This is a genomic window from Saccharopolyspora sp. NPDC002376, from assembly GCF_053593195.1.
Window position 1 is genome coordinate 48,165 of sequence record NZ_JBSFBZ010000017.1, and the last position, 56,275, is coordinate 104,439.

General features: G+C 68.0%; 57 protein-coding genes, 1 tRNA gene, 1 other RNA gene and 1 pseudogene (1 of these 60 running past the window's edge). 29 read left to right on the top strand and 31 right to left on the bottom strand.

Features of this window, described 5'->3' with window-relative positions; genetic code table 11:
* A partial coding sequence (locus tag ACWCO2_RS14260) for a hypothetical protein (RefSeq protein ID WP_450128163.1) occupies positions 1–333 on the top strand: 333 nt, incomplete at its 5' end.
* 271 nt (positions 334–604) lie between these two features.
* Positions 605–1,066, top strand: a complete 462-nt coding sequence (locus ACWCO2_RS14265) for a GNAT family N-acetyltransferase (protein ID WP_450128164.1) — start codon at positions 605–607, stop codon at positions 1,064–1,066.
* Positions 1,067–1,430: 364 nt separating this feature from the next.
* Here the strand turns inward: ACWCO2_RS14265 and ACWCO2_RS14270 are convergent, their stop codons facing one another.
* From ACWCO2_RS14270 to ACWCO2_RS14285, 4 genes are all read right to left on the bottom strand, one after another.
* Positions 1,431–2,906, bottom strand: a complete 1,476-nt coding sequence (locus ACWCO2_RS14270; protein ID WP_450128165.1) for a gluconokinase — start codon at positions 2,904–2,906, stop codon at positions 1,431–1,433.
* A gap of 38 nt (positions 2,907–2,944) precedes the next feature.
* The gene (locus ACWCO2_RS14275) at positions 2,945–3,523 is read right to left on the bottom strand and encodes a Uma2 family endonuclease (RefSeq protein ID WP_450128166.1); all 579 of its coding nucleotides are present in this window, start codon (positions 3,521–3,523) and stop codon (positions 2,945–2,947) included.
* Between the two features lie 148 nt (positions 3,524–3,671).
* Complete coding sequence (locus tag ACWCO2_RS14280) at positions 3,672–4,724, bottom strand: aspartate-semialdehyde dehydrogenase (RefSeq protein ID WP_450128167.1); 1,053 nt, start codon at positions 4,722–4,724, stop codon at positions 3,672–3,674.
* Positions 4,724–5,992, bottom strand: coding sequence for an aspartate kinase (locus ACWCO2_RS14285; RefSeq protein WP_450128168.1), 1,269 nt, complete (start codon positions 5,990–5,992; stop codon positions 4,724–4,726). Before ACWCO2_RS14285 ends, ACWCO2_RS14280 begins: the two co-directional genes overlap by 1 nt.
* Positions 5,993–6,370: 378 nt before the next feature.
* Between ACWCO2_RS14285 and ACWCO2_RS14290 the strand changes: the two genes are divergently transcribed.
* Both ACWCO2_RS14290 and ACWCO2_RS14295 read left to right on the top strand, forming a co-directional pair.
* Positions 6,371–7,510, top strand: a complete 1,140-nt coding sequence (locus ACWCO2_RS14290; protein ID WP_450128169.1) for a hypothetical protein — start codon at positions 6,371–6,373, stop codon at positions 7,508–7,510.
* A 275-nt stretch (positions 7,511–7,785) separates the two neighbouring features.
* Positions 7,786–8,409: a nitroreductase family protein gene (locus ACWCO2_RS14295; protein ID WP_450128170.1), complete on the top strand. Its 624-nt coding sequence runs from the start codon at positions 7,786–7,788 to the stop codon at positions 8,407–8,409.
* Here ACWCO2_RS14295 and ACWCO2_RS14300 read toward each other — a convergent pair.
* Positions 8,378–9,409, bottom strand: coding sequence for an alpha/beta hydrolase family protein (locus ACWCO2_RS14300; protein WP_450128171.1), 1,032 nt, complete (start codon positions 9,407–9,409; stop codon positions 8,378–8,380). The two genes, ACWCO2_RS14295 and ACWCO2_RS14300, sit on opposite strands and share 32 nt — an antisense overlap.
* A gap of 113 nt (positions 9,410–9,522) precedes the next feature.
* Between ACWCO2_RS14300 and ACWCO2_RS14305 the strand changes: the two genes are divergently transcribed.
* From ACWCO2_RS14305 to ACWCO2_RS14330, 6 genes are all read left to right on the top strand, one after another.
* The gene (locus tag ACWCO2_RS14305; RefSeq protein WP_450128172.1) at positions 9,523–10,428 is read left to right on the top strand and encodes a LysR family transcriptional regulator; all 906 of its coding nucleotides are present in this window, start codon (positions 9,523–9,525) and stop codon (positions 10,426–10,428) included.
* 110 nt (positions 10,429–10,538) lie between these two features.
* A complete protein-coding gene (locus ACWCO2_RS14310) occupies positions 10,539–11,084 on the top strand; it encodes a DUF2975 domain-containing protein (RefSeq protein WP_450128173.1) in 546 nt (181 codons plus the stop codon).
* A complete protein-coding gene (locus ACWCO2_RS14315; protein ID WP_450128174.1) occupies positions 11,084–11,332 on the top strand; it encodes a helix-turn-helix domain-containing protein in 249 nt (82 codons plus the stop codon). Before ACWCO2_RS14310 ends, ACWCO2_RS14315 begins: the two co-directional genes overlap by 1 nt.
* Positions 11,322–11,651 carry a helix-turn-helix transcriptional regulator gene (locus ACWCO2_RS14320; RefSeq protein ID WP_450128175.1) on the top strand — a complete coding sequence of 110 codons (330 nt, stop codon included), beginning with the start codon at positions 11,322–11,324 and terminating at the stop codon, positions 11,649–11,651. The genes ACWCO2_RS14315 and ACWCO2_RS14320 overlap by 11 nt, the downstream gene beginning before the upstream one ends.
* Positions 11,648–12,298, top strand: coding sequence for a permease prefix domain 1-containing protein (locus ACWCO2_RS14325; RefSeq protein ID WP_450128176.1), 651 nt, complete (start codon positions 11,648–11,650; stop codon positions 12,296–12,298). The genes ACWCO2_RS14320 and ACWCO2_RS14325 overlap by 4 nt, the downstream gene beginning before the upstream one ends.
* A 527-nt stretch (positions 12,299–12,825) precedes the next feature.
* Positions 12,826–13,416: a dihydrofolate reductase family protein gene (locus tag ACWCO2_RS14330; RefSeq protein WP_450128177.1), complete on the top strand. Its 591-nt coding sequence runs from the start codon at positions 12,826–12,828 to the stop codon at positions 13,414–13,416.
* A gap of 397 nt (positions 13,417–13,813) precedes the next feature.
* Here ACWCO2_RS14330 and ACWCO2_RS14335 read toward each other — a convergent pair whose 3' ends face one another.
* Together ACWCO2_RS14335 and ACWCO2_RS14340 are read right to left on the bottom strand one after the other, a co-directional pair.
* Positions 13,814–14,050 (bottom strand): hypothetical protein, encoded by a 237-nt coding sequence (locus ACWCO2_RS14335; RefSeq protein WP_450128178.1) that lies wholly within the window; start codon positions 14,048–14,050, stop codon positions 13,814–13,816.
* Positions 14,047–14,247, bottom strand: coding sequence for a zinc finger protein (locus ACWCO2_RS14340; protein ID WP_450128179.1), 201 nt, complete (start codon positions 14,245–14,247; stop codon positions 14,047–14,049). The genes ACWCO2_RS14335 and ACWCO2_RS14340 overlap by 4 nt, the downstream gene beginning before the upstream one ends.
* 122 nt (positions 14,248–14,369) lie before the next feature.
* On the opposite strand from ACWCO2_RS14340, the gene ACWCO2_RS14345 reads away from it, so the two are divergent.
* Together ACWCO2_RS14345 and ACWCO2_RS14350 are read left to right on the top strand one after the other, a co-directional pair.
* Positions 14,370–15,221: a helix-turn-helix domain-containing protein gene (locus tag ACWCO2_RS14345; protein ID WP_450128180.1), complete on the top strand. Its 852-nt coding sequence runs from the start codon at positions 14,370–14,372 to the stop codon at positions 15,219–15,221.
* The gene (locus ACWCO2_RS14350) at positions 15,218–15,472 is read left to right on the top strand and encodes a DUF397 domain-containing protein (protein WP_450128181.1); all 255 of its coding nucleotides are present in this window, start codon (positions 15,218–15,220) and stop codon (positions 15,470–15,472) included. Before ACWCO2_RS14345 ends, ACWCO2_RS14350 begins: the two co-directional genes overlap by 4 nt.
* 86 nt (positions 15,473–15,558) lie before the next feature.
* Here the strand turns inward: ACWCO2_RS14350 and ACWCO2_RS14355 are convergent, their stop codons facing one another.
* Positions 15,559–16,830, bottom strand: coding sequence for an FAD-dependent monooxygenase (locus ACWCO2_RS14355; RefSeq protein ID WP_450128182.1), 1,272 nt, complete (start codon positions 16,828–16,830; stop codon positions 15,559–15,561).
* Between the two features lie 238 nt (positions 16,831–17,068).
* On the opposite strand from ACWCO2_RS14355, the gene ACWCO2_RS14360 reads away from it, so the two are divergent.
* The 3 genes from ACWCO2_RS14360 (at position 17,069) to ACWCO2_RS14370 (ending at position 20,387) form a co-directional block, all read left to right on the top strand.
* Positions 17,069–18,049: a LacI family DNA-binding transcriptional regulator gene (locus tag ACWCO2_RS14360; RefSeq protein WP_450128183.1), complete on the top strand. Its 981-nt coding sequence runs from the start codon at positions 17,069–17,071 to the stop codon at positions 18,047–18,049.
* A gap of 93 nt (positions 18,050–18,142) precedes the next feature.
* Positions 18,143–19,291, top strand: a complete 1,149-nt coding sequence (locus ACWCO2_RS14365; RefSeq protein WP_450128184.1) for an aminotransferase class V-fold PLP-dependent enzyme — start codon at positions 18,143–18,145, stop codon at positions 19,289–19,291.
* A gap of 277 nt (positions 19,292–19,568) precedes the next feature.
* Positions 19,569–20,387 (top strand): aminoglycoside adenylyltransferase domain-containing protein, encoded by an 819-nt coding sequence (locus ACWCO2_RS14370; protein WP_450128185.1) that lies wholly within the window; start codon positions 19,569–19,571, stop codon positions 20,385–20,387.
* Positions 20,388–20,615: 228 nt separating this feature from the next.
* Here the strand turns inward: ACWCO2_RS14370 and ACWCO2_RS14375 are convergent, their stop codons facing one another.
* Together ACWCO2_RS14375 and ACWCO2_RS14380 are read right to left on the bottom strand one after the other, a co-directional pair.
* Entirely contained in the window at positions 20,616–20,978 is a 363-nt protein-coding gene (locus ACWCO2_RS14375) for a hypothetical protein (RefSeq protein WP_450128186.1), read from the bottom strand.
* Positions 20,979–21,006: 28 nt separating this feature from the next.
* A complete protein-coding gene (locus ACWCO2_RS14380; RefSeq protein WP_450128187.1) occupies positions 21,007–21,288 on the bottom strand; it encodes a hypothetical protein in 282 nt (93 codons plus the stop codon).
* Between the two features lie 249 nt (positions 21,289–21,537).
* Between ACWCO2_RS14380 and leuA the strand changes: the two genes are divergently transcribed.
* Complete coding sequence (leuA, locus tag ACWCO2_RS14385; protein WP_450128188.1) at positions 21,538–23,328, top strand: 2-isopropylmalate synthase; 1,791 nt, start codon at positions 21,538–21,540, stop codon at positions 23,326–23,328.
* Between the two features lie 182 nt (positions 23,329–23,510).
* Here leuA and ACWCO2_RS14390 read toward each other — a convergent pair whose 3' ends face one another.
* A complete protein-coding gene (locus ACWCO2_RS14390) occupies positions 23,511–24,164 on the bottom strand; it encodes a DedA family protein (protein WP_450128189.1) in 654 nt (217 codons plus the stop codon).
* A 232-nt stretch (positions 24,165–24,396) separates the two neighbouring features.
* On the opposite strand from ACWCO2_RS14390, the gene ACWCO2_RS14395 reads away from it, so the two are divergent.
* From ACWCO2_RS14395 to ACWCO2_RS14415, 5 genes and pseudogenes are all read left to right on the top strand, one after another.
* Positions 24,397–25,494, top strand: coding sequence for a mandelate racemase/muconate lactonizing enzyme family protein (locus tag ACWCO2_RS14395; protein WP_450128190.1), 1,098 nt, complete (start codon positions 24,397–24,399; stop codon positions 25,492–25,494).
* Positions 25,495–26,004: 510 nt separating this feature from the next.
* The gene (locus tag ACWCO2_RS14400) at positions 26,005–26,223 is read left to right on the top strand and encodes a hypothetical protein (protein WP_270947494.1); all 219 of its coding nucleotides are present in this window, start codon (positions 26,005–26,007) and stop codon (positions 26,221–26,223) included.
* 11 nt (positions 26,224–26,234) lie between these two features.
* Positions 26,235–27,872, top strand: coding sequence for a hypothetical protein (locus tag ACWCO2_RS14405; RefSeq protein ID WP_450128191.1), 1,638 nt, complete (start codon positions 26,235–26,237; stop codon positions 27,870–27,872).
* A gap of 346 nt (positions 27,873–28,218) precedes the next feature.
* Positions 28,219–28,278: pseudogene (locus ACWCO2_RS14410) on the top strand (hypothetical protein); the annotation flags it as partial.
* Positions 28,279–28,342: 64 nt separating this feature from the next.
* Entirely contained in the window at positions 28,343–28,627 is a 285-nt protein-coding gene (locus ACWCO2_RS14415; protein WP_450128223.1) for a DUF1062 domain-containing protein, read from the top strand.
* Between the two features lie 369 nt (positions 28,628–28,996).
* On the opposite strand, the gene ACWCO2_RS14420 is transcribed toward ACWCO2_RS14415, so the two are convergent.
* Complete coding sequence (locus tag ACWCO2_RS14420) at positions 28,997–29,893, bottom strand: LysR family transcriptional regulator (protein WP_450128192.1); 897 nt, start codon at positions 29,891–29,893, stop codon at positions 28,997–28,999.
* Between the two features lie 108 nt (positions 29,894–30,001).
* Between ACWCO2_RS14420 and ACWCO2_RS14425 the strand changes: the two genes are divergently transcribed.
* Positions 30,002–30,919, top strand: coding sequence for an EamA family transporter (locus ACWCO2_RS14425; protein ID WP_450128193.1), 918 nt, complete (start codon positions 30,002–30,004; stop codon positions 30,917–30,919).
* Positions 30,920–31,004: 85 nt separating this feature from the next.
* Here the strand turns inward: ACWCO2_RS14425 and ACWCO2_RS14430 are convergent, their stop codons facing one another.
* The 8 genes from ACWCO2_RS14430 to ACWCO2_RS14465 form a co-directional block, all read right to left on the bottom strand.
* Positions 31,005–31,187, bottom strand: a complete 183-nt coding sequence (locus tag ACWCO2_RS14430) for a hypothetical protein (protein WP_450128194.1) — start codon at positions 31,185–31,187, stop codon at positions 31,005–31,007.
* Between the two features lie 185 nt (positions 31,188–31,372).
* Positions 31,373–32,479: an ABC transporter ATP-binding protein gene (locus ACWCO2_RS14435; RefSeq protein ID WP_450128195.1), complete on the bottom strand. Its 1,107-nt coding sequence runs from the start codon at positions 32,477–32,479 to the stop codon at positions 31,373–31,375.
* Positions 32,480–32,615: 136 nt separating this feature from the next.
* Entirely contained in the window at positions 32,616–33,611 is a 996-nt protein-coding gene (locus ACWCO2_RS14440) for an ABC transporter ATP-binding protein (RefSeq protein WP_450128196.1), read from the bottom strand.
* A gap of 259 nt (positions 33,612–33,870) precedes the next feature.
* Positions 33,871–34,803 (bottom strand): ABC transporter permease, encoded by a 933-nt coding sequence (locus ACWCO2_RS14445; RefSeq protein WP_450128197.1) that lies wholly within the window; start codon positions 34,801–34,803, stop codon positions 33,871–33,873.
* Between the two features lie 4 nt (positions 34,804–34,807).
* On the bottom strand, positions 34,808–35,818 hold the full coding sequence (locus tag ACWCO2_RS14450) for an ABC transporter permease (protein WP_450128198.1): 1,011 nt from the start codon (positions 35,816–35,818) through the stop codon (positions 34,808–34,810).
* A gap of 88 nt (positions 35,819–35,906) precedes the next feature.
* The gene (locus ACWCO2_RS14455; protein ID WP_450128199.1) at positions 35,907–37,601 is read right to left on the bottom strand and encodes an ABC transporter substrate-binding protein; all 1,695 of its coding nucleotides are present in this window, start codon (positions 37,599–37,601) and stop codon (positions 35,907–35,909) included.
* Between the two features lie 372 nt (positions 37,602–37,973).
* Complete coding sequence (recR, locus tag ACWCO2_RS14460) at positions 37,974–38,570, bottom strand: recombination mediator RecR (RefSeq protein WP_450128200.1); 597 nt, start codon at positions 38,568–38,570, stop codon at positions 37,974–37,976.
* A 129-nt stretch (positions 38,571–38,699) separates the two neighbouring features.
* Entirely contained in the window at positions 38,700–39,050 is a 351-nt protein-coding gene (locus ACWCO2_RS14465) for a YbaB/EbfC family nucleoid-associated protein (protein WP_450128201.1), read from the bottom strand.
* A 142-nt stretch (positions 39,051–39,192) separates the two neighbouring features.
* Here ACWCO2_RS14465 and ACWCO2_RS14470 point away from each other — a divergent pair, with 142 nt between their 5' ends.
* Positions 39,193–40,995 carry an alpha/beta fold hydrolase gene (locus tag ACWCO2_RS14470; protein WP_450128202.1) on the top strand — a complete coding sequence of 601 codons (1,803 nt, stop codon included), beginning with the start codon at positions 39,193–39,195 and terminating at the stop codon, positions 40,993–40,995.
* Between the two features lie 195 nt (positions 40,996–41,190).
* On the opposite strand, the gene ACWCO2_RS14475 is transcribed toward ACWCO2_RS14470, so the two are convergent.
* The 5 genes from ACWCO2_RS14475 to ACWCO2_RS14495 form a co-directional block, all read right to left on the bottom strand.
* The gene (locus ACWCO2_RS14475; protein WP_450128203.1) at positions 41,191–43,674 is read right to left on the bottom strand and encodes a DNA polymerase III subunit gamma and tau; all 2,484 of its coding nucleotides are present in this window, start codon (positions 43,672–43,674) and stop codon (positions 41,191–41,193) included.
* 60 nt (positions 43,675–43,734) lie between these two features.
* An RNA gene (gene ffs, locus ACWCO2_RS14480) (signal recognition particle sRNA small type) lies at positions 43,735–43,829 on the bottom strand.
* Positions 43,830–43,875: 46 nt separating this feature from the next.
* On the bottom strand, positions 43,876–44,169 hold the full coding sequence (locus ACWCO2_RS14485; protein ID WP_450128204.1) for a winged helix-turn-helix domain-containing protein: 294 nt from the start codon (positions 44,167–44,169) through the stop codon (positions 43,876–43,878).
* Between the two features lie 149 nt (positions 44,170–44,318).
* Positions 44,319–44,552: a helix-turn-helix domain-containing protein gene (locus ACWCO2_RS14490; protein WP_450128205.1), complete on the bottom strand. Its 234-nt coding sequence runs from the start codon at positions 44,550–44,552 to the stop codon at positions 44,319–44,321.
* A gap of 50 nt (positions 44,553–44,602) precedes the next feature.
* Positions 44,603–44,875, bottom strand: coding sequence for a hypothetical protein (locus ACWCO2_RS14495; RefSeq protein WP_450128206.1), 273 nt, complete (start codon positions 44,873–44,875; stop codon positions 44,603–44,605).
* Between the two features lie 1,170 nt (positions 44,876–46,045).
* On the opposite strand from ACWCO2_RS14495, the gene ACWCO2_RS14500 reads away from it, so the two are divergent.
* The 3 genes from ACWCO2_RS14500 (at position 46,046) to ACWCO2_RS14510 (ending at position 47,229) form a co-directional block, all read left to right on the top strand.
* Positions 46,046–46,633 carry a glycoside hydrolase domain-containing protein gene (locus ACWCO2_RS14500; protein ID WP_450128224.1) on the top strand — a complete coding sequence of 196 codons (588 nt, stop codon included), beginning with the start codon at positions 46,046–46,048 and terminating at the stop codon, positions 46,631–46,633.
* On the top strand, positions 46,614–46,907 hold the full coding sequence (locus ACWCO2_RS14505) for a hypothetical protein (RefSeq protein WP_450128207.1): 294 nt from the start codon (positions 46,614–46,616) through the stop codon (positions 46,905–46,907). The genes ACWCO2_RS14500 and ACWCO2_RS14505 overlap by 20 nt, the downstream gene beginning before the upstream one ends.
* A 236-nt stretch (positions 46,908–47,143) precedes the next feature.
* Positions 47,144–47,229 (top strand) — tRNA-Ser (locus tag ACWCO2_RS14510).
* A gap of 55 nt (positions 47,230–47,284) precedes the next feature.
* Here the strand turns inward: ACWCO2_RS14510 and ACWCO2_RS14515 are convergent.
* From ACWCO2_RS14515 to ACWCO2_RS14530, 4 genes are all read right to left on the bottom strand, one after another.
* Positions 47,285–49,063 carry an endonuclease/exonuclease/phosphatase family protein gene (locus ACWCO2_RS14515; protein ID WP_450128225.1) on the bottom strand — a complete coding sequence of 593 codons (1,779 nt, stop codon included), beginning with the start codon at positions 49,061–49,063 and terminating at the stop codon, positions 47,285–47,287.
* Between the two features lie 54 nt (positions 49,064–49,117).
* Entirely contained in the window at positions 49,118–49,513 is a 396-nt protein-coding gene (locus tag ACWCO2_RS14520; protein WP_450128208.1) for a hypothetical protein, read from the bottom strand.
* An 87-nt stretch (positions 49,514–49,600) separates the two neighbouring features.
* Positions 49,601–49,903, bottom strand: coding sequence for a WXG100 family type VII secretion target (locus tag ACWCO2_RS14525; RefSeq protein WP_450128209.1), 303 nt, complete (start codon positions 49,901–49,903; stop codon positions 49,601–49,603).
* A 163-nt stretch (positions 49,904–50,066) separates the two neighbouring features.
* Positions 50,067–50,405, bottom strand: a complete 339-nt coding sequence (locus ACWCO2_RS14530) for a hypothetical protein (protein ID WP_450128210.1) — start codon at positions 50,403–50,405, stop codon at positions 50,067–50,069.
* A 242-nt stretch (positions 50,406–50,647) separates the two neighbouring features.
* Here ACWCO2_RS14530 and ACWCO2_RS14535 point away from each other — a divergent pair, with 242 nt between their 5' ends.
* On the top strand, positions 50,648–50,962 hold the full coding sequence (locus ACWCO2_RS14535) for a hypothetical protein (protein ID WP_450128211.1): 315 nt from the start codon (positions 50,648–50,650) through the stop codon (positions 50,960–50,962).
* A gap of 135 nt (positions 50,963–51,097) precedes the next feature.
* Here the strand turns inward: ACWCO2_RS14535 and ACWCO2_RS14540 are convergent, their stop codons facing one another.
* Together ACWCO2_RS14540 and eccD are read right to left on the bottom strand one after the other, a co-directional pair.
* Positions 51,098–52,309, bottom strand: coding sequence for a MinD/ParA family ATP-binding protein (locus ACWCO2_RS14540; protein WP_450128212.1), 1,212 nt, complete (start codon positions 52,307–52,309; stop codon positions 51,098–51,100).
* 16 nt (positions 52,310–52,325) lie between these two features.
* Positions 52,326–53,666 (bottom strand): type VII secretion integral membrane protein EccD, encoded by a 1,341-nt coding sequence (gene eccD / locus ACWCO2_RS14545; RefSeq protein WP_450128213.1) that lies wholly within the window; start codon positions 53,664–53,666, stop codon positions 52,326–52,328.
* A gap of 156 nt (positions 53,667–53,822) precedes the next feature.
* On the opposite strand from eccD, the gene ACWCO2_RS14550 reads away from it, so the two are divergent.
* Both ACWCO2_RS14550 and ACWCO2_RS14555 read left to right on the top strand, forming a co-directional pair.
* Positions 53,823–54,161 (top strand): hypothetical protein, encoded by a 339-nt coding sequence (locus ACWCO2_RS14550; RefSeq protein ID WP_450128214.1) that lies wholly within the window; start codon positions 53,823–53,825, stop codon positions 54,159–54,161.
* 125 nt (positions 54,162–54,286) lie between these two features.
* A protein-coding gene (locus tag ACWCO2_RS14555; protein WP_450128215.1) for an alpha/beta hydrolase crosses the window boundary here: on the top strand, positions 54,287–56,275 show its 5' portion. 141 nt of this gene lie beyond the right edge of the window; only the first 1,989 of its 2,130 coding nucleotides appear in the window; its start codon is at positions 54,287–54,289; its stop codon lies off the right edge, out of view.

A 56,275-nucleotide genomic window follows, 5' to 3' on the forward strand; every position in this document is an offset into this window, starting at 1 on the left:
AAGCCTCTCAAGCACAGTCCGCGCAAGCTCAGGCAGCGCAAGCACAAGCCTCTCAAGCACAGGCTGCGCAAGCTCAGGCAGCGCAAGCACAAGCCTCTCAAGCACAGGCTGCGCAAGCTCAGGCAGCGCAAGCACAAGCCACTCATGCACAGGCTGCGCAGGCTCAAGCCGTGCAAGCACACGATGCCCAGTCACACGCTGCGCAACCGCAGGCCGCGAAGCAGCAGCCCGCGCAGCCGCAGGCCGCACAACCCCAAAGAGGCGCCCGCCGCGCCCAATCAGCACATTCCCAGGACGACCAGTCCTACCCCCGACCAGGACAAACGCAGATAGTCCAACCCCAACGCGTCGAACCCCGCCGCCGACGCGCAGCACAACACCAAGCCCCCCAAACCCCACCAACCCACCAAGGCAGCCAAGACACCCCCGGAGCCCACTCCCGCCACTAACCCTCCGCAGTGGACGCCCTGAGGGTTCCAAAATTTCCCTAAACTTGGAAGCCTCCGAGTCACCCGACGGGGGCCAGGGCTTCCAAATTTCCCTAAATTTGGAAGCCTCTCGACTCGCCGCGGGGGCGTTGGGGCTCGACTTTCGGAGGGTTGTTGTGGACATCGTCCAGCGCGCGTTCGACCATGCCGACGTGGTTGCGCTCGTTGCTCGGTTGCAGGCGGAGTACGCGCGGATCTACGGCTCGCCGGCTGAATCGCCCACCAGCGCCGCCCAGTTCAGCCCGCCGTCCGGCGGTTTCTGCGTCGGCTACGAGGGCAACACCGCGGCGGCCATGGGCGGCTGGCGCCACATCGGCGACGGACGCGCTGAGCTCAAGCGCATGTACGTCCCCGACGAACACCGCGGCAACGGATACTCCCGCGCAATCCTCACCTGGCTGGAGAACTCCGCCGCCGCAGACGGAGCTTCGGAAATGGTGCTGGAAACCAACCAACGCCACCCAGCAGCACTAGCCCTCTACCGCTCGGCCGGATACACCGAAGTCGAGCCGTACAGCTACTACGCGGACGATCCCCTCACCGTCAACCTCGGCATCCCCCTACCTCACCAGGCCTGATCACGGTCAGTTTTAGAACCTGTTTTTGAACTCGTTTTGCGTGGCGCTGCGGGTAGCGGAACCTCAGCGTCCGCCTGGACTGCGGGTGCCCAGACTTATGTATGCCAGACGCCCAGCTCCTCGGTACGGAGTCTCGGCCCAGCTGGAAGTCTCGATCGCCGACCAGCCCGGACAGCACCCCTGATCAGCGGGTTCGACCCCTGAAAAGCAAGGAGGCCTGGGAGTCGGGGGTCCCAGGCCTTCATGCGTGGTGGTTGCCGCAGTCAGCAGCTGACCATCAGTATCACACGAAAACTCTGGAATGAGTCAAGAAAAATGCGGAGTGGTGCTTGGCTCACCCGGTCGGAGCGTGGACCGCTCGAGATCAAAGGGGCAGGTCGCGGACGGTTTCGTAGATGCGCTCGACCAGCGGTCGGCGGCTCGCCATCAGGCGGGCCGCCTCCGGGTTCGGAGTGGCCTTGCCTTCCAGGACGACCAGTTCAGCGGCTCGCGCCAGCGAGTCGAACTCGCCGAGGGCTCGCCAGCCGAGCAGCACCGCGCCGAGGCCGGAGCCGCCGCTGCCCTCCGCCAGGTCCAGCTCGATGTCCAGCGCCGACGCGATGGCGTCCGCCCAGACCCGGCTCCGGAAGCCACCGCCGGTGGCCCGCACCGCATGCACCTCCGCCCCGGAGTCGCGCACCGCGTCGAGCACCAGAGCCAGCTGCTGCGCCACGCCTTCGATGACCGCGCGGGTCATCTGGGCGCGTCCGTGCGAGCGCCGCAGGCCCAGGAACGAGCCGGTCAGGCCCGGTTCCCACCACGGCGCGCGCTCACCGAGCAGGTACGGCAGGGCGATCAGCCCGTCCGCTCCGGGCGGCACGGCTGCCGCTTCGTCGAGCAGGTCCGCCACGTCCACGCCGAACACCTCGGACGCCCACTGCGCCGCGACCGCACCGTTGCTCACGGCACCGCCGATCACCCACAGCCCATCGGCCAGCGCGTAGCTGAACGTCCGGCACCGCTCGTCGACGCCCGGTTTGTCGCGGGTCACGCGAAGCGCCCCGCTGGTACCCAGCGACAGCGCGGCCACGCCCGGACTCACCGCGCCGACACCGAGGTTGGCCAGCGGACCGTCACCGCCGCCGAGCACGACCGGCAGCCCCTCGGGCAGCCCAACAGCCTTCGCTACCTGCGGTTTCAGCGGCACGGTCGTCGTCGGCGAGTGGATCTCCGGCAGCTGTTCGGCGCGGATGCCCGCGACCTCCAGCGCCGGCTCGTGCCACTGCAGCGTCGACATGTTCTGCAGCCCGCTGCCGGAGCTCAGCGAATACTCGGTGACGAGCTCCCCGACGAAGTCCGCGACGACGAAGTCCTTCAGCGCGCACCAACGCACCACATCGCGGGTCAGGTCGGGACGGCTCCCGGTCAGCCAGGCCAGCTTCACCATGACCGACTGGGTGTGCACCGGCGTCCCGGTCGCCCGGTGCAGCGCGGCGGACGCCTCATGATCGGACCGGATCCGCGCCGCGACCTCGGCCGCACGGGTGTCCGCCCAGTTGAACGCCGGCGTGGCCGGAGCGCCGGACGAGTCCAGCCCGACCAGCGTGTGCATCGCCGTGCTGAACGACAGCCCGGCCACCTCGTGCCCGTGCTCCTTCGCCCAAGCCACGCACTCGGCCAACGCCTCGATCGCGGCGTCCCGCACCTGCACGGCGTCCTGCGTCGCCTCGCCGGGCTCGTCGGTCCGCAGCGGATACCCGCGCTCGGTGTGGTGCAGCACGCGAGCGTCGACACCCGCCGCGACGACCTTCGTCGCCGTGGTGCCGAGATCGATGCCGAGAACAACCGAGGCAGAGCTCATGCCCCCAACCTATCCACCGAACGGAGCAGCCAATGCGCTCAGGGCACGGAGCTTCGCCGCCGATAACCGAGCAAGTCCAGGTCAAGGCATACCCGCACGGACTCGGCCGACACGAACCGACCGCCGCCCCGCCAGCCGATGCGGTAAACGTCACCCCCCAGCCGGTAGTCGGTGAGCGTCACCGGCGGCCCCAGATCGACATTCCAGTAAAAGGGAATTCCCGCTGCGGCGTACTCGCTTCGCTTCGTCACGGTGTCGAGCGTTCTGGATCCCGGCGCGGTCACCTCGACCACGCCGAGAAGATCCGAAGCGAACAGCAACCGACCGTCCTCGTCGATCAGCCTCGTCGGCACGATGGCCACGTCCGGGACTCGAACCGTAGGAGGCCACCGTTCCTCGACGACGACTTCGACGCTGAATATCGGCTCCCACCCGCAAGGCAGTGCGTCATCCAGCGCACTGGCCAACGAGCACGCGACGCGCTGGTGCCACCCGTCAGGCCGGGGCGCGCCGGTCAGCACTCCTTCCTGTAGTTCGTAGTGGCGTGAGTTGTCCTCCGGGAGCGCCACGAATTCGTCCAAGGTCAGCAGGTGATCGGGCCACGAGACGGTGTTCATGGGTCCACTGTGGCGAGAGGTGCGCGCCGACTTCAAGGAGAATTGGACTTGAACACACGTTCGAATGAATCTTGAATCCGTTGTGGCGCAACGAAAAGGCGCCTCCCTCCCGCAGCCAGGAGGAAGGCGCCCTGTCGAGCCCCAACGCTTACTTCGCGAGGGTTTCGGCGATCTCGTAGGTGTTGAGCGCCGCGCCCTTGCGGAGGTTGTCACCGCAGACGAAGAAGTCCAGCGTGTTCGGGAAGTCCAGCGCCTGGCGGACGCGACCCACGTAGGTCGGGTCCTCGCCGACGACCTCGGCCGGAGTCGGGAAGACGCCGTTGTCGTGGTCGTCCTGAAGGACGATCGTCGGCTGTGCCTCGAACACCCGGCGCGCCTGCTCGAGGGTCACCTCCCGCTCGAAGGTGGCGTGCACCGCCAGCGAGTGCGTGGTCACAACCGGCACGCGGACGCAGGTCGCGGAGACCTTCAGCTCCGGGATGCCCAGGATCTTGCGGGACTCGTTGCGGACCTTCAGCTCCTCCGAGGTCCAGCCGTCGTCCTTGCGCGAACCCGCCCACGGCACCACGTTCAGCGCCAGCGGCGCCTTGAACGGCGTCTCCGCCGGCAGCCCGGCCGCGGCCAGCGCCTCGGCGACGTCACCAGCGCGCGATCCGACACCCTTGCCGGCCACCGCGGCGATCTCCGCCTGCAGCCGGTCGATGCCTTCCTGACCAGCACCGGAAGCGGCCTGGTAGGAGGAGACAACCAGCTCGCGCAGGCCGAACTCGCGGTGCAGCGCGCCCAGCGCCGCCATCATCGACAGCGTGGTGCAGTTCGGGTTGGCGATGATGCCCTTCGGACGGTCCGCAGCCTTGTCGGCGTTGACCTCGGGCACCACCAGCGGCACGTCGGGGTCCATCCGGAACGCACCGGAGTTGTCCACCGCGATCGCGCCGCGCTCAGCGGCCACTGGGGCCCACTGCGCGGAGACCTCGTCCGGCACGTCGAACAGCGCGATGTCCACGCCGTCGAACGCCTCCGGCGCGAGCTCCACGACGGTGTGCTCCTCGCCGCGCACGGTGATCTTCTTGCCCGCCGACCGAGCGGAGGCGATCAACCGGATCTCGCCCCACGGCACCGATTCCCGGTTGTTGATGATGCCGATCATCACGGTGCCCACCGCTCCGGTGGCACCCACGATTGCCAGCGTCGGTGCCATCAGCGACCACTCCCCGCGTAAACCACAGCTTCTTCGTCGCCACCGAGCTCGAACGCGTTGTGCAGCGCACGCACGGCGTCATCGAGCTGGGTGTCCTGGATCAGCACCGAGATGCGGATCTCCGAGGTGTTGATGATGTCGATGTTCACCCCGGCGTTGGACAGCGCCTCGCAGAAGGTCGCGGTGACGCCCGGGTGCGAGCGCATCCCGGCGCCGACCAGCGAGACCTTGCCCACCTCGTCGTCGTAGACGACCTTGTCGAAGCCGACCTCGTCCTTGATCTTCTCCAGCTCGGCGACCGCCACCGCACCGTTGCTGCGCGCCACGGTGAAGGTGATGTCGGTGAGACCCGAGTCGGTGCTGGAGACGTTCTGCAGCACCATGTCGATGTCGATCTCGGCGTCGGCGACCACGCGGAAGATCCGCCCCGCGACGCCGGGGTTGTCCGGCACACCGCGCACGGTGACCTTCGCCTCCGACCGGTCGTGCGAGACGCCGGTGATCATGGCTTGTTCCACGGAAAGATCCTCCACTGAGCCGGACACGGTCGTACCGGGCTTGGGTGAGTAGGACGAGCGGACGTGCAGCGGCACGCCGTAGCGACGGGCGTACTCGACCGCGCGGAGGTGCAGGACCTTCGCGCCGGTGGCCGCCATCTCCAGCATCTCCTCGTAGGTGATGTGCTCGAGGCGCTTGGCGTCGGGCACGATGCGCGGGTCGGCGGTGTAGACGCCGTCGACATCGGTGTAGATCTCGCACACGTCGGCGTTCATGGCTGCCGCCACCGCGACCGCGGTGGTGTCCGAGCCGCCCCGGCCGAGCGTGGTGATGTCCTTGGTGTCCTGGGCCACGCCCTGGAAACCGGCGACCAGGACGACCTGGCCCTGGTCCAGCGCTTCCTGCACGCGACCCGGCGTGACGTCGATGATCCGGGCGTTCTGGTGCGCCGAGGTGGTGATCACCCCGGCCTGCGACCCGGAGAACGAGCGGGCTTCGGCACCGAGCGACTCGACGGCCATCGCGACCAGCGCGTTGGAGATCCGCTCCCCGGCGGTCAGCAACATGTCGAGTTCGCGCTCAGGTGGACCTGACGGGTTGACCTGTTTGGCGAGGTCGAGCAGCTCGTCCGTGGTATCACCCATCGCCGAGCAGACCACCACGACGTCGTTGCCCGCTTTGCGGGTCTCGACGATCCGTTCGGCCACCCGTTTGATGCGATCGGCACTCTCGAGCGAGGAACCGCCGTACTTCTGGACGACGAGCGCCACGTGAAATAAACCTCCTCGACCACTGCGGTCGTCCCGGGCACGGGTTGTCCCCGTACTGACACCGGCGGCGAAGAGCGCCAACGCACCACGAGGGCGCGCCGAAATGCCCCAGCGACCTACAGCAGTCGGGCAGCGTCGGCCGGACCGGCCGAAACGGCCTCCTAGCAGGTCGCTCCGCTGCCGGAATAGCCTACCGAACCGATACCGCCCGACCCCAGCCCCAACCTTCGCCACTACGCTGTGAACCTCGATTGTCGACAAGCGCGGAGGACTGGGTTGTCCACCACTCCAGGTGCGATCGAGCCACCCCGGGGCGATCTCGGAAACAGCACCGCTACCCAGCGGAAACAATCCGGATTCACGTCCCTGGAACGGCTGTTGGACAGCTCACCCAAGCAGCGCCGGCTGATCATCGCTGCTGCGCCAGCTGTGGTTTACCTCGCAATTCGGCTGATCGGCCTGCTGGTGCTCGCCTGGCTGTCCGCGGCCAACGATGAGGCGCTCCTCGACAACCTGCGCGCGTGGGACGGGCAGTGGTACCTCGAGATCGCCCAGCACGGGTACGGCGGCGTCGACCCGAGCATGGTGGACGGGTTCGGCCACCGCTATCCCGAGACGCCGCTGGCGTTCTTCCCCGGCTACCCGCTGCTGATCATGACGTTCTCGCTGATCCCGGGGGTCACCGCGACCGGCGGCGCGATCATCGCGAGCCTCGCCTGCGGGGTCGCCGCGGCCTACGGGCTAGCCCGGCTGGGACGCCGGCTCGGCGGATCCGACGGGGTCGGGCTGCTGCTGGTCGTGCTGTTCGCGGCGGCGCCGATGTCAGTGGTGCTGTCGATGGCCTACTCGGAGGCCCTGTTCTGCGCCTTGGCGATCTGGGCGCTGATCGGGGTCATCGAGCGGAACTGGCTTTTAGCGGGGCTGTGCTGCGCCGCCTCCGGCCTGGTTCGGCCGACCGCCGCGGCGCTGATCGGTGTGATCGGGCTCGCCGCGCTGGTCGCGATCGTGCAGCGCAAGGACACCTGGCGGCCGTGGCTGGCGATGCTGCTCGCACCGAGCGGGATGCTGCTCTACATCGGCTGGGTCGGTGTGCAGACCGGCAGCGCGACCGGGTACTTCGCGCTCCAGCAGCGCGGCTGGTCGTCGCACTTCGACGGCGGGATCGTCACCGCGAAGTTCGTCCTCGAGTCGCTGACCACGAACAAGTCGGTCTTCGAGACCTTCACGACGTGGATCGTGCTGACCGCCGTGGTGCTGCTGGTGCTCCTCCTGCGCAGCCGGATGCCGTGGCCGTTGCTGCTGTTCGCCGCCGCGGTGCTGGTGCTGGACCTGGGTTCGGACGGCTTGATGTACTCCAAGGTCCGCCTGATGCTGCCGGCGTTCCCGCTGCTCATCCCGGTCGCGATCGGGCTGTCGAGGCGCCGGACGAGCACGGCGGTGACGACCGCGATCCTGATCGTCTTCTTCGGCTCCTGGTTCGGCGCCTACTCCCTCACGGCCTGGCAGTACGCCATCTAAGTGCCTGTTTTTGATCCTTTGCTTTTGATGCGCCGTAGGCGCATAGCCCACCCTCGGCGCTGGCACCGCCGCGGGTTCTCAGCGTTCGTCTGACGAGGACGGCCCTGACGCCGCGTATTGGCCATACATAAGTCTGGGCACCCGCAGTCCAGGCGGGCGCTGAGGTTCCGCTACCCGCACCGCCACGCAAAACGAGTTCAAAAACAGGTCCTGACCCAGGTGGACAGCGGTGGCCCGGGTCGACAGACTCGCGGGCATCAACTTGGGAGGTGGCCGTGACCGCTGAGGAGTACGCGGTGGAGGTTCCGGCGAGCAAGCCCGCGGAGACTTCCGTGCCGGTCCATCCGCTGCTGGGCGAGCGTTGGAGCCCGCGCGCGCTGGATCCGGCGACGGCGTTGACCGATGACCAGTTCACCGCACTGTTCGAGGCTGCTCGGTGGGCTCCGTCATGGGGCAACACCCAGCCCGCGCGCTACATCGCAGCGCGTCGCGGCGAGCCGACCTTCGACCGGATCCACGGCACGCTGTCGCGCGGGAACAAGGGCTGGACCAGCAACGCCGCCGCGTTGGCGATCGGCGTGGCCCGGGTGGTCGACGAGGACGGCGAGCCGATGCCCTACGGCGAATACGGGCTTGCCCTGGCCACGGAGAACCTCGTGCTCCAGGCGGTTGCCGAGGGGCTCTACGGGCACCAGATGGCCGGGTTCGACCGGGACGTGGCGCGCGCCGAGTTCGGCATCCCGGCCGAGTTCGAGCCGATCGTCGCCGTCGCGGTCGGCGCGCTCGGAACGATGGAAGGGATGCCCGAACGGCTGCAGGAGAAGGAGCTGCGCCAGCGCGTCCGCAAGCCCCTGTCGGAGCTGGTCTTCACCGACGTCTGGGGCCACCCCCGGTTCTGATCACGCGGTCGACGAGCCAGTCGGCCGCGTCCGGGAGCCACTTCCAGCGCACGTTCTCCAGCAGGTGGTTGCCCTCCGGGATGAGGACGTACTCCGCGTTCGGCGCCTGAGCCAGTGGTTCGGCGTTTGTGACGCCCGGGATCACGTCGAGGCCACCGTCGATGACCCGCATCGGCTGGTCGATGCGCGGAGCGATCTCGGCGGCGTTGATCCGATCAGCGAAGTCCCGCGCGGCAGCAGGACTGCCCGTGCGGAGCGTGAAGGTGTCCACCACGTACGGCGCCAGCTGATCCCAGTCCAGCGCCGACGGGCCGCTGACGCTGACCAGCGCGCGGATGCGCGGTTCGTGCGCCGCCGCGAGCGCTCCCAGGTAGCCACCCATGCTCAGCGCCATGGCCGCGACTCGCTGTCCGTCCACATCTGACCGATCAGCGATGGCGTCGAGCGCACGCTGGATGACCTTCTGGTACGCGGGTTCCCAAAAGCTGGTCGTGGCCAGCTCGCCTTGCCCCGGCCCGTCGATCGCCAGGACCGCGACGCCTCGACTGAGCAGGTTGTCCGCGATCGTCATGAACTCGACCTTCCCGGAGTTCATGCCCGGGATCAGCACGACGACGGGAGCACGGGTCGCCGGACGTCGGAGGATTCCGGCGAACTCGGGCGCGACGATGTGCTCGGCTTCCGGCTCGGCGCAACGCAAAGCCTCAGCGGACGCCGAAGCAGCGGCGGCGTGCTCGTCGAGATCGGGGTTCGGGAGCACGGTCGCGAAGTGGAACCACAACGCAGCATCGCGATACGCATCGACGGCCTGCGACCGCTCGGCACGCGCGAGGTGTTCCTGACCAGTGCCGACGAAGGCGCCGGGCCAATCCCGGATCGACGTCAGCCCACCGGTCACCGCGTCGTACTGGAACGGATCGATGCCCGCTGCGATGGCCCGCGAGCGGTTGAGGTCCGCGAATCCGGGGAGGAGATCGGGCTGGTCGAAGAAGGTGTTCATGACTCCCCTTGCTGGCATTCGGTTCTGAACCAGCAGACATCGAAAACCCCGCAGTGGTCCAACAGCGATCCGTACGCTGGCACAACCAACGGTTGTCGTTCGAGGTGAACACGGTGGATCTCGATCTCGCTCAGGTGCGGGCGTTCGTCGCCGCGGCCCGCCGACTGCACTTCGGGCGCGCCGCGGAGCAGCTGTTCATCAGCCAGCAGGCGCTGTCCAAGCGGATCTCCCGACTGGAGAACCAATTGGGCACCAGACTTTTCGACCGCGGCCGCAGCGCCGTGGGGCTGACCGAGGCAGGCCTGCGATTCCTGGAACCGGCGCAGCAAACCCTCGCTGCCGCCGACTTCGCCGTCGCGGAGGCCCGACGCGAAGAACGGTCGCTGCGCCTCGACGTGTGGGGCCACCTGTACGCACCGACGCGAACGATCGGGCTCGTCATCGAGAGCGCTGGGCTGCGCGTCGAACTCGGACGAAGCCGAGATCTCACGGCCGCGACAAAAGCGCTGACGCTCGGCGAGATCGACGCGGGATTCGGCCGGGCACACCAGCTCGGCAAGGACTTCGAGCACCAGGTGGTGCGCTTGGAACCGGTCGACGCGATCGTCAGCTCAAGACATCCCCTGGCGGACAGAACGGAACTCCGCCCCGCTGACCTGCGCGAAAGCACGCTCTGGTGCCCGGCCGCGCTCGACCGCCTGGACTTCCTCGACCGCTTCGCCGCCGAGTTCGCGCTCACCGCCGAACCCGCCGGCGTCAACCTGGGCCTGGACCACTTCCTCGACCGCGTCCGCGCAGAACCGGATCACGTCGCGATCCTGCCCAACGGCGTGGCAACACCGGAGAGCGTGCGCCGGATCCGCCTAGTCCGCCCGACTCCGCTCTACGCCTGGTCGCTGGTGGGGCGGCGCGGCAATCGGGATCGCCTGCTCGGCGCTCTCCGCCGCGCCTGCACCGACATCGCCGCCGAACGCGACTGGCTCAACTACGACCCCGCCCAGCACTGGCTCCCTCATTGACCCGTCCATATCGTTTTTCGATAATATCGAGAAACGATATGGACGGGGGTTCCACGATGAAGGCGTCTTGGTGGTCGCGGATCGACAGCCGCGTTTTAGAAGGAGTCATCGTGCTCGGGATGCTGCTGGCCGGCCTGTTCGGCGTGCTCTTCCCGCTCCTCGGCGTGACCGGCCTGCTGCCGGCGACCAACATCCGCGAAGTGCAGCTCACCGAGCCCGCGCACCTGCCCGCCCCGCCGGGCGCCGTCACGCTGCGCGGCACCAACCACGCCGAGCTCGTCTTCGCCGTCCCCGGCTTCGCCGACCGGCTGTTGCTGGCCCTGCCCGACCTCGTCGACAGCCTGCTGCTCCTGGCGATCCTCGCGATCCTGCTCCGGATCGCCCGGACCTTCCGCGCCGGCGAACCCTTCGCCGCGGCCAACGCGACTCGCCTGATGGTCATCGCGATGGCCGTCGTGCTGCAAGGCCTCCTCGTCCCGCTGACGGACATGATCACCACGGATCTGCTGGTCAGCGGGACTCCGTCCGCGGACGCCGTCCAGATCGGCACCAGCTTCCAGTCGGGTCCGGTGTTCTTGGGCCTACTCATCGCGGCCGCTGCCGCAGCGTTCCGCAACGGGACGAGCCTGCGCGCCGACACCGAAGGACTCGTCTGATGCCGCCCGAGCAGGAGCACCAGATCGAGTGCCACCTGGATCGCCTGCTCGAAGAGCGCGGCATGACGCTCGCCGAGCTCGCCGCGCGCGTGAACGTGACGGTCGCGAACCTCTCGATCTTGAAGAACGACCGGGCCAAGGCGATCCGCTTCAGCACGCTCACCGCGATCTGCCGGGAGCTCGGCTGCCAGCCCGGTGACCTGCTCAGTTGTCAGTCACTCGGTAGGGTGTCGGGCCATGAGGGCTGATGCGGTGCGAGGACACCTGGACGGGCTACTGCTCGCGGCGCTCGAATCCGGCCCGCTGCACGGCTACGCGATCATCACCGCGGTTCAACGCCGCAGCGGCGGCGCGCTGGGGCTGCGCACGGGCACGGTCTACCCGGCGCTGAACCGGCTGGAGCGACTCGGGATGCTGCGCAGCAGCTGGCAGTCCATCGGCGAGCGGCGGCGGCGCTGCTACGAGCTCACCGACTCCGGGCGTCGCGGCCTCGGCGCCGAGCGGAGCGCGTGGGACGGGTTCACCGCTGCGATCGGCTCGGTGCTCAACCTCAGACGTGCGACATGAACGATCGCATCGAGCAGTACGTGGCGGAGCTGACGACGACGCTGCGCGGCCCGGCGCGGGTCAAGTCCCGGCTGGTCGACGAGATCCGCGACGGCCTCGCGGACACCATCGCCGCGCACAGCAGCTACGGCGTGCCGCACGAGCAGGCCGTCGAGCGGGCGCTGCGCGAGTTCGGCACCGTGGACGAGCTCGCGCCGAGCTGCCAACAGGAGCTGACGATCGCCCAGACCCGCCAGACCTCGACCAACCTGATCATCGTCGTCGGATTCCTGATCACCTGCGGACACCTGACCTGGACCACCGAGGGCTGGCAACTTCCGGCAACGGTGCAGCTCATGGCCGCCGTCGCGGCAACAGCGGCAGCTCTCGCAGTGGGCGCCCTCGCCACCACCGGGATCCTGACCCGCTGGGTCCCCGTGCCGCAGGGCCTGCCGACGCTCGTGAGCTGGGCGAGCGGCACGGCCAGCGTGGCGATGCCGTTCGCCGCAGTGGCGCTGGCCATCACAGCCCCGCTGCACATCACGTGGCCGTTGATCGCGCTCTCCTGCGTGGTCGCAGTCGGCTCGCACGTGGTGCTGGCGTTGTCGGCCCTCGCCTGCCGCGAATGCGTCCGCCGCACCGAGCTCACACTCCAACCCTCCTTTTAGAACGAGCCCCACCCGACGGGATCGCCGCAGGTGCGGACACCAGTGCGCGTTCCGCCGTGCGGGTGGTGATCCCAAATTTCCCTAAAATTGGGATCACCCACTGCGGGCCGACTCGGCGCTGGTTGCGGCATAGCGGCGGGCCAGGTGTGCGAGCCGGGTGCAACATGGAGCGTGCGCCAGGTGTTGCTGCACGTCATCCCGAAACCGCCCAGCACGCCGGGCACGCCGACCTCCTGCGCGAGGCGCTCGACAACCAGAAGTCGTCCTGAACTGACGGGGGTGGCCGGTCGGTGCGCAGGGAGGGAGACGCACCGACCGGCCTGCTCGGACCAGGGCCGGGTCGGGAGGGTTTCCGGCGGTGGCCCGAGGGTCAGAGGCGTTGGAGGGCTTGGAGAATTTGGCGTTCTAGCAGTCGCGAGTGGCGATGGTGGTTCTAGCGAACCGCTTTTGCATCACTACCCGGCAGCGATGAGTTCCGGCCCGTTGGCAGGTCTGCACCGGGGAAGCCGATAGCGAGAGGATCGACCATGCCGGAGACGAGTCGACGCGTTGTTTCCTGGGTCACCATGTCCATGGATGGCTACACCAGTGGCCCCGAGGGTCCTGCTCACGACGCCTGGCTGTACGAGCACGTGAAGCACGAGGCCTCTGCCGCCCACTTCGAAGGCATCTGGCGCGGTGCGAGCACGGTGCTGATGGGCCGCACGAATTACGAGGGGTTCTACTCCGTTTGGCCCGGCATCACCCGTGACCCGGCCACCGACCCCCGCAATCGGGACCTCGGAATGTTCCTGGACACCGTGGAGAAGGTGGTGGTCTCCCGCACCCTGGACACCGCCGACTGGGCCAACTCCCGCATTGCTCGCGACCTGGAGGCAGAGGTCAAAGCCCTCCGGGACACCCCCGGCAGGGACATCCTCGTGATCAACAGCGCGAGCATCATCCAGGCCCTGCTGCACGCCGACCTGATCGACGACCTGCGCTTCGTCATGGTCCCTGCGCTGCTGGGCGGCGGCCTGCGCCTGTTCAAGGAAGGCATTCCCGCATCGGCCTGGACCCTGGCCCAAACCACCGCTCTGCCTGACGGAGCAATCGGTCTGCACTACACCCGAGCTTGACCTGCCGAAGCCGATGAGTCGTGAGTGGCGATGGTGGTTCTTACGGCCATCGCCGCTCACGACATCTGGACAGGGTGGCCGGTCGGCGCGTAGGGAGGGAGGCGCACCGACCGGCCTGCTCGGGCCGGGTACCGGGTCGGGGGTTTCCGGCGTTGGCCCGAGGGTCAGAGGCGTTGGAGGGCTTGGAGAATTCGGCGTTGCACCTCCAGCGATGGACCGGGGTCCGCAGGTGGCTCCGGGGCTGGAGGGTCTGGTTCGCGGAGGCGGTGGCGGCCGGTTTGCTCGCGTTGTCGTTGCTCCGCTTCGACTTCTGCGACTAGTTGCCAGACGGTGAGTGCGCCTTCGCCGCTTCCTGCGTGTTGTGGGCGGTACGAGCACCAGGTCGCGACGATCGCGATCAGGACCGCCGTGGGGACGGCAGCGAGATAAGGGAGGGCTGTGAGCATTCGACTGTTCCTTCCAGGACCGTGGGGGCTTTTTCCTTCAGCAGCAAGGAGAGTTCGTCTAGCGCAGCGGCGGCGTCGGTGAGTTCACCGGCGTCGAGTAGGCCGCCGCCGATGTTGTGGGCTAAGTCGTCCAGCAACCACTGCGTCCGCCGCAGCAGCACCGCCATCGCGGCGGTATCGGCGCTCACGGCGCGGCCATCCGGTGAGCTTCGACGTTGCAGTCGTGGCAGGTGGACCACAGCCATCCGACCTCGGAGTTGTCCGCCGACAGCCGCTTCCGGCACAGCGTCGACACCTCCATCCCGGTCGGATACCCGCCGCCCGGCCGGGAATCCAGACTCGCGTGCCGCTCACCTTCCGCAGGAACCCAGTGGAACGGATGCATCCAGCGACCTCCTCGAACAACCGTCTCTTCGTTTCGAGATTTAGGAAACATGGAAACACCGGGACGTGCCAAGTCCCCTGACGAGTGATGTTGCGATTGGTTTGCTGACATACGCTTTGCCCATGGCAGGCAACGACCGCAGCCCCAAGGCACGCGCACTGGGCGCAGCGCTACGAACCGAGCGCGAGGAACGAGGCCTGGGCCTACGCCAGTTGGCCAGCCAGATCGGCTGCGCCCCAGGGACGTTGTCCAGGTGGGAAACCGGCGAGCGCATGCCCAAACGGGCTGATGTGGCACGGATCCTGGACCAACTCGAAGTCAGCGGCGCCCGCTACGACGAAGTTCTCGACATGACCACGCCAGCCGCCAACTCACGATGGCTGGCGATCACGCTGCCGGAGAACCGTCAACACCTCGCCGCGCTCCTGGAGTGCGAACGAACTGCCACATCGATCTTTCACATGTCTCCGCTACTGGTGCCAGGACTTCTGCAAACAACGAGCTACACGCGCGCAATCATGACTGCGGGCGGGGTGCCAGAAGACGAAGTGGAGACCCGGATCGCGGTACGCATCGGCCGCCGGGAAGTCGTCACCAAACCCGATGCCCCGCAGATCACATACGTAATCGGCGAGGCTGCTCTCCACCAGATGATCGGTTCCGCGGATGTCATGGTCGAACAACTCGGACACCTGCTGGACGTATACAAGCTGAAGAACGTGAATCTGCACGTCGTTCCGTTTGAACGGAGCTGGCATCCAGGGCTGGAAGGCCCATACCAACTGATCGACTCGGATCAAGGCCCATCTGTCGTCTACATCGAGACACGGGCTTCGGGAATCTTCTTGCATGACAAGGCAGATCTCGACGAGTACCGGACTGCGGCGGAAACCCTGCTGGGCCAAGCCCTCGACCCGACCGCGTCCAGAACCCATATTGCCAACGTTCGCAAGAAAGTGGAGGCAGGGCTATGACCGTCGTGACGAACTGGCGAAAGTCCAGCCACAGCCAGAACGGGGACTCCTGCGTCGAGGTCGGCCGCGTGGCCAGCTGGCAGAAGTCCAGCCACAGCCAACCGAACGGCAACTGCGTTGAGGTGGGGGCGTTATCGGGCGGCGCCGCTGTTCGGGACACGAAGGATCGGGACGGCGGGTACTTCGTCACGACACCGATTCAGTGGGCCGACTTCGTCTCCGCCGTCAAGGCTGGGCGCTTCGCGCGCTGACCTGCGGTTCCGGCCCCGTGAGTCTCTTGGGCTGCTATGACGACCCAAAAGACTCACGGGGCGGAGGCAGCAGCGACGGGGCCGGATCAGGTGGACTCGGTGACCGTGTTGCGCTCGCCGCGGTCGGACTTCGAGACGCTGGCCAGCATCTTGCCGACGATGTCGGCGCCCTTGTTCTCCAGGATCGAGTCGATCCGCAGCATCCGCACTGCCAGGGGTTTGCAGAACGGGACCTTCGCCAGCAGCGAGGTCAGCTTGCGGATCCGGATCTCCAGCCGGCTGTCCGCGACGAACAATTTGCGCTGCTCAGCAGCCTTGTCCAGGTAGAATTCGATGTAGGGGCGTAGCGAGCGCTCCCACTCCCCCAAGGCGGTTTCGACGTCGCCGTGCCGTTCCAGCGCAGTGCCCAGCAGATCCGCGCCCATCAGGCCCGATGACGCGCCCATGCCGGTGTAAAGCGTGACGCACCAAGCGGAATCGCCGACGAGGACGACCCGACCACGGTGCCAGGAGCCCATGCGGACCTGCTCCACCGAGTCGAACACCGCCTGATCGCTGGCCTCGAACTCGGTGATAGCGCTGGTCAGGGACTCGCCCAGCGGTTCCGGCCCGAAGGCGGCTCGAAGGCTGTCGGCCGGCGGTCGGGCGAACTCCGCGTCGACGTCGTCGGTCCGGTACGTCAGCAGCGTCGTCGGCTTGTTGTCGGAGAAACCGAAGATCCACATGGACCGGTCGGGTTCGAGCATGGTGGCGCTCTGGCCCTCCGCGAGACCCGGTGGTCTGTCCTGGCATTCGAACGCAGCGATCATGTATCCGAGCCGCTGCAGGTAGTCCTCGTGCGGCCCGAAGACCAGCGACCGGACCGTCGACCGCAAGCCGTCCGCGCCGACGACCAGGTCGAATCGTTCCGTCACCTCAGTGCCGGACACCGTGTCGAGCAGCGTCACGTCGACCCCGTCGGCGTCCTGCTCGATCGCCGTCGGCACCGTCGAGAACCGCACCTCGACGTCGTCCGGCAACGCCGCGTGAGCCGCCTGCTCGACGTCGCCGCGCAGCATCAGCCAGGGATCGCCCAGCAGATCCGAGAACGACGCGCTCGTGCTCGCGCCGCCGCGCCGATCGATGTCCAGGTTGTCCTTCGACCCGGCGCGGTCGTGCATGTGCTCGAGGATCCCCAACCTCTTGGCAGCCTCGTGACCAGCGCCGAACAACACGATGAAGTAGCCGCCTGATCGCCGCTCCGCCGCCCGTTCGACGATCACCGGCGTCCAACCGGCCGCGCGTAATCGCGCAGCAGTAGCGGTACCGCTCACTCCCATTCCTACAACGAGCACTCGGCCCGCGCTTCCCTCTCTCATGTCCGGAAGCTAACGGATCATCGGCTCCGCCTGGAAGGAAACCGATCAACTTATCATTCGCGCATTGGGTGATCCGCGGCACCCGCCCCAAAACGTTGTGCCTGGTCAGCGGAGTATCGCCGTTCGGGTGCACTGGTCGTACGCTGAGCCGCGTCGCGGCACGCCTCAGCGGCTTCCGCTTGCCGACCGAGCTTTTCGAGCAGGCGCGCGCGTGGCCAGGAGGCGGTGGCGGCGGGCCATGCGCTTGTCCTCCGCCAGCGTTTCCAGCAGTTCGAGCGCAGCTCCCGGACCGTGGACCTCGGCGACCGCGTCGCGTGCGCTGGTGCGGCCGGAGATGGTCGCCGAGCGCACCCGGCAGCGGGTCCGCGACGCCGCGATCGAACTCGGCTTCCGCTACCACCCGTCGGCGCAAGCCCTCGCGACCGGCCGCAGCCGACTGCTGGCGCTGCTGGTGCCGGACCTGACGAACCCCTTCTACGCGCCGATCATCGCGGGCGCGCAGCGCGCCGCCGAAGAAGCCGGCAATGACCTGCTGGTCGTGGTCACCGACGAATCGCCGGAGCGCGAACGGCTGCTGATCGACCGGATGCGCGACCGGGTGGACGGCTTCCTGGCGATCGCCCCGCGCGGCGCGAGTTCGCTTTTCACCTCGCTGGACGTGCCGCTGGTGCTCGTCGACCGGCGGGTGCGCGGCGTGCCGTCGGTGCTCCTCGACACCCCTGGTGGACTCGGCGAACTGGGCGCGCACCTGACCGAGCTCGGCCACCGGCGGATCGCCTACCTCGGCGGACCGCGAGGATCGTGGGCCGACCCGCGGCGTCTGGAGGGATTGCAGCGTGGGTTCGGGCACGAGGTCGTCTCTTTCGGGCCGCTGCCACCGACTTTCGAAGCCGGCAGCGACATCGTCGACGAATTGCTGAAGGCCGAATGCACCGCGGCGGTGGCGTACAACAGCGCGCTGTTCCTCGGTTTGCTGTACCGCTTGGCGCAGCTGGGTGTCCAGGTGCCGGAGTCGTTGAGCATGTGTTGTGCGGACAACATCGCTGGTCTCGGCCTGGCCGTCCCGGAAGCGACCGCGCTGCACGTGCCCTCCGAAGAGGCCGGTTCGTCGGCGGTCGGCATGCTGCTCAGCGCGGTCGACGGACGCTCACCGGAACCGCGGCATCGCTCGGTTCCGGTGAACCTCGTCATCGGCAAGACCACCGCAGCGCCGCGTTGATCATCCGATCGCGAAGTGTGAATTCACTCGAAATTCGGGATTCAGCCGCCTCCGTCGTTACATTACGTGCGGAAATGCGGTAATAATTCACGCGTGTGGACCAGCACCAGATCAACAGCCGAAGCGCTCGACCATGCCGATGTGCTCGCCGATCTGCGCGTCCGCTACGACCTCCCGCCCGGCCTGATCCGCCTCGACGGCGACTGTGGCGGACCGGCGCGCACCACCACCGACCGGCTGCGCCGCTTCGTCATGCACCGACGCGGACCGCACACCGGTCGCCCGCGCGGTGAATCCGACTGGCGCCGCGAAGCCCGGCTCGCCGCGATCGCGCTCGCCCCGCTGATCGGCGCCGCGCCGAAGGAGATCACGGTCGGCGAATCGACGTCGATCAACCTGTTCAAAGCCCTGCTCGCGGCCGCGCGGCTGCGCCCGGGCCGGTCGATTCTCGCCATGGGGCGGGACTGCTTCGCCGCAGACCGATTCCTCGCCCAGTCCGCCGCCGACTACATCGGCGGCCGCCTGCACCTCTTCGACGACATCTCCGAACTCGCCGCCCTCCCGGACGACGAAGTGGCCGTAGTGGTGCTGTCGCACACCGACCTGCGGACCGGCGCAGTGCGCGATTCCGCTGCTATCACCTCCGAAATCCATCGCCACGGCGCGCTGGCGCTGTGGGACCTGAGCTACTCGACCGGTGCGCTGAACGTGGATCTGCGCGGCTGGCGCGCAGATTTCGCCATCGGCTGCGGCCACCGCTACCTGGGCGGCGGCGCCGGAGCACCGGCTTACTCCTTCGTCGCCGACCGCCACAACGACGGCTTCCCGGTGTGCACCCGCGCCGGCGTGCTGCACCCGCTGGCGGACGGCTTCACCGGCGCGGCGTCGACGCTGTCGGTGTCCGAACTCCGCACCGGACTGTCGATCCTGACCGGCATCCCGGTGGAAGCGCTGGCCGCCAAGACGGCCGGCCTGGTCCAGCTGTTCCTGGACCGCCTGGACGACTTCTGCGCGGACACGAAGATCGAAATCGTCCGATCCGCCGCGCCCACCGGCTCCCAGCTGGTTCTCCGCCACGAGCACGCCGAGCACATCGCGGACGCGCTGTTCGACCGCGACGTCGTCGTGGAGCACGCGGAACCGGACCTCCTCCGCCTGAGCTTCGCCCCGGCCTGGCTCCGCTACGTCGACGTCTGGGAAGCCGCCGAACAACTCCACACCACCCTCCACGAAGTCTCCTGACGACACGGGATTTCGGCAAGGTTGATGCAACTCGGTCGAGTTAGGTCGAGTGGCCGAAATCTGTTGTCCTGCAAGATGATCCGCGCTGGCCTCTTGGCCGATTTGCGCTGTTGGTTTTCCCGACATCCTCGAAAGCACGCATCCGCTGGAGAGGAGCAGGCTATGAGTGCGATGGGTCTTTTGTCGCCGGTGCGAGTTCGGGCTGCGCGCTGGAACTCGTGGGAGTCTTCCGGGATCCGGGGCATCACGTTCGGTGGCAGCACTGAAGACTGGGTGCATGACTCTGCATCCGCGCGTGGCGGAAGTCGTTGCCGACTACCTGGAACTGGTCGACGCCGAAGCGGGCGGGCTCGTGACGGGCCTGTACTTGGAAGGGTCGGTGGCGATCGGGGACTTCCGGCCGCACGCGAGCGACGTGGACTTCGTCGCGGTGAGCGAAGAGCCACCGGACGCTGCGGCGATCGCTGCGCTGGAACGCGTTCACGCACAGCTCGGCGAACGCCATCCTGGGCTGCATTTCGACGGTGCTTACCTGACGTGGCGGGACCTGGCCGGCGGGCCGGACGCCGCCCTCGGCAGGCCGAGCATCGAGGAAGGGCGGTTCCGCGCGGCGGGCGAGCGGCTGAGTCCGGTCACGTGGCACACCCTCGCGCGGTACGGCGTTGTCTGCCGCGGTCCGGCCGTCGCTGACCTGGACGTTTGGGCGGACGACGAGGTGCTGGCCGCTTGGCAGGACACCAACCTCGACGAGTACTGGGGTCAACTGCTGGCTCGGACCGCAGGGCTCGTCGACTCGCCCGGCTCGTTCTCGCGGACCGATGACGCCACGGCATGGACGGTCACCGGAGTTTCACGGCTGCACTACACGCTGGCCACGGGCGACATCACGTCCAAGGACGGCGCGGGGCGCCACGCGCTGCGGATGTTCCCCGAGCGGTGGCACCGCGTGGTGCGGGAGGGCCTGCGCATCCTGCGCGCGGAGAACGACCAGTCGCTGTACGGGGATCCCGGGGCGCGCTGGCGGGACGTGCTCGCGTTCGGCGAGATGGTCATCGCCGATGCGCACCGGTACTACGCGGAGCGGCACCGAAGCTGACAGGAATGCCCGTTGATCGGAGAGGAGTTGGTGCAGTTGTGCGGACTCGGCCGGATGGCCGGATTTTCATGGCCGATCGGCCGATCAACTCGGCCCCTGAATCAGCCGATTTCCTGATCCGCGAGCTGATCTTGTACGCCATCCTCGACATCGCACCCGGCGTGCAGGGTCCACCATCCCCCTCCCCGTACGCCGGGTGCTCACAGCCCAGCGACGCAGGGGCGGGTCCTATGTGGACGATCCGTTGATGGCGCTCAGGATCCTGATCGCCATCGAGGTGATGATCAGCCAGAAGATGGCCGCCGCGCCGTAGTTGAGGATCACCTCGAGCTTCAGGTCCGCCGGCATGAACAGGTCCTGGAAGCCCAGCGCCAGCCGTTCCGCCCAGGACGCCACGAACTTGGTGATGTCGTTGTCCGGGTTGGCGTTGCCGACCGTCAGGACCACGTGCACCGCCAGCAGCGCGGCGCACGCCGTGCCGAACCACCGGACGACCGAGATGAACACGCCGAGACCCCGGTGCCACGCGCGCCGCAGATCAGCGCGCCGCACACCGCTCCGATGCACCCCGGTGCTCACGTCGTCAGCCACGAATCCAGTGTGGCACGCCTGAAGCCGATCAAGCGAAAACCCGCCCGAGCAAACCGCCCACCAGAACCCAGAAGCACGCGGCCAACCCGTAGTCGAGCAGCACTTGCAGCGCTGGGGCGTCCACCGACAGCAGGCCGGGGAAGAACAGCGCCAGCGGCTCGGCCGCCTGCGCCACGGACCCCGCGAGCGGCCCGTCGCTGGCGAACCCGGTCAAGCGGAACAGGAGGTGCAGAACCAGCATCGCGGCGAACAGGAAGCCCACCCCGTGGAACAGCACCGCCAGCCCGCCCTGGCGCTTCTTCGCCGCCATCAACTCGCTCCCTTCCCGTGAGTCCGCTCTCACTCTGCCAGGTTTCACGCACCTCACGGGCACTGGTGCTCTCAACATGTGGAAAGGGTGGTTGCGCATTGAGCCACATCTGGGTTTAGCCTGTGGCCGTGGCTCGCGTTCTCCTGCTTCGACGCCGCGACGGGGTCTCCTAGACCGGCCCCTCGTCGCGGGGTTCGAACGCGCCGGTCGTCGGTCCAGATCCGGTAACCGTGCAGGAGAAGCACTCGCATGAGCAACATTTCCCCCGAACCGCACTCGTTCACTGACCGAGTGCGCAAGCCGTCGCGCCCCGCGCCCGCCGATCAGCAGCCGTGGAACCCGCAGCTGGGCAGCTCGATGCCCTACCACCGCTACCGCCCCTTCCACGAGCTGGTCGAGGACGTATCCCTGCCCGACCGGACCTGGCCCGACAAGCGGATCACCAAGGCCCCGCTGTGGTGCGCCGTTGACCTGCGCGACGGCAACCAGGCGCTGATCGACCCGATGTCGCCGGCCCGCAAGCGCCGCATGTTCGACCTGCTGGTGCAGATGGGCTTCAAGGAGATCGAGGTCGGGTTCCCGGCGGCCAGCCAGACCGACTTCGACTTCGTCCGGGAGATCATCGAGGACAACGCGATCCCCGAGGACGTGCGCATCCAGGTGCTGACCCAGTGCCGCCCGGAGCTGATCGAGCGCACCTTCCAGGCGCTGGAGGGCGCGCCGAATGCGATCGTGCACATCTACAACTCGACGTCGATCCTGCAGCGCCGCGTGGTGTTCCGGGAAGAGCGCGAGGGCATCAAGAAGATCGCCACCTCGGCCGCTGAGATGACCCTGGAGCTGGCCGGCAAGTACTCCGACACCGACTTCCGCTTCCAGTACTCGCCGGAGTCCTACACCGGCACCGAGCTGTCCTATGCCGCCGAGGTGTGCAACGCGGTCACCGAGATCTGGCAGCCCACCCCGGAGCGGCCGGTGATCCTGAACCTGCCCGCCACCGTCGAGATGGCCGGGCCGAACGTCTACGCCGACTCCATCGAGTGGATGCACCGCAACCTGGAGCGCCGAGACTCGGTGATCCTGTCGCTGCACCCGCACAACGACCGCGGCACCGGCATCGCCGCCGCCGAGCTGGGCTACCAGGCCGGTGGTGACCGCATCGAGGGCTGCCTGTTCGGCAACGGCGAGCGCACCGGCAACGTCGACCTGGTGGCGCTGGGCATGAACCTGTTCAGCCAGGGCATCGACCCGCAGATCGACTTCTCCGACATCGACTTCATCAAGCGCACCGTGGAGCACTGCAACCAGCTGCCGGTGCCCGAGCGGCACCCGTGGGGCGGCGAGCTGGTCTACACCGCCTTCTCCGGCAGCCACCAGGACGCCATCAACAAGGGTCTGGACGCGCTGCGCGACGAGGCGAACAAGGCCGGGACGTCGGTGGACGAGCACCCGTGGGAGGTGCCGTACCTGCCGATCGACCCGAAGGACGTGGGCCGCTCCTACGAGGCGGTCATCCGGGTCAACTCGCAGTCCGGCAAGGGCGGCGTCGCCTACATCATGAAGACCGAGCACCAGCTGGAGCTGCCGCGCAAGCTGCAGATCGAGTTCTCCAAGGTGGTGCAGGCCCGCACCGACTCCGAGGGCGGCGAGGTCGGCCCGGCCGAGATGTGGGAGGCGTTCTCCGCGGAGTACCTGGAGGCCACCGCGCCGGTGAAGCTGGTGCGCCAGCGGGCCGCCGGGGAGAACGGCAACGAGACCATCACCGCGACCGTGGTCGTCGACGGCGAGGAGCAGGAGATCACCGGTACCGGCAACGGCCCGGTCTCGGCCTTCGTCGACGCGCTGAGCACCGTCGGCCACGACGTGCGGGTTCTGGACTACAACGAGCACGCGCTGACAGCCGGTGACGATGCCCGCGCGGCGGCGTACCTGGAGTGCGCGGTGGGCGACCGGATCTTCTGGGGCGTCGGCGTCGACACCTCGACGATCACCGCGATGCTGCGCGCAGTCGTATCCGCGGTGAACCGCGCGAACCGCTGATCAAGCACTCACCAATATCGAGCGAACGGCCTGTTCACCCCAGCTACCGAGGTGAACAGGCCGTTCGCTTTTATCCACAGCCCTGTGGAGAACTGTGCACAGCTTGTGGATAACTCCAGAAGTCTGTGGATGCAGCCACCAGAACAACCATCGGGCGAGACAAGGCCGGGCTGGGCTGGGGATCAGGGGACTTTGGCGTCGGAGTCGGTGGCGGGGTCGGCCTGGTCCTGCTCTTCGGCTTCGCCGGCCTTCTCCGCGCGGCGGCGGACGGTGCGCACGATCAGCCAGCCGAACAGGACCGCGACCACCAGGGCGATCCAGGAGAACCGGTGGAACCACTGGCCGGCCACCAGGCCGAACACGTAGGCCAGGGTCGTCACCGTGCCCGCCCAGGCGATGCCGCCGGCCGCGTTGGCGATCAAGAACTTTCGGTAATTCATGCCGAGGATGCCCGCCAGCGGCCCGGCCAGAATGCGGAGCAGCGCGACGAAGCGCCCGCCGAACACCGCCCAGGCGCCCCAGCGGTCGAACATCCACTCAGCCTGGCGCACCGGCTTCGGCCCGAAGTGCTTGGGCAACTTGCGCCCCAACCACCCCAGCAGACTCCGGCCGTAGCGCTTGCCGATCGCATAACCGATCGAATCGCCGATGATCGCACCGCTCGCCGCGACGACGCCGAGCGTCACCGGGTTGACGATGCCCTGCGACGCGGCGACTCCCGCGCTCACCAGCATGATCTCGCCGGGCAGCGGGATCCCCACGCTCTCCAGGCCGATGATCAACCCGACCACCAGGTAGATCACCCCTGGCGGGATCGAGTCCAGCAGTTCGATCATGGAGGTCCGTTCTGGTCGGGTTCCACGCAGCCGCCTACCGCGAACGGCCACGGGCCAGAGTACGTATCCGCGACCGGCCACGTTGCCGGAAACCCGATTAGCTCCCACATCTTTGGCGCAGTCGCCCGTCTGGTGTGACCGTAGCCACATCGAACACTCGCGAGCGCTGCTCACGATGCCCGTGGGGGAGGGCATTTTGCACATCATCGGCATTCGACACATACCCGTCGCCGTGCCGTTCCACAGCGAGGAGCGGCGGCTTTCGGGACGTCAGGTTTCGCGACGGCGCGGCCTGATCAGCGTGCTGATCGAAATTGACACCGACGAGGGCATCACCGGCATCGGCGAAGCCCCAGCGCACCCGTCGGCGGCCATCGTGCTCGCCGAGCTGCGCGCGGTCGAGCGTTTCGCCATCGGCGAGGACCCGTTCCGCACCGAGCACATCGCGAAGCTCGGCGGCGCCTGGGGCGCGACCAGTCCGGCGCTGGCGGCCATCGACATGGCCTGCTGGGACATCGTCGGCAAGGCCTGCGGCCAACCGCTGGTCAACCTCTTCGGCGGTGCGCTGCGCGAGGACGTCGAATACCTGCACCAGATCCCGACCGGCACGCCCGACTGGATGCGCGATCTGGCTGCGCAGGGCGCCGCGGCCGGGTCCGAGAGCTTCCACGTGCAGGTCGGCGCCGACGACCTCGGCACTGACGTGAAGCGGATCGCCGCCGTCCGGGACGGCATCGGCGCCGGGCGGTCGATCCGGGTGAACGCCAACGAGGCGTGGTCGCCCGCGGCAGCCTTGCGGGCGTTGCGCGCCCTCGCGCCCTACGACATCGAGTTCGCCGAACAACCCGTACCGACCCGCAACATCCCGGAGATGGCCCGTCTGCGCACGCATACCGGCACTCCGCTGCTCACCGACCAGATGTGCCGGGCCCGCCAGCTGGAGGTGATCCGCTACGGCGCGGCCGATGCGATCTCGGTCGACAACGCGCTGGACGGCGGCCTGCTGAACATGAAGCGCTCGGCGGGAATCTGCGAGGCGGCAGGCATCCCGACCGTCAAGCACAGCCTCGGCGAGCTCGGCGTGGCCACCTGCGCCGCGGCGCACCTGATCGCGGCCACCCCGGGCTTCGACCACGCCAACCAGTCCTACCGCGCCCTGCTCTCCGATGACGTGCTCGAAGGCGGCCCGCTGCCGCACCGCAACGGAAGACTCCGCATTCCGAACAATTCGGGCATCGGGGTCGAATTGGACCGGGATCGCCTGGCCCAATTCGCGGAGCTCTACCAGGTGGCGGGCGACGAATTCGAGTCCACGAGCCCACCCAGCTGAGCCCGGAGTCCTACTGAGGTCGTACGCGCCGGGTGCCGGAATCAGCGTCCGGTCTGGCGAATGCACTAGACCAAAGACGGTACTGCGCTCGCCGTCCGTTCGGCAGGATCCTGTTACGTCGCGGGATGCAAAGCGACACCCCTGGGGAACACGGGGCTAGAGGGATGGGTCGGCAGACGGGGACACGTCGGGGAACCCGGCCCACCCTCTTCACCCCCAAGACCCCCGGAGCATCCGCCACCACAGGTGGCGAAATCGCCGGTTCCTCTTCAACATCAAGGAATGGGATCATTTCACCGGTCATGGCCCGTGAGCATTTCGCGGCGCAATAGCACTTCGACATTCTGACGGTCATCTACCAGGCAAAACGACGCCGATCGTCGTTGATCGATACGGGTGAAGTCGGGGCCGGTTTGCTTGCCAGAACCACCCGATCGGTGTATCGAACTTGATGCGGGGTTTCGCACCAGGTTCAGTCAGGCAGCGGAAGACAGCTGTCCTGAGGTGAACATGTGGCCGATCGAAGACCCGTGCGAGCAGTTGCGTTGGCGCATCCCGTGCCGACCGCCCGCCACCGAGAACGTGTCCGTCCTGGTGGTGGGTGATCGGATCGCTGTTGTGCTGCCACCTGGGGAAACGCTCGTGTTCACCGCGGACGAGGCGGATGGGCTCGCCACGTTGCTGGACAAGGCCGTCGGGTTCGCTGCCAGCGGCGGACCGGATCGATAGGAGGGTGCCGCGTGGGACTGAACGACACCGACCTCAGCTTCGATCCGCGCGACCCCTACTTCCCCGCCCCCGGCGCGACCGGCGTCGAGTGGGCCCTACAGGTGTTCACCATCGTCAACGGCTACAGCTTGGACGCCGCCAGCGCCCGGCTCAGCGATGACCGCACCCACCTGAGCGCCAACCGGTACGCCTGGTTCGGCCAGCAGCTGACCGTGGACGCCGGGTTGGTCGAGGTCGACGTCGTCAACGATGGCGGCGTGCTGCAGTGGTCCATCGCCGCGCGCCACGTGGAGCCGATCAAGGCCGTCAAGCTGGTGCTGCGCGGTCTGCCTTCGGAGCAGCTGCGCGCCGGTTGGTGGGCACCGAACACCGGGCGGAGTTTCGCGTACGGCGTCAACGGCCAACGCTTCCAGCTCGAATACCCCGGTCCGGACTGGGCCACGCCGTGGGTGGCCGCGGGCACCGATCAGGCCGGGTTCGCGCTCAGCGTGCGGGATCCACTGGTGCGGCGGCAGATCTTGCACGTCCAGCAGCCGCCCTACTCGCCGAGCCCGATCATCGAGCTGGTGCACCTGCCGCTGGCCGGCGCGCGCTCGACGACCTACCAGGTCCCGCCGATCCGGCTCCGGCTCGGCACCGACGCGCACACCGCGGACGCCGACCTGAGCGCGCACATGTCCTTTGTGGAGGGTGCGCACGACTTGCAGCCGTGGGAAACGCGACCGGACGTGCCGGAGTGGATGCGCCACATCGCGCTGGTCGTAACGCTGCACGGCCAGCACTGGACGGGATACGTGTTCAACACGTTCCCGCGGATGGCCGAGGCGTTGCGCTTCATCGCGCAGCACATCGAACCGCACCGCGTGCTGGCCTACATCCCGGGCTGGGAGGGCCGCTACTACTACGTCTACCCGCAGTACCGACCCGGGGTAGATCTCGGCGGCGCGGAGGGTTTCGCCGCGCTCACCCGCACCGCGCGGCAGCTGGGCGTGCGGCTGATGCCGATGTTCGGCGGCCACGGCGCGAACGTCGTCCAGTACCCGCCGTGGGAGAAGTCGGTGCTGCGCAACGACACCAACCGGTACGTGGAACTGCTGAACCGACCGGACTGGGACAGCGATCGGGTCGGCGAAGGCGATCAGGTGTTCCTCAACCCCGGCGAACCCGAGTTCCGCGCACACCTTGCGGACTCGATCTCCGCGACGGTGAACAACTTCGGCGTCGACGCAGCGTTCCTGGACACCCTCGGCTTCTGGTTCAACGACCCGCGCCACGACGTGTTCGACGGCTACCGGCAACTGGTCGGCGAACTGCGTCGCCGCCACCCCGAACTGCTGCTGGGCGTGGAGGGATGGTGGGACGCGCTGTCCGGGCTCTTCCCGCTGAGCCAGCAGTGGTACGGAATGGACCGCGACCTGCGCAAACCCAGCGTTCTCACCCGCTACGCCCGCACCACCGGACACCTCGCGGAAGGCACGCCCGGCCAGGGCAGCACGGGCGTGCACGAGAAGGGCTTCCTGCCCCGCCCGGCCGACGTCTTCCACGCCGGGCACATCCCCGTGGTCGGCATCGTGGACACAACCCTGCCGAACCAGGCGAACGAAGTCGCCGCGATCTGCCGCTGGGCCGCCCAGCACGGCCCGACCTGATCGCCGGGGACCGCCCGGTGAGGCGCTCGAAAACCAGTTGATCAGCGCTGCTGTGCGTCATTACTGTGCTGCCGAACAAAGTTGTCCAGGTAAGGACGTGCCGTTGTACACCAAGTGAGACCTCCCGAGCGCTGATTTGTCGCGCGTCGCGCATGTGCGCCGCGCTTCTTCTTGCTGCGGATTTCTCACAGAAAAGGTGTACTTCTGTGCTCAACAACTGGATGGTCGCGCCCACCTGCCTGCCGCTCGTTCGCCGCCGTTGCCACTCTGCGCGTCCGAACGCTTCCGGACAAGCGGTAAATTTCGCGTCAACGCAAACCACAAACTCCTCGACGCCTGGCTCCTCGTGCTCTGCACCGCGTGCGGGGAAACTGCGAAGCTCACGATCCTGGAGCGAACGCACGTGCGCTCCGTACGACCTGAGCTGCTGGAACGGCTGCACGACAACGATTCCGGCCTGACAAGCCGAGCTGCTCCAGGATCCGGTCCTGCAGCGCCGAAATCGCATCTCCCTCGACTGGGACAACGCCTGGCGCCTCGACACCGGCGGATCGGATCACCTGGACCGCGAGGTCATCGACATCTCGGTCCGCTTCGCGGCGCGGATCCCCGTCCGGCCGGTGCGACTGATCGCTGAAGGGTGTTGTCTTTCGCGGGGCGAGGTCGAAAGACTGATCACGGACGGGAAACTCGTTTCGGCAGTCCGGCTGAGCGGCAAGCTCTCCGGCGACTTCACCTTCCTGCTCAAGCGCTGAGCCTTCCTCGGGGCCACCGGCCTGTCCGGCATGATCCGCCGTCCCCAGGCCCTAGGACCAGGGGACGGCGGCGCTGTTCAGGCCGGTGGCGTTCGGGTCCTTCCACATCGCCGGGACCGGTGCGGTGCCGACCTCGGTGCTAGCGGCCGGCGGCGATCAGCGCGAAGGGCGCGATCGCCTGCAGGAACACCAAGAGCGCGGCCGTGACACCTCGCTCGTTCGGCGGCTGCGATCAACTTGTCCCGGCCGATGATTAACATCCAACGAGGTCACGCGCTTGTTAATCATCCGTGGACCATTCCGGCGAGATCGGAGTCGCAGCTCGCGCTTCTGGTCGGAGTGGTGTTCGCGCTGAACGCGTTGACCTGATCATTCAGCGATGCTGCTGGCCTCGGCGATCAGCGCGTCGAGGACGACCTGGACCGCCGGACGTTCGGTGGCGCCGCGCCGGGAGACGACCTCGATGTTGCGGCCGGCGCGGACTCCGCTCAGCGGCCGCAGCGCCACGGTGCTGAGGTTCGCGGAGTACCGAGGCAGCAGCGCGACGCCGTGCCCGTCGGCGACCAGGACCTCCGTGACCCGGAAGTCGTTGACCCGCTGCACGACCTTCGGCCGCACGCCGGTGCGGACGGCCAGCGACCGCAGCACGTCGTCCACCGGGAACCCGACGTCCACGCTCAGCCACGGCTCCCCGACCAGCTCCGCCGGTTCGACGCGCTCCTTCGCGGCCAGCGGATGGCCGACCGGGAGCGCGACGTCCAGCGGTTCGCGCAACAGTGGGGTGACGGCCATGCGCTCGCTGTCGAACGGCGTGGCCTGGTCGTCCCGGTGCGCGACCACCAGGTCGAAATCCGCGGTCAGGCCGGGAACTTCCGGCGGCGTCATGTCGACGTCCCGGCACTCCAGCCGGACCTTGGGGTGCTCGGCCATCCGCCTCAGCAGGCCAGGGAGCAGCAAGAAAGCGCCGGACGGGAAGATCGCCACTCGCACTACACCACGCGGCGTGGACCGGTAGCTGTCCAGCTCGGCCTCGGCGCGGTCCACCGCGGCGAGCACTTCGTCAGCTCGCGCAGCCAACGCCCAACCGGCATCGGTGAGCCGCAAACCTCGTCCGGCGGGCTCGGTCAACTGCACGCCGACCTCGGCCTGCAGCGCCCGGATCTGCTGCGACACCGCCGACGGCGTGTAGGAGAGGGCCTTGGCGACAGCGGTGACGGTCCCCCGGTCTGCCAGCTCACGGAGGAATCGCAGCCTGCGAACATCCATTTCAGAAGCCTAAGCGTTTCGGGATGCGGACATCCATGAAGGACTTCTGCATGCTCTGTGCAGATAGTGTCGCTTGTTCTTCATAGTTGCGCGGCGCAGGCTGGCCGTGTGAATTCTCGGGATCGTTCGCTGGCCTTGCTGGTCGCCCTGCTGTGGGGCCTCAACTTCATCGCACTCGACTTCGGGCTCGAACAGTTCCCGCCGTTCTTCTTCGCCGGGCTGCGGTTCGCCGTGCTGCTGCCCCTGCTGCTGTTCGTCCCCAAGCCGGACGTGCCGTGGAAGTGGCTGATCGGCTACGGCTTGTTCTTCGGGACGCTGCAGTTCGCGTTCCTGTTCGTGGCGATGAACATCGGGATGCCGACCGGACTCGCTTCGCTGGTGCAGCAGGCGTCCGCGCCGTTCACGGTGGTGCTCGGGGCGCTGCTGCTGCGGGAGAAGCTGAGTTCGGTGCAGGTCATCGGCATCGTCACCGCCGTGCTGGGGATGGCGATGATCGGCTGGCACCGCGCGCAGAGCGCCGCGCTCCTGCCGATGCTGGTCACGTTGTGCGGGGCGTTCTCGTGGGCGCTGGGCAACCTGTGCGGGCGCAAGGCGAATCCGCAGAACCCGCTGCACCTGACGCTGTGGATCGCGATCGTGCCGCCGCTGCCGATGTTCGCGCTGTCCGCGGCGGTCGAGGGCCCGACGGCCGGGTGGCACGCGCTGGCGACGGTCTTCGACTCGACCACCGGCCTGTACGCGCTCTGCGGCCTCGCCTACACCTCGCTGCTGGCGACGATCATCGGATCCGGCCTGTGGACGACCCTGATGGGCCGCTACCCGGCGAGCAGGGTCGCGCCGTTCTCGCTGCTGGTGCCGGTCGTCGGCTTCACCGCGGCGTGGCTGATCCTCGGCGAGTACCCGCACCCGCTGGAGCTCGCGGCCGGCGCGGTGGTGGTCATCGGCGTCTTCCTCGGCAGCCTGAACCTCACCGCCCGCCGCCGGACACCGAAGACCCTCACTCCCGAGGTCGGGAAGGCCGCCTGACGCCTCGGTGGAGTTTCCAAATTTCCCTAAAGTTGGAGACCTCCCAAACCCCGGCTGAACTCCAAATTTCCCTAAAGTTGGAAAACTACTGGCGGCGGGAGGTGCCGCGTTCGAAGTCCGGGTTGCAGACGTGGAGTCCATTGCCCTCCGGGCAGTCGTAGGACACCAGGGTTCGCCCGGACTCCGACACCAGGCGGTCCGCCGTGCCCTCCGCCAGGATCGCCCGGTGGTCGCACGCCGTGCACCGCTGCGCGCTGCTGTACCTCACTCGCTACCTCCACTCTCAGCCACCGAAGATCCTATGTGGACTCCCCCGCCCAGGCGCACGGTCCCGAAACGTGAATTACAGTTTCAATTGAAACTGTAAATCCCACCCACGACGGATCACAGTTTCAATTGAAACTGTGGTTCCACCGCGGGGCGGGACGTCACCAGCGGCAACCGCGCGCCGGATCAGGTGGTCGAGGTGAGGCCCTTGTCGCCGAAGTCCCTCGGGTCGACCGCTTCGGCGATCACCTCGTGCGGCTTCAGGCTGCCGCTCTGGATCTCCTCGGCGAAGTGGCACGCCACCCGGTGCCCCGGCCGCAGCTCGCGCAGCGCGGGACGTTCGGTGTCGCAGCGGTCCGGCTGGCGCCACGGGCAGCGGGTGTGGAAGCGGCAGCCCGTCGGCGGGTTGGCCGGGGACGGCAGGTCACCGGAGAGCAGGATCTGCTCGCGCTCGTCCTCCACCGTCGGATCAGGGACCGGGACCGCCGACAGCAGCGCCTTCGAGTACGGGTGCAGCGGCTCCTCGTAGAGATCGTCCGATGTGGACTCCTCCACGATGCCGCCCAGGTACATCACCCCGACCCGGTCGGCGATGTGCCGCACCACCGCCAGGTCGTGCGCGATCACCAGGTAGGTCAGACCGAACTCCTCCTGCAGGTCCTCCAGCAGGTTCACCACCTGCGCCTGCACCGAGACGTCCAGCGCCGACACCGGCTCGTCGGCCACCAGCAGCTCCGGGCCCACCGACAGCGCGCGGGCGATGCCGATGCGCTGCCGCTGGCCGCCGGAGAACTCGTGCGGGTACTTGCGCAGCGAGGTCGACGGCAAGCCCACCGCGGACAGCAGTTCCCGCAGCCGCTTGTCGGTGGCCTCGCGGCCGGTGTCCAGGCCGTGCGCGCGCATGCCCTCGATCAGCAGCGACTGCACCGACTGCCGGGGGTCGAGGGAGGACAGCGGGTCCTGGAAGACCATCTGCATCCGGCGGCGCATCCGGCGCAGCGGGTCACCCTTCATGCCGGACAGGTCGACGCCGTCGAACACCACCTTGCCGCCGGTCGGCTTCTCCAGCCGCAGCACCGCGCGTCCCAGCGTCGACTTGCCGCAGCCGGATTCCCCGACCAGGCCGTAGGTCTCGCCGCGTTCGATGCGCAGCGACACCCCGTCCACGGCGTAGACGTGCCCGACCGTTCGGTCCAGCACCACGCCGCGCTTGATCGGGAAGTGCACCTTGACGTCCTCGACGTCGATCAGCACGTCCCCGCCGGACTTCGGCTTCTCCGGCGCTTCCGTCATGACGCCTCCGTGGTGTTCAGCTCCGCACAGGTACCGGCGTGTCGGGCACCGACACACCGATGATCCGCAAGTTCCATTGAAATTGGACGTGCGATTTCCATTGAAATCGCGGGAGAACGCGGGGTGACGACGGGGATCACGGAGCCTCCACCGGGGTCTGCGTCTCGCGCATCGGGTTGTGGCAGCGCAGCAGGCGGGAGCCCACGTCGATGCTCACGTCCGGGGTTTGCTGGTCGCAGACGTCCAGCGCGTTCGGGCAGCGCGGGCAGAACGCGCACCCCGCGTCCCACGGGATGTTGTCGCTCACCGAGCCCTTGATCGGCGACAGCCGCTGACCGCGCGGCGCGTCCAGGCGCGGGATCGAGGCCAGCAGCCCCGAGGTGTACGGGTGTCGCGGGCGGGCGAACAGCTCGTGCCGCTCGGCGCGCTCCACCACCCGGCCCGCGTAGAGCACGTTCACCTCGTCGCAGAGCCCGGCGACCACGCCCAGGTCGTGCGTGATCATGATCAGCGCGGTGTCGGTCTCGGCGACCAGCTCCGACAGCAGCCGCAGGATCTGCGCCTGGATCGTCACGTCCAGCGCGGTGGTCGGCTCGTCGGCGATCAGCAACCGCGGCTTGCACGCCAGCGCCATCGCGATCAGCGCGCGCTGCCGCATGCCGCCGGAGAGCTGGTGCGGGTACTCCTTGAGCCGTCGCCGCGGGTCTGGGATGCCCACCCGGAGCAGCAGGTCCTCGGCCTCCGGCATCGCTTGCTTGCGCGGCAGGCCGCGGTGCCGCTCGATGACCTCCGAGACCTGCAACCCGATGGACACCACCGGGTTCAGCGAGGTCAGCGGGTCCTGGAACACCATGCCCAGGTCGCTGCCGCGGCGCTGGTCGAGCTCCCGCTTGGACAGCGAGAGCAGGTCGGTGCCGTCGAAGCGCACCGAACCGGAGACCTCCGCGCCGCTCGTCGGCAGCAGGCCCATGATCGCCAGCGAGGTGACCGACTTCCCGCAACCGGACTCGCCGACCAGACCGACGGTGCGGCCGGGTTCGACGTCGAAGGAGATGCCGTCCACCGCGGTCACCGGCGGCTCGCCCTTGCGGGCGAAGACGACCGAAAGGTCGCGGACTTCCAGCAGTGCCATTTGTTTCCTCCGTCTTCTCTTATGCCCGAAGGGCATTCGAGCGACGTGCCCAGCCTTGCCAATCGGTGCAGCGGCGCATCGCGCCTCCATGGGGGGTGGTGGTCGGGTGGCGGGTGGGACACCTCCGCCGTTCCAGGTCGCCGCTCGGAAGGCGGGGGCTTTGCCACGTACTGGGCGTACTTGGTAAAGCCCCCAACGCAGCGAGCGGCGGGCTGGGGCGGCGGTAGGTGAGCACTGGCCAAGCGTTTTGATTCATGTTTCAGCGCCGGCGCTTCGGGTCTAGCGCGTCCCGCATGGACTCGCCGACCAGGGTGAAGCCGAGGGCGACCAGGACGATGCAGCTCGCCGGCCAGAACGCCAGCTGCGGGTGGGAATCGATGATGTTCTGCGCGCCGCCGAGCATCTGGCCCCACTCCGGGACCGAGTCGTCGGCGGCTCCGAGGCCCAGGAAGGACAGCGCGGCCGCGTCGATGATCGCCACCGCCAGCACCAGCGTGGCCTGCACGATCACCGGGCCGAGCGCGTTCGGCAGCATGTGCCGGAACACGATCGAGCTCTCCTTCACCCCCAGCGCCCTCGCCGCCAGCACGTGATCGCTGGCGCGTTGCGCGAGCATCGTGCCGCGCAGCAGGCGGCCGAAGATCGGCACCTGCACGATCGCGACCGCCAGGATCACCGTGAACTGGCTCTGCTGCGCGAACAACGCGCCGATCGACACCGCCAGCAGCAGCGACGGCACCGACAGCATCACGTCCACGGCGCGCATGACCACCGAGTCCACCCAGCCGCCGAACGCGCCGGCCAGGATGCCCAGCACCAGACCGCCGCCGAGACCGATCACGGTGGCCAGCACCGCGACCAGCAGCGTCTGCTGAGAACCCAGCAGCAGTCGGGAGAACAGGTCGCGACCGTACTGGTCACCGCCCAGCGGGAAACCTTCCTGCGGCGGCGGAATCGAGTTGTCCGCGCGGGAAACCTGGTCCACCAGCAGCCGTTGCGCCGGGTCGTGCGGAGCGAGCAGCGGCGCCAGCAGTGCCAGCAGCACGAACACCGCGATGATCACCGCACCGACCACGAACACCGGGTTGCGCTTGAGCCGCCGCCACGCCGACGCGGCCAGGCTCACCCCGGCATCCGCCGACGCCCCCGCCAGCGCGTCGATGCGTTCCTTGCGCTGCGATTTCAGAGCCATGACCTCACCGTGTCCGCAGTCGTGGGTCGATCAACGCGTACGAGAGGTCCACCAGCAGGTTGACCAGCACGTACATCATCGCCGAAGCCAGGATCACCACTTGGAGCACCGGGAAGTCCTTGCGCTCGAAGCCCAAGGCGACCGCCTGCCCGATGCCGGCGATGTTGAACACCCGCTCGGTCAGCACGGCACCGGCCAGCAGCGCACCGGTCTGCAGACCGATCGTGGTGACCACCGGCAGCATCGCGTTGTGCAGGATGTGCCTGCGGCGGATGACCATCGAGCCCAAGCCCTTGGCCCGCGCGGTGCGCACGTAGTCCTCGTCCATCACGTCCAGCACCGCCGCTCTGGTGATCCGGAAGATCACCGCGAACGGGATGGTGGACAGCGCGATGGCGGGCAATATCAAGTGCACGAACGAGTCCAGCGCGGCATCCCACTCGCGGGTCAGCAACCCGTCGAGGATGTAGAAGCCGGTGACCCGCGTGGCGTCGAGCGCGGAGTCCTGCCTACCGGACGCGGGCAGCACGCCCAGCTGGATGGCGAACACGAACTTCAGCAGGAACGCCAGGAAGAACACCGGAACCGCGACGCCCACCAGCGACCAGGTGATGCTGATGTTGTCGAGCCAGCTGCCGCGCTTGCGGGCCGCCAGGTACCCCAACGGGATACCGATCGCGACCGCCAGCAGCAGCGCCAGGAACGACAGCTCCAGCGTCGCCGGGATGCGGGTCAGGAACACCTCCAGCGCGGGCGAGCCGCGCTGAACACCGGTCGAAGTGCCGAAGTCGCCGGTGACGGCGCGTTCCAGAAAACGCCAGTACTGCACGAAGATCGGCTGGTCCAAGCCGAGTTGGGCCTCGAGCTGGGCCCGCGCCTCCGGCGTGGCGCGGTCACCCAGCAGCGCCGACACCGGTCCACCGGGCAGCGATCGCAGCCAGGCGAACAACAACATCGACAGGACGAAGACGACCAGCACCAGCTGCGCCAGTCGCCGGATCGTGTAGCGGAGCACGCAAACCCCCGTTGCTCAGTTGGGCAGCGAGCGGACAGGTTCGCGCGGGATCGGCACTTGGCCGATCCCGCGCGCGACCGTTGTCAACTCACTTCCCCGAGACGCTCACCGAGGCGAACTCTTCAGCGGTCAGGGGCGAGGTCTGCAGGCCCGTCACGTTGGCGTTCGTGACGATCGCCGGCGGCGAGTGCGACAGCGGCACGGCCGGCAGGTACTCCGACAGCAGCTTGCGGTTGATGTCCTGGTACATCGTGTTGCGCTTGGCCTCGTCCGGCTCGCCGTCGGCGGCCTTCAGCTTGTCCGCCAGCTCCTGGCCCCACGGCGAACCCGAGGTGTAGAAGCGGTTGGTGGTGGTGCCGAAGAAGGTGCCGATGAAGTTGTCCGGCGTGTTGTAGTCACCGGTCCAGCCGAGCAGGAAGATGTCGGCCTTGCCGTTGTCGACCTCGTCGGTGTAGCCGCCGTTCCACGGCTTGCTCACCGGGTTGACGGTGATGCCGACCTCGCGCAGGTTCTCGGCCAGCGCGTTGTAGATGCCCTGCGGGTCCGGCATGTACGGCCGGGTCACCTCGGTGGGCCAGTAGAAGTTCACCGTCAGGTTCGACGCGCCCGCCTCGGCGAGCAGCTGCTTGGCCTTGGCCGGGTCGTGCGGGTACTGCTGCACGTCCGGCGCGTAACCGTCCACTGTGTCCGGGTAGAACTCCTTGGCGACCATGGCGCCTTCGGGCATGTTCGCCTTGACCAGGCTCTCGCGGTCCACCGCGTAGGCCAGCGCCTGGCGGACCTTGAGGTCCTTCAGCGCCGGGTTGTTCTTCTGGGTGATGCCCAGGTACATGACGTTGAACGGGTCGCGGACCTGGACGTTGTGCCCGGCGTCCTTCAGGCCCTTGAGGTCGGCGGCGTTCGGGTAGTCGTAGCCGTCGATGGCGCCCGACTCCAGCTCCTGCTTGCGCACCGTCTCGTCCGGGATGATCCGGAAGATCAGCTCGCTGACCTTGGTCTTCTCACCCCAGTAGTCGTCGTTGCGGGCGAGCTTGATGGTGCCGTTGCCCTCGTCGTAGGAGACGAACTTGAACGGCCCGGTGCCGGTCGGGTGCTTCATCGCGTACTCCGGGTACACGAAGCTGTCGCCCTGCGCCTGCACGTTGTTGGCCTGGTACTGCTCCATCGCCGTCGGCGACTGCATGCTGAACGACGGCAGCCCGAGGATGTCCGGGAACTTCGAGCTGGCGCGGGTCAGGTTCAGCACCGCGGTCGTCGGATCCGGAGACTCGCAGCCCTGGTACAGCGACGGCTCCTTGCCGTCGGCGAACCCGCCGAAGTTCTCGATCCAGTAGTAGGACAGCGCGTTGTTCTGCCCGGCACCGGTCTGCTCGAACATCCGCTTGAAGTTCTTGCACACCGCTTCGGCGTTGAAGTCGGTGCCGTCGTGGAACTTCACGCCGGTGCGCAGCTTGAACGTCCAGGTCTTGCCGTCAGGGCTGTGCTCCCAGGACTCCGCGAGCTCCGGCTCGACGTCGGCCGACCCCGGCTTGAACCCGACGAGCCCCTCGGTCAGCTGCCGGGTGACCCGGAAGGTCTCGCCGTCGGAGGCGTAGAAGGGGTCGAACCCGTCGGGGGCACCGGCCGCGCCGAAGGTGAACGCGCCACCTTCACCTCCGCCCGCTTCGCGCTGCGATTGCGCGCACGAGGCCAGCGAAGCTGCGGCGACGAGGGCGACACCGACGGTGGCAACACGACGCCGCGTGGTGGGCGTACGGCGTGGTGCCGATGGAGCTCTACTCATGGAAGCACCTCAGTGTGTCTCAGGTCTCAGAGCTCCGAGAGACTAACCCGTATCACGCTTTCGATGGAGACGTCGAGGTTACGATCTGACTACTTAGGGTGACCTAATGGAGTGGCTCACATCAGGCATATCCCCAGTCGGACCAGCCACTTCCTTTAGTTGCCAGCGAAGCAAGCCCTGCCCGAACTTTCGGCAAATACGGGAAAAACTGCCCAAAGCCGAACTCCAAACGGGCAATCCTCCACCCACTCGGAGCAAGCAAACCTCAACGCTCCGTCACGCCCTTGGGTGACCAGGGCTATTCACACGAAAGATCCCCGACGCCGCGTAGTTTGGTCTACGCGCGTCGGGGATCTCGTGGCCTTGAGGGCCTCAGAGGGTTCGGCGACCGGAGAGGGCTCGGCCGAGGGTGAGCTCGTCGGCGAACTCCAGGTCGCCGCCCATCGGGAGGCCGGAGGCCAGGCGGGTGACCGTCAGGCCCGGGAAGTCCCGCAGCATCCGGACCAGGTAGGTCGCGGTCGCTTCGCCCTCGGTGTTCGGGTCGGTCGCGATGATCACTTCCGCGATCTCGTCCTTGCCGATGCGGGCCAGCAGCTCGCGCACTCGCAGCTGGTCTGGGCCGATCCCGGACAACGGGTCCAGCGCACCGCCGAGCACGTGGTAGCGCCCCTTGAACTCGCGGGTGCGCTCGACGGCCAGGACGTCCTTGGGCTCCTCGACGACGCACACCAGCGTCGGGTCGCGGCGGGCGTCCCGGCAGATGCGGCAGGTGGTCTCCTCGGAGACGTTGCCGCAGACGTCGCAGAACACCACGCCTTCCTTGACCTTCTGCAGAACCTCCTGCAGCCGAGTCACGTCCGCGGGCTCGGCCGCGAGCAGGTGGAAGGCGATGCGCTGCGCGCTCTTAGGACCGATGCCCGGCAACCGGCCGAGCTCATCGATCAAATCCTGAACGGGACCTTCGTACACTTCTAGCTCGTTTCCAAGGCCTGCACAGTTTCAATTGAAACTGTGGTTCGTCGTGCCTGAGATCTACAGTTTCAATTGAAACTGTGGTCACGACTACGGGAGGTGCACAGTTTCAATTGAAACTGCGGATCACATGCCGGGCAGGCTCAGTCCGCCGCCGCCGAGGCCACCGCCCAGGCCGCTGGTCAGCGGGCCCATCTTCTCCGCCTGGAGCTCCTGCGCCGCGCGGTTCGCGTCGCGCACCGCGGCGACCACCAGGTCAGCCAGGGTTTCGGTGTCCTCCGGGTCGGCCGCCTTCGGGTCGATGACGAGGCCCTTCAGCTCACCCGAGCCGGTCACCGTCGCGGTGACCAGTCCTCCACCGGCACTGCCGTTGACCTCGGCCTCGGCGAGCTCCTGCTGCGCAGTCATCAGCTGCTGCTGCATCTTCTGCGCCTGTTCCATGATCTGCTGCATGTTCGGCTGGCCACCAGGCTGCACCGTGGTCCTCCTCGTCTCGCGAAACCCGCGCTCCGTCGGTGGCACGGGGTACTCCACCAGCCTAGAGAATGCGCGGGCCTGAGCGGTCGACTCCCCCGTTCGCCACTGGGCTCAGCTGGCCGCGCATGACAGGGTGTCGGGCATGGCGCTGGACATCGTGCGGTTGCTCGAGCTCACCAGTTGGCGGGCCTTCGACGTGGCCGGCTCCGGCCGGGTGCTGGCCGGCTCGGACGAGTCCGGATCGACCCAGCTGATCGAGCTCGTCGACGGCACGAGCACCCGGCTGACCGCGCTGTCCGGCGCGGTGACCGGCCGCTACCTGCCCGGCGAGCGCGCGGTGGTGGTGCAGCACGACACCGACGGCGACGAGCGCGGCCAGTTGTCGCTGCTGCGCCTGAACCAGCCGCGGCCCGGACCGGTGCGGCTGCCCGAGCTGTGCCCACTGGTCCGCGATCCCGAGCACGTGCACCGGTTGCTGGACGTGCTGCCCGATCGCGTCGTCTACTCCACGAACCGCCGCAACGGCGTCGACTTCGACGTGGTGATCCGCTGCGTGAGCTCCGGCGAGGAGCGCGTCGCCTACGACCGGGGCGGGATGGTGCTGGAGGTCGCGGCAGCACCGGACGGCCGCGTGGCCCTCACCGTTCCCGGCGCGCCGCCCATGTCCGACGAGTTGATCGTGGTCGACTCCGAGGACCGGGCGCTGACCAGCCGCGACGTGGCCGCCCGGTACACCAACATCGGTTGGCTGCCCGACGGTTCCGGGCTGATCGCCACCACCAACTTCGAGCGCGACCGCACCGGCGTCGCCCGCATCGATCCGCGCACCGGCGACCAGACCTGGCTGGTGACCTCCGACGAACACGACCTGACCGGCTGGCTCTCGCCGGACGGTTCGAAGCTGCTCGTGCAGGCCAACGATGATGGTGCGAGCCGGCTGGCGCTGCACGACGCGTCATCCGGCGAACGGCTGCACTCGGTGCGCCTGCCCGCGGACGGCTGGTGCGCCTTCCCGCTGCCGCAACCGGTGTGGTCGCCGGATTCCCGTTACATCGCACTGACTTTCAGCGGTCCGACCGTCCCCGGCGACGTGCTTCTGGTGGACGCGAGCACCGGCGAATGCCGCGCGCTGACCGATTCCGCCGCGCAGCTCGACGACCAGCGGCCGGTGGAACCGAGCATCCACCGGGTGCCGACCCGCGACGGGGAGCAGCTGCCGTGCTTCCGGTACTCGCCGGAGAACCCCGATCTGCAGCTGGCCGGGTCGGCGGTGCTGATCGTCCACGGTGGACCGGAGAGCCAGGCGGTGCGGGGGTTCAACCCGATCGTCCAAGCTCTCGTCGCGCAGGGCCACGAGGTGCTGGTGCCGAACGTGCGCGGCTCCACCGGCTACGGCAAGCGCTGGTACTCCGCCGACGACGGGCGAAACCGGCTGGAAGCGGTGGCCGACCTCGGTGACCTGCACGACTGGCTGCCGACGATCGGACTGGACCCGCGCCGGGCGGCGCTGTGGGGCGGCTCGTACGGCGGTTACATGGTGCTGGCCGGGCTGGCGTTCCAGCCGCAGCGCTGGGCAGCAGGTGTCGACATCGTCGGCATCTCGTCGCTGGTCACCTTCCTGGCGAACACCGCGGCCTACCGCCGAGCCCACCGCGAACGCGAGTACGGCTCGCTGACCACCGACGCCGACTTCCTCCACCAGGCGTCACCGCTGACCAAGGTCGCGGACATCGCGGCCCCGCTGTTCGTCCTCCACGGAGCCAACGACCCGCGAGTCCCCCTGTCCGAAGCGGAGCAGATCGCCGAAGCCGTCCGCACGAACGGCCTGGAATGCGAACTCCTCGTCTACCCGGACGAAGGGCACGGTCTAGCCAAACGGGCCAACCGCCTCGACGCCTACCCGAAGGCCTTGACCTTCCTGTCCCGCCACCTCGCAACCCCCTGACCAGCCCAAACACCCCATCAAGCCGCACCGCACCGCCAACCGCTGTCCGGTCGGACGCAATTTCAATGGAAATTGGACGTCCAATTTCCATTGAAATTGCGGAAGTTGTCCCCAGGCCGGGCTAGTTGTCCCCACTCGTCCGGGCGTCACCCCGACACCTGGCCGAGGGCCCGGCTCTGCGGGGCGGAGGCGGGGTCAGTTGTCGATTCGGCGGGCGCCCAGTTCTCGCTCGAAGAGCTCGACTGCGGCGGCTTCCGGGTCCGGGCCTACCGGGGTGTTCGCGTCGTACGGGGAGGACTCGGCGAGCATCGCTTCCGGGTCTTCCTCGTCGTCGCTGACCGGCTTCGGGGCGCGCTGCGGCTCCGGGCGCCTGGTCGGCTCTGGGGGCGGCGGGACGTCGTCCGGTGGCGGGGGCTCCTCGTCCGGCGGTTCGGGCGGCGGTGGGATGTCGTCCGGCTCCGGCGGACGCGGCACCGTGCCCTGGCGCGGTGCCTGGCCGCGCGTCTGCCCGTTGGACGGGCGCGACGGCTGAGCGCTCGGACGGCTGGGGGCCTGGTTGTTCGGCTGCTCGGTGGGTGCCGGGTTCGCGGACTCGGCGGCGGCAGCGGTCGATTTGCGCTGCAGGGGCTGCTTCGGAGCAGCCTGGCGCGCCGGGGCGGGCGGCGGTGCCGCACCGGCCTCGACGCACTGGATGTCCCATTCGGCGTCGCCGATGACCTGGCACAGCGCCTGCCGGACGAAGTCCAGCCGCCGCTGCTGCGCGAACTGCTTGACCAGCCCGGACGTCGGCATCGACAGCACGAGCGCACCGTCGCTGAGGTCCTGCACCGTGGCGTTGAGCAGCAGCGCCTGCGTCGGCCGGTTCAGCTTCGCGACGGCCTGCAGCACCTCGCTCCACACCTGCCGCACCTTCGCCGCGTCGAACCCGCCCGCGGCTCCCGCCGCGGCAGGCGCTGCTCCGCTGCCCTGCGCCTCAGCGGCTCCGCCGCCACGGCTCGCGTTCCGCAGCTCCGCAGCTCCCGCCGCACTGCTCTGCGGCTGCGCCGCCGCAGCACCACCAGCAACGCTGCTCCGCAGCTCCGCAGCTCCACCGCTCTGCGACTGCGCCGCAGCACCGCCTCCGGCGGAGCCACCCCACTGCCCTGCGGCTGCGCCGCTCTGCGGCTGCGCCGCAGCACCACCGGCCGCACCGCTCCGCTGCTCCGCAGCTCCGCCCGTCGCGCCACTCTGCGACTGCGCCGCCGCTGCACCGGCCGGAGCCTGCGCCGCACCGCGACCAGCAACATCGCTCTGCTGCTCCGCAGCTCCGCTGTCCTGCGCGGCGGCTCCACCGCCCTGCGCAGCGCCATCGCCCTGCCCGGCCGCACCGCTTTGCTCCGCAGCGCCGGCTTCCTCCGCCGCGCGCACAGCTGCCGCGCGCTCATGCGGCCGCTGGAAGACCCGTCGCGGCCGACCATCGCCGTCAGCCGCTGACGCGGCTTCCCCCTGGGCCACAGGGGCTCCGCCTTCAGCAGGCGCCAGAGTCGCTCGGCGTTCAACTCGCTCAAGTCGTTGCAGCAGCGCCGTTTCCGCGTCCGACACCGCCGGAAGCATCATCCGGGCGCAGAGAAGTTCAAGCAGAAGACGGGGCGCGGTAGCTCCGCGCATCTCCGCGAGTCCAGTGTGGACGATCTCCGCGAAGCGGGACAGCGTCGCCGGGCCGAGCTGATCGGCCTGCGTCCGCATCCGCTCCAGCTCATCGCCGGCCGCATCCACCAGACCGCGGTCGCCAGCGTCGGGCACCGAGCTCAGCAGCACCAGGTCGCGCAGGCGGTCCAGCAGGTCGGAACCGAAGCGACGCGGGTCATGTCCGGCTTCCACCAGCCGGTCCACGGTCGCGTAAACCGCCGCCGCATCCCCGACCGCAAGCGCGTCGACCATGTCATCGATCAGGGCCACGTCGGTGACGCCGAGCAGCGCGACCGCTCGCTCGTAGGTGACGCCCTGCTCGGTCGCCCCCGCCAGCATCTGGTCGAGGACGCTCAGCGTGTCTCGCGCGGAGCCGCCACCAGCCCGGATGACCAGCGGGAACACCGCCGGTTCCACCAGGACGCCCTCGTCCTTGCAGATGCGCTCGACGAGTTCGCGCATCACGCCCGGGGGCATCAGGCGGAACGGGTAGTGGTGGGTTCGGGACCGGATGGTGGTCAGGACCTTGTCCGGTTCCGTCGTCGCGAAGACGAAGATCAGGTGTTCCGGCGGCTCTTCGACGATCTTCAGCAGGGCGTTGAAGCCCTGCGTGGTGACCATGTGGGCCTCGTCGATGATGAAGATCCGGTACTGCGACTGGGCGGGCGCGAAGAAGGCCCGATCGCGCAGTTCGCGGGTGTCGTCGACGCCACCGTGGCTGGCCGCGTCGAGCTCCACGACGTCGACGCTGCCGCCGCCTTCGGGGGCCAGCGCGACGCAGGAGTCGCATTCGCCGCACGGGTCGGGCGTCGGACCCTGCGCGCAGTTCAGCGAGCGGGCGAGGATGCGCGCGCTGGAGGTCTTGCCGCAGCCGCGCGGCCCGGAGAACAGGTACGCGTGGTTGATCCGGCCGGTGGACAGCGCGGTCCGCAGCGGCTCGGTGACGTGTTCCTGCCCGACGACCTCGGCGAAGGTCGCGGGACGGTACTTGCGGTAGAGGGCGAGCGCCACGACCAGAACCCTACGCGGTACGACTGACAACCAGAAAAGGACCCGAACGGGCCCCGGAAAGTAAGGGGACCCCGTGCACCCGCCAGAGCCCGCTTACCCTTGCTGCCTTCCGGCCCTGGGGGAGTTCACAGGATGGACGTCGCACGAGGTCCACGGACAGTGTAACCCGATGCCCGCGGTGCTCCGCGAGGCGGCCCTCGCTCACTGCTCCGGGGGCACGTTCTCGGTCATCCGGCGCAGCGCCGCCACGTGCCCGAGGTAGGCGGCCTTGCCCTGGTCGGTGAGCCGGAACCAGGTCCGCGGCCGCCGCCCGACGGCGCCCTTGCGGACCTCCAGGTAGCCAGCGCCCTCGAGGGCCCGCGAATGCTTCGACAGCATCGAGTCGCTGAGCTCGGCCGAGTCGCGGACCACCCTGAACTCCACCCAGTCCGCACCGCTGGCCAGCAGGGCGCAGATCGACAGCCTCGGCAGCGGGTGGATGGCGGGGTCGATCATGCCCTCACCTTTCCCTCCGCGAGGTCACGCCCGATGCCCAGGAGACGTTCCGGATGGCGAAACCGGCTGCCGCTCGACCTCGCCCAACGCCGACTTCGCCTCGCCCATCCCGGCTCCCCGAGCCATCTACTTTCTACTTGGAAAGTACTTTACAACAACCCCGCGATCCTGTCGGCTTCGTAACGAGACAGCCACAGATCCACTGTCGGACGCGACACCGCGGCCAGCACCGCGACGTCCTTCTTCCGACGGTTCTCCGCGCACCACAACACAATCCGCGCCCGCGTCCCGACCGTAGCGGCCACGTCCGGACTGTTCACCGGCGCCCGCAACTCGGCCCGCTCATCGGCTGTCAACTCCACCCAACCAGTCAACACCACCACCCGCCACACCAACGTAAAGCAAACAGAATCACGAAACACTAGTCTCTGAGTCACTCCTGGCTGTTTTCGTTTATACCGGTGGGATCAGGATCGACCGGAACCCCCTGCGGGGCAAGGTGCGAAAGAGGACGACGGGGAAGCTGACCACGAGGCAGCTTAATAACGATAATGCCATTCACACGGTCGTAGACCCGATCACCTTTGACTACGAAGATCCAGAAAGAAAGCTTGAAGAACGAGGTGAGCTCTCTACCCAGCTGACGCCCCATCCCTATTGGCCCTCCAGTCGAGACAAGCACCATCGCGATTCCAACGATCCGCATGCCCCAACTTTGCCCAGTTCGAGCTCTATCGAGCCCGGTCTTAATCAGAAATACTCCCGCCGGAACCGGCGCGAAAGCCCCAATGAATCCCCCCAAAGTCTGAGAGAAATTTCCTACCGCAGCACCCACCACGACCCCGCCATCCACAATCCCACCAGGATCAAGATGTCAAACCCCATCGCTTTCCAAGACTCAATTTTGGTCGCCAACCGGAACTCTTCAGGCTCGGAGCGTGGCGCTTTGAGACCCAGGCGCGGCCGGCGAGGGGCGGATCGTCATCACCGACCTCGCCGGCCGAGACGAGGTCGTCGAAACCTGGGCCGTGGGCAACCATCTCGGCGACCGTCGGCGTGGACCATTCCCGCTACCCGGCAAGCCCTACGAGGGCACGGTCATTGTCACTGTCCAGTGGCGCCGCACCTCAGCGCAAGGGAAGGTCCGCGGCACCGCGCTCGGCCTTGTCCAATGCCAATCCACTCCAGCTTGGGATGATCAAGACCTTTGCCTCGGACGGGTCACCTGACGGAACCAGAACGCTGAGTTCGAATCGACCATACTTGGCCACAACTCTCCAGCCACCATCAGCGACCTGAGTAAACTTCACAATACGAACCCGGCCTGGCTCTGTGACCCAATCCAAGGTCAACACCGCAGCTTTAGCGAGGTCGCTTACCTCCCCCGGCGAAAGTGCGTCATCGGTGGCCTCGTTACGTCGCTCGCGCCACCGAGAAGCGACTCGCCCAAACAACTTACGCGCCAAAGCAACCGCCGCCGCGTCTGAGCGGTTCCCAATCACGCCCTGCGCCACCGCGCCACCAAGGAAGCCCGCAACCGGGACTAGCCAGCTGAGGTCGGATGAACCAGTTGACTCACCGTCAGAAGGGCGTACTGGTGACTCTTCCGATCGACCGAGGAGACCAGGACTAGCCGGTTCATTAGTATCAGACCTAGATGGCTCGTTATTACTAACGTTATCCGACTCATTGTCGCCAATGGCGCCCGAGGCTTCAAAAGAGCCCGACGTTTCAAACTCGTCGTCTTCGATTCCCAATTTCCAACCTTCCGCAGATGAGCCCACACCATAGCTCACATAGCAGTTAGAACAAGGCAGGACATATGCAATTCGATTGCAAAACTGATTAGAGAGTACCGTGCGAGGAATCGACTACTCTGCCGGAGTTCCCAAGGCAGCTCAAGAGCGCAGGTTTCGACTTCGTGGTGCGCTACGTTGGCACACCCGGGCGGCGCAAGAACATCACGGCCGCAGAGTTCCGCGACATGACCGGCGCCGGTGTCGGCGTGGCGCTGGTGTTCGAGAACCGCGCCGGTAACGCGCTCGCCGGCCGCGCCGCCGGTGCCCGCAACGCCCGCGCCGCGCTGGAGGGCGCCCGTTCATTCGGTTGGCCCCACGACCGGCCCATCTACATGGCCGTGGACCAGGACATCACCACCGAGTCGCAGATGCGCACCGTCGTCGAGTACCTGCGCGGAGCCGGTGACGTACTCGGCATCGAGCGGATCGGGGTCTACGGCGAGGCCGACGTCGTAGACCGCGCCCAGCGCGAAGGCGTCGCCCGCTGGTTCTGGCAAACGAAAGCCTGGTCGCGCAAACGGATCTCGCCGCACGCCTCATCTCGTGCAGCAGACCGAGGCCGTGCGGGTCGACGGCGTCGAGTGCGACGTCAACACCACCGACCGTCCCGACATCGGCCAACACTCCCGACCCCAGGAGAACGACTTGCAGCCCGACGAACGTAACGCCCTGCTCGGCGTGCACGGTGCCGTGTTCCACGGCGGCGACGCCGGCCCCAAATCCATCATCAAACGCCTCGACGACATCGAGACCACCGTCGGCAAGCTCGCCGCAGCACCCACCCCACCGCCGGGCGGGAACTCGGCACCGCCCCCGCCGAACAACCGGACACCACCGGCCCCAGACCGGCCCGCGCTCCTGATGGCCAGAAGCCGCCGGGGCAAAACCCGGCGCAGCCTCTCGTCCTCCAGCCAACTGGCCCACCGCTCAGCGGTGTAGAGATAGCCACGCTCCGTGTTCGCCGAGAGGTTCTTGGCCTTGATCGTCTTGCGCCAGCGCTCCGCCAGCATCCGCCAGACCGCTGCCGCCGTGCTCGTCGTCCCCATGTCACACACCCTCGAATAGTGTTGTCACCGAGCGCTGTGCAAGCTCACGACGCCAACCGCCGCCAGGCCGTCCGCCCAGGTCAGGACCCGTATCCGCTGCTCAGAAGCCCACCTGATAGGCTTCCGCACGGAGGATTGGCCGAGCGGCCTAAGGCGCACGATTGGAAATCGTGTTGGGTTAATAGCCCTCACGGGTTCGAATCCCGTATCCTCCGCTCAACGGAAGAAGCCCCGGCGCTATCAGCACCGGGGCTTCTTCGTTTTTCCAGGTCAGCGGACGGTGAAGCGGGCGATCTGCGGATCGTGATCGCTGGTTTGGTCCGCGAATTCCGCGTTGATGTGGACCACGTCGTAGTCGGCTTCGAGCGACGGCGTGGCCAGGATGTGGTCGAGCTGCTGGGAGTTGCCCTCGTAGACGTAGCTGTAGCGCTCGAGCGGGGGCAGGGTTTCGGACAGCGGGGCGAGCGCTCCGCCTTCGGTCAGGTGCTGGATCGCCGGGGAGAAGCCGTAGTCGTTGAGGTCGCCGAGGACCACCACTCGGGCTTGGGCGTCGATGGCCCGCGCTTCGTCGACGAATCCGCGCACCGCCTGCGCCTGCTTCTCGCGCTGCAGCTCGGAGGCTCGCTCCGGCGGCTGGAGGCGGCCGTGCAGCGGTTGGTCGCCGCCCTTGGAGTTGAAGTGGTTGGCCACCACCAGGACCGTCTGGCCGCGGAACATGAACTCGCCGGCCAGCGGCTTGCGGCTGTCCTTCCAGGCCTCGTTCGCCGGGTCGATGCGACCCGGCGAGGCGCTCAAACCCACCCCGTTCCCGCGCGCGACGGGGTGCACCGGGGTCGTCGCGTCGCCGCCCGGTCGGTCCACAAAGGACACACGCGTCGGGTTGAAGAGGAACGCCACCCGGATGTTTCCTCCGGGCTGACCGCCGTCGGCGTTGTTCTGCGGGTCGATCAGGCGCCACTCGTAGCGCGGGCCGCCCGCCGCCGCGATCGCGTCGGTGAACTGGCGCAGCGTTTGATCGGCGGCTACCACGCCGTCGTCGATCGGGCCGTTGTTGTCCTGAACCTCTTCCAGGGCAACGACATCCGGCGAAGCGAGGTGCTCGACGACGCCCTTGGCGAGGCGGTCGAACTTCGACTGGTCGTTGCCCGCGGCAAGGTTCTCCACGTTGTAGGTGGCGACCGCCAGCTCCTTGTTGCGCTGCGGGCGGGTCGATTCCGGCTGCAGGTCACCGGACTGGTGCTCGCCGAGGCGCGTTGCTTCCAGGACATAGCCACCGAAGCGGGAGTAGTCCAGCGGGCCCTCGGTGGTGCCGTTCAGCCGGTCGCCGACGTTGGCCGCCGGGAACGGGCTGTCGGCCAGCGATTCGACCTTGAGGCGTCCCGCGTTGGGGTCGGCATAGCCGGGGTAGGTGGTGCCGCCGCGGCTGTTGGCGTTCTGGTCCGGCTTGCTGGTGATCCACAGCGCGCGGTACGGATCGGTCGGCCCGACGACTCGCGCATCGTCCACTCGCAGCAGCATGCTCTCGCGCGACTCGTAGTAGTCCAGCGCGTAGCTCTGCGGTTCCAGGTCCCGCTTGTCGATGTTGCCGTCCAGCGGCGCGTACTCGGTCGGCACCGCATCCGGGCCGACGACCTCGGCGGCCGGCACTTCACCCGTGCTGGTGACCTGCCAGGTCGCGCCGACCAGTTCCGTCACCGACTGGTTCGGCGTGGTCTCCGGGGTTTCACCGGACGCGATCGGGTAGTACTCGCTGACCTTGCCGTCGACCGCAACCACGTCGCCGACCTTCACCGCCGGGGTCTGCTGGCCGGTGAAGACGAACAGGCCTTCGCTGGTGCGCGGGTCGCCGTCGGGTTCGGTGTCCTGGAACCAGAACCCGCGGACCGAGCCCTGGGAACGAATTCCGGTGACGACGCCGAGAACCCCGGTCACCCGCTGACCGTCCAGCGCCGACACCCGCGTGGCGCCCTGGATGTCGTGGATCCGCACCGCCGGTTCCGCGGCGGCTGCGGGGGCTAGGGACAGCAGCACCCCAGCAGCGATGAGCATTGACGTGACGCGCACTTCGGCTTCCCCTCGCCAAGCGATCTGATCGACGCGAAGCTACCGGCTCGACGCGACGAACGACACACGATCAAGTGAACAGATCGCCGATGGGGCCTGCTGGACCAGCGCGTGCGGCTGGCGCTGCTTCTCCTCGTTGATCCGCTGCTGCTTCTCGAAGGCGTTGGCCACCGTGATCGCAGCGATGACCACTGCTACGAGCAGGATTCCGGCCAGCGCCGCGGGCCACACGCGTTGCCGATCGCGCCAGGTGCGTTCCGAACCGTGCAGCAGCGCGGAGCGCAACTGCCGCCGTCGCAACGAATCCGACTCCAGCAGGTACCGCTCGGCGTTCGGCGTGCTCGCGTACACCTGCGGCACAGTCGGTTTCGGCGCCTCCTCCGGTTCTTGCGGAGGCGGCGCCGGTGGCGGTGGTGGTTGCGGTGGTCCGGCCACGTGCTGTGATCCCTCGAGGTGTTTTCGGTTGCCCCGCTTGGGAAAACGCGAACGGGGCGGCCACCGGGATGGCCGCCCCCGCGTCGATCAACCGAACAGGTTGTTCAGGTTGTTGGTCAACTTGGAGTAGTTGTTCGCCGCACCATCAGTGCTGTCGATCAGCTTCGCGAACGCGTTGTTGACCGACTGGAACTGCTGGTTGTACTCGTTCGAGCGGGACTGGAAACCGGGCTGACCGGAACCCTCCCACTGCTTGATGGTGTCCTTGGCGTGGCTGTCGATGGTGGCCATGATGGCCTTGAAGCGCGACAGGTAGCCCTGCTGCTCCCCGGCCAGCCCCTGCAGCGCACCGACGTTTCCGTAGACCTCGAATCCAGATCCCGAAGGCATCGCGTGATCGTCCCCTCAAAGCCTGTTGCTGGTTGCGTTGCTTGCGTGGTCGCTTAGCGGAACCTGAGAGGTTCCCTGGACTGCGGGTGGTCACCCTGCGAAGGTGGATGCGAGCGGCTGACGCCGCTTCCACAAGGCGCGGACGGCATCCGCCGACGGACTATCAGCGGTTCATCTTGGCCGGGATGCCTGCGAGCTGCGAACCGGCCGACCGGAAGTCGTCGTGGGTGGTCTGGTCGTTGGTGCCGACCTGGGTCTGCGCTTCACCGAGGTCGACGCCGTTGTCGTGGCACCAGCGGACCAGCTCGTCGAACCGCGTCTCCAGCTCGTAGCGGGCCTGCTGGAAGGCGGCCAGCGCGGACCCCTGGATGGCGTCCTTGTCCTTGGCCATGTCGTTGATCAGGTTCTGCAGCTGGGCGCGCAGGCCCTGCGCTTCGGTCCCGAGGTTCTGGCCTCCCTGGCCCATCGCGTTGGCGTTGGTGAGGCCGACGAAATTGCTCATGCCTGCCGATTCCTCTCGTCGGACTGGCCGGCCGACGCGCCCGAGGCGCTCACCGGCTTTCTCGAGATACGACGCATCACTTCCGAAAGCGGTTCCCCCGAGGTCAGCCAACGGCACCGGCGCGCACCGCCTCAAGCGGCTGCGGTGGTGGCGTGCACAACGATACGGTCGGGAACCGTTGCGGCGTTGGGAAAGTCTCATCAGGTGCGAGCGCATCCCGGAAAGCGGACGGAGGACGGCGAATGGGCGACATCGGGGTGAACCCCGGACAGGCGGTCAGCACGGGCGGCAACGCTGAGCAGACCGCGGGTGACTACGACAGCGTGGCCAGCGCGCTGCGTGGCGCAGTGGAAAGCGCCCGGACGGCAGCCGTCGAGCAGCCCTGCGCGAAAGGGTACGACCCGTTCGGCGAGGACGCGGTCTCAGCGATCAACGACCTCAAGAAGCACGGCATGACGCTGGGCAACAACTCCCAGTCCGGCGGCGGCGCGGCGTCCCAGACCGACCACGACAACGCGACCGGTTTCCACGGCATCATCGGCCTGATGAACCGCTGACCTGCGGTTCCACTCGGCCCGACATGCCCCGGCGTGTCGGGCCGAGTGCCAGTTATAGGCAAAGCTGCCGCTCCGGCTGGTGTGCGGAGGGGTGATTCCAAATTTAGGGAAATTTGGGATCCCCATGCGCGCGGCTCAGCGCGGGGCGGCGAGTTGGGCGGCGATCTCGAGGTAGGCCTCGCGGGTTCGGGGCGCGACCTTGGTCGGGTCGAGCTGGCCGCCGCGGGCCAGGTGGCGGTCGAAGGGGACCACCACGATCTTCGCCTGCTCTGCGAAGCGCTTTCGCAGTTCTGCGGTGACTTTGCGACGGTCCGTGCCCGGTAGGCACACCACGACGATCAGCAGGGATCCGAGAAGACGCCGTGCGCCAAGGGCTTCGAGCCTCCCGAGCAGTTCGTGCGCAGACCGAACCGCGTCCTGGGTCGAGGTGGTGACCAGGACTGCCTGATCGGCGTTGTGCAGCGCCGCGTCCGCAGCTTCGAAGGCTCCCGCACCGACGTCGAGCACGGTGAAGGCGTGGTGCTCGCGGAGCAGGCCGACGAATCGCGCCAGCTCACTGCCGGTGATGCGGTCCTGGCGACGTGCGCTGTCGAGGATCCGCAGGCCGCCGGGCGTCACCAGCGGCAGCGGTCGGTTCCCGCTGGGCGCGCTGAGAACCTGGACCGAGCGGGGCGCGGGCTGCTGCGCCAGCTTCCGGCCGAGCGAGTGGGTGCCGGACTGCGCGTCGGCGATCACCACCGGGTCGTGGCGCAACGCGGCCAACGCGGCCGACACCAGCAGCGATGTCGTCGTCGTTCCCACACCGCCCTTGCCCGCGACCGCGGCGATCACCCGCGGCTGCTGCTGACGTGCGCGGATCCGGGCGAGCAGGCGGCGTTCCCGCTCGGCGATCTCGGCCGCACCGGGCGTGACCAGGCCGAAGCTGACCGAGCGGAGCAGCCGCCGCCAACCGTGCGGAACCAGCGTCGTGGGCTCGGGATTCGCGACCGCTTGCAGCGCCGCGGCCGGGCCGTTCTGGGCGGTGTTCGTGCCGAGCGGCCGGTTCAACGCCGCAGGTCGAACGGCCGGTGTCCCGGGTGGTGGCGTACCCGGCGGCCGCACAGCCGGCGTGCCCGGCGGCGGGGTGAGCGGCATCCAGCCGCCCTTGGCTCCGGGCGGCATCGGTGGCTGGAGGTTGCGGCCCGCCTGGATCTCGTCCGGGCGAATCCGCTGCGTCGGCTCGGCGGACGGCACCGAGGAGGTCGGGTTGAGGCCGAGCTCCGCCGGGTCGATGCCCATCCGCCGCAGTTCCGCGGCGCTGGACTGGGCCCCGGCCTGCAGCTCCTCGCCCTGGGACTCGTCGCTCATGCCACTCCCTCCGAGATCACCGCGTCATCCCGCCGATCGCGTCGAACAGCCCGAGCGCCGTCGCCGCCACCGGCAGGACCAGCACGACCACGGCCAGCTCGACGATGTTGAGCGTGCGCTTGATCCGCGCCCGGACGATGTCGGACAGCGCCAGCGAACTCAGCACCAACGTCGCCAGCACGACCAGCACCAGCGCCAACAGCAAGAGCGGCCGTCGCGCCGGAAGGTCGTCCCAGTACAGGTGCAGCCCGTTCACCGCGAGCCCGATCAGCCCGGCCAGCCGCAACGGCACGACGTGGTGGACCTGCGAGAACACCCGCGACCGCAGCAGCACGGCGACCGCGACGATCGCGGCGAGCAAGCGGTCCGACAGCTGCTCGGACAGCGCCAGCGCGCCCACCAACCAGACCACGACCGCGGAAATGCCGAGCACGGAACCGGTGAGCAGCTCGGCGGAAAGCCGAATGCGCTTGGCCAGCTGGGCCGCGCCCAACACGCTGGCGTTGCGCACTTGGTAGTCGGCGTTCGCAACCCCACCCGCGGCCAGTGCCACCCGCGGGAGCGCCCCGATCACCAGCACGCAGATCACCGCAACAACCCGCACGACCTGCAAGGACGACACGTCGAACGCGGTCACCGCCGCCACGACCGCGCTGGCGATCGCGACCGTTCCGGTCGTGGCGAGATGGGGTGCGGCGAGGCGGGTTCCGGCGAACGATCCGGCTGCGACCACGGTGGCCACCACCGCACCGGCGGCTTGAGCGGCCAAGCTCGGCCACGACCACAAGCCCGCCAGCAACCACCCGCACAGCGCACCCCAGCCGCAAGCCACCGCCAGCAGCACGCGCACCGCAGCGCGCTCGCCGTGCCACGCCGCCCAAAGCGCGGCACCGACCAGGACACCGGCCAGTCCAGCGGCGGAGATGATCGGCAACGGCTGCCCGACCACGCGCATCTCGCCGAACAGCATCAGCAGCGCCAACGCGAAAGCCGCGGTGTAGAGGGCGAAGCGGAACGTGGCGCGCGGGTTCCAGAGCAGTCCGGCGTGGTCGATCGCGTCCTCGAGCGCGTCGCGCACGTCCTCGACGTAAGCCGGGCGGTTCTGCGTCCCGCGCACCTGGAGTTCGAGCAGGTCACCGTCGGTGACACCGGCGTCGGTCAGGGTCCGGTCCGGCGCGATCTCGGCGCCGCCCATGCGGGTCAGCACCCACCGCGCGGGCTCGGTGCGCTCGGTGTTCGGGGCACACAGCTCCAACAGCTGCGGCATCAGCTCGGACACCGCGCTGCCACCCGGAAGCGCGACGTCGACCCGCCGGTCCTCCGACAGCACCGTCACGCGACTGTAGGCCCTCGTCAACCCGTTCCCTCCCGCGCCGACCTCTCCAACGATCCGACGTCCGCGCGCCCGCTTGCGTTCCGCCGCAGCGTATCGACTTCGAAAGACCGCGAGATGACAGCTGGTTGAGTAGTTCCACGTTTACCGGCCCGGCATCGATCGGATGAGCTGGCTGGTGTGATCGCTGACGAGCAGACCGCCGCACCGGCCGCACCGGTCGGTGCGCGAATCGCGGTGGCCCTGTGCACGTTCGTCGTGCTGACGCCCTGGATGCTGTTCTCCCTGCTGGTGTTCGGGTTCTCGGCGATGTGCACCGACGACTTCGACGATTCCGACTGCGCCGAGGCGATGGGCATCCCGATCGTGATGGGCGTCCTCGGCCTGCTGCTGGGCGTTGTCCAGCTGATCGTCGCGCTGCGCAGCAAGACCACCAAGTCGGTCCTGCTGCGCGGGATTCCCGCACTCGTGCTCGCTCCCCTCGGTCTCCTCGCGCTGTTGACGATGTTCGGCCGGTGAACGCCCGGCTACTCGCTGCTGACCAGCCAGCGACCGGAAATCGTCGAGCGGAACCGGACGTCCGATTCGAACGTCACACCGACGGTTGAATCCCGGATGCCAGTCGAGGACGAAGGACGCGAGCCGTGAGTTTCGATCCACGAGACACGAAAGCGAACCCGGGCACCATCCGGTCTGCCGCTGGCGACCTGGAAGCGGTGTCCGGAAGTCTGACCGGCCACGGCCAGTCGGTGGGCAACGCGCTGCGCACCACCGCCAAGTCGTTCTCCGATCTGATCTCCTCGCGCATCACCTCGCAGGCGGCCTACAACGAATCGGCCTGCCAGACCGCAGTGTCCACCGTGATCTTCGGACAGGCCGTCACCGGCGGCTGGGCCGACGACGTGGAGTGGTTCAAGCGCGAGCGCGAGAAGCTGATCAAGCAGTGGGACGACGCCTCGGACAGCAACTTCGGTGTCAAGAAGCCCGAGCTGGCCAAGGTCCCGGCTGACGAGAAGCAGGAGAAGCTCAACTCCTACGACAGCAAGGTCGCCTCGGCCAAGTCCGCGAAGCTCGACGAGCTCAACAAGAAGGCCGCCGACCTCTGGGAACGCTTCCAGGACAAGGCGAGCACCCGCGGCAACCAGCTCACCAACGGCCCGACCCCGGAAGCCCTCCACCAGCTCGACGCAGCGGGCCTCCTCCCCCTGGCGGCAACCTCCCTCTTCGGCGGCGACTGGACCCCAGCCCGCCCCCACGCCCTGCTGGCCAACATGATCAGCAAGGGCGTCCTGCTGGCGAGCTTCGCGGACATGACCGCCAAGGAGATCGCGCACCGGCTCGACACCGACCACGCGCTGGCTGCCAGGCTGGCCAAGCAGGCCGCGATGGACGGCACCGGCGATGCGCTCATGCAGTCGATCTGGAACCTCGACCACAAGGGCGGCAACGCCGGCGACGTGAGCAAGCAGTTCGACGGCCTCTCCGAAGAGCAGCGGACCTGGTACGCCCTGCTCGCCCCCGGCGTTTTCGGCGCTGGCGCAGGCCTTTCCAAGGCCGAGCGGCTCGCCCCGTTCGACATGCGCGCGACTTCGAACCGGGTGCGCATCTCGGGTGCGATCGACGGCAAGAACGCCAAGATCGCCGAGCTGAAGGCGAAGATCGCCAAGCTCGAGGAGAAGGCCAGCAAGACGGGCGGGTACAACCCGTACGGCGCCGGCTACAACATGGAGCACGCCGGGCTCCTGCAGCAGATCCAGGACGCCAAAGCAGAGCTGAAGGCCGCCGAGACCCGCCAGGACACCTACCAGGAGCTGCTCGACGACAAGGTCGCCAACTACGGCGCGCCGGAAGGCGCTCCGGACAAGGTCAACCGAAAGATCATCCTCTTCGACCCGTCCACCGGCAAGGACGGCGGCATCGCCGAGCTGACCGGCAACATCACCAAGAACACCAAGAGCGTCGGCGTGCTGGTGCCAGGCACCACGACCAACACCGACAACTTCACCGGCAACGTCGGCAAGTCAGAGAGCTTCGTCAAGCAGTCCCCCAACGGCTCCCTGGCGATGATCACCTGGTCCGGCGGCGAGCAGCCGGACGTGGTCAACCCCTTCTCCAACCCGCACGACAACGCGACGCAGACCAAGCATGCCGACAAGATGGGGCCCGACCTGGCGACCTTCAGCCACGAGCTCCGCTCTGAGGTGGGGCGCGTGCAGGGCGACGACAACGGCACCAAGATCACCTACGGCGGGCACTCCTACGGCGGCGCCACGGTGGGCACCGCGGAGCAGCACGGGCTCGACGCCGACCGCGTCCTGCACATCGAATCGGCCGGCATGAGCGAAGGCGTGCACTCGCCGGACGACCTCCCGAAATCGCAGGAGAACGTGCACCGCTACAGCATGACCGCGCCCGGCGACCCCATCGGGATCGCGCAGGGCGCCGGGGATCTCCACATCGGACACGGGGCCGACCCGGACGACTTCAAGGGAACCACGCACCTGAGCACCGGGCGCTACCCGAACACCGGTGACTTACCTGCCGACAAGCGCGGCGAGGTGATCGAGGGCGGCGCCTCGCACAGCGACGTGTTCACGCCGTACTCCGAGGCCTGGCAGAACATGTACAACGTC

Excerpts from the sequence above, each read along its gene's own strand:
- ACWCO2_RS14270 (WP_450128165.1), bottom strand. The coding sequence starts at position 2,906 with ATGAGCTCTGCCTCGGTTGTTCTCGGCATCGATCTCGGCACCACGGCG.
- ACWCO2_RS14275 (WP_450128166.1), bottom strand. The coding sequence starts at position 3,523 with ATGAACACCGTCTCGTGGCCCGATCACCTGCTGACCTTGGACGAATTC.
- ACWCO2_RS14280 (WP_450128167.1), bottom strand. The coding sequence starts at position 4,724 with ATGGCACCGACGCTGGCAATCGTGGGTGCCACCGGAGCGGTGGGCACC.
- ACWCO2_RS14300 (WP_450128171.1), bottom strand. The coding sequence starts at position 9,409 with ATGAACACCTTCTTCGACCAGCCCGATCTCCTCCCCGGATTCGCGGAC.
- ACWCO2_RS14315 (WP_450128174.1), top strand. The coding sequence starts at position 11,084 with ATGCCGCCCGAGCAGGAGCACCAGATCGAGTGCCACCTGGATCGCCTG.
- ACWCO2_RS14320 (WP_450128175.1), top strand. The coding sequence starts at position 11,322 with ATGAGGGCTGATGCGGTGCGAGGACACCTGGACGGGCTACTGCTCGCG.
- ACWCO2_RS14325 (WP_450128176.1), top strand. The coding sequence starts at position 11,648 with ATGAACGATCGCATCGAGCAGTACGTGGCGGAGCTGACGACGACGCTG.
- ACWCO2_RS14330 (WP_450128177.1), top strand. The coding sequence starts at position 12,826 with ATGCCGGAGACGAGTCGACGCGTTGTTTCCTGGGTCACCATGTCCATG.
- ACWCO2_RS14340 (WP_450128179.1), bottom strand. The coding sequence starts at position 14,247 with ATGCATCCGTTCCACTGGGTTCCTGCGGAAGGTGAGCGGCACGCGAGT.
- ACWCO2_RS14345 (WP_450128180.1), top strand. The coding sequence starts at position 14,370 with ATGGCAGGCAACGACCGCAGCCCCAAGGCACGCGCACTGGGCGCAGCG.
- ACWCO2_RS14350 (WP_450128181.1), top strand. The coding sequence starts at position 15,218 with ATGACCGTCGTGACGAACTGGCGAAAGTCCAGCCACAGCCAGAACGGG.
- ACWCO2_RS14355 (WP_450128182.1), bottom strand. The coding sequence starts at position 16,830 with ATGAGAGAGGGAAGCGCGGGCCGAGTGCTCGTTGTAGGAATGGGAGTG.
- ACWCO2_RS14360 (WP_450128183.1), top strand. The coding sequence starts at position 17,069 with ATGCGCTTGTCCTCCGCCAGCGTTTCCAGCAGTTCGAGCGCAGCTCCC.
- ACWCO2_RS14370 (WP_450128185.1), top strand. The coding sequence starts at position 19,569 with ATGACTCTGCATCCGCGCGTGGCGGAAGTCGTTGCCGACTACCTGGAA.
- ACWCO2_RS14380 (WP_450128187.1), bottom strand. The coding sequence starts at position 21,288 with ATGGCGGCGAAGAAGCGCCAGGGCGGGCTGGCGGTGCTGTTCCACGGG.
- leuA (WP_450128188.1), top strand. The coding sequence starts at position 21,538 with ATGAGCAACATTTCCCCCGAACCGCACTCGTTCACTGACCGAGTGCGC.
- ACWCO2_RS14390 (WP_450128189.1), bottom strand. The coding sequence starts at position 24,164 with ATGATCGAACTGCTGGACTCGATCCCGCCAGGGGTGATCTACCTGGTG.
- ACWCO2_RS14400 (WP_270947494.1), top strand. The coding sequence starts at position 26,005 with ATGTGGCCGATCGAAGACCCGTGCGAGCAGTTGCGTTGGCGCATCCCG.
- ACWCO2_RS14420 (WP_450128192.1), bottom strand. The coding sequence starts at position 29,893 with ATGGATGTTCGCAGGCTGCGATTCCTCCGTGAGCTGGCAGACCGGGGG.
- ACWCO2_RS14435 (WP_450128195.1), bottom strand. The coding sequence starts at position 32,479 with ATGACGGAAGCGCCGGAGAAGCCGAAGTCCGGCGGGGACGTGCTGATC.
- ACWCO2_RS14440 (WP_450128196.1), bottom strand. The coding sequence starts at position 33,611 with ATGGCACTGCTGGAAGTCCGCGACCTTTCGGTCGTCTTCGCCCGCAAG.
- ACWCO2_RS14445 (WP_450128197.1), bottom strand. The coding sequence starts at position 34,803 with ATGGCTCTGAAATCGCAGCGCAAGGAACGCATCGACGCGCTGGCGGGG.
- ACWCO2_RS14455 (WP_450128199.1), bottom strand. The coding sequence starts at position 37,601 with ATGAGTAGAGCTCCATCGGCACCACGCCGTACGCCCACCACGCGGCGT.
- ACWCO2_RS14470 (WP_450128202.1), top strand. The coding sequence starts at position 39,193 with ATGGCGCTGGACATCGTGCGGTTGCTCGAGCTCACCAGTTGGCGGGCC.
- ACWCO2_RS14485 (WP_450128204.1), bottom strand. The coding sequence starts at position 44,169 with ATGATCGACCCCGCCATCCACCCGCTGCCGAGGCTGTCGATCTGCGCC.
- ACWCO2_RS14495 (WP_450128206.1), bottom strand. The coding sequence starts at position 44,875 with ATGCGGATCGTTGGAATCGCGATGGTGCTTGTCTCGACTGGAGGGCCA.
- ACWCO2_RS14515 (WP_450128225.1), bottom strand. The coding sequence starts at position 49,063 with ATGCTCATCGCTGCTGGGGTGCTGCTGTCCCTAGCCCCCGCAGCCGCC.
- ACWCO2_RS14525 (WP_450128209.1), bottom strand. The coding sequence starts at position 49,903 with ATGCCTTCGGGATCTGGATTCGAGGTCTACGGAAACGTCGGTGCGCTG.
- ACWCO2_RS14530 (WP_450128210.1), bottom strand. The coding sequence starts at position 50,405 with ATGAGCAATTTCGTCGGCCTCACCAACGCCAACGCGATGGGCCAGGGA.
- ACWCO2_RS14535 (WP_450128211.1), top strand. The coding sequence starts at position 50,648 with ATGGGCGACATCGGGGTGAACCCCGGACAGGCGGTCAGCACGGGCGGC.
- ACWCO2_RS14540 (WP_450128212.1), bottom strand. The coding sequence starts at position 52,309 with ATGAGCGACGAGTCCCAGGGCGAGGAGCTGCAGGCCGGGGCCCAGTCC.